The organism is Streptomyces sp. NPDC030799, from assembly GCF_055572255.1.
This window is the reverse complement of record NZ_JBVIDS010000001.1, coordinates 114,511-170,138: the sequence shown is the minus strand read 5'-3', so window position 1 is coordinate 170,138 and position 55,628 is coordinate 114,511. Positions and strand designations below refer to the sequence as shown.

The window sequence follows — 55,628 nt, the reverse complement described above, 5'->3', positions numbered from 1 at the left end:
GCTGACACCCAGCGAGCCGAGCCCGGCCCGCCGTACCGCGACGGATCCGTAGGGGGTGCGCAGCCGGAGCCACGCCCCGGAGGAGAACAGCCCGGTGTCGGCCGGATCGGCGCCCGGCCTGAGGAAGCCCAGGGACTGGGCGGCGTGCACGGCCCGCACCGGAAGCCCGGTCCGCCCGACCTCCCGGGACCAGATGTCCCGCCCGATCCGGTCCAGCTCCGCGCGGGTACGGCCGTCCGGAGCCAGTTCCTCCGTACGGGAACGGAACTCGGTGACCGCCGCGGCGACGGTCGCCCGCAGCGCGTCCGGGGCGGGCAGCCCCGGCTCGGCCTGCCATCCGCCGCGCGGCGGCAGCACCCCGGCCCACGGCGGACCGGTGACCGCGGCCGGTACGGCGGCCGTGGCCGCGCGCTCGTCCACGGACTCCAGGAGCTCACCGGCGGAGACGGTCACGTCGAGGGTGACGTCGAGCCCGTTCTCGTACGGCTTCGCCAGCCGTACCGCGCGTACGGCCAGCACCTCGAAGGACGGCGGGCGGCCGAAGACGGCGAGCGCCGTGCCGGCCGCCTGCAGGCGCACCGCGGCTCCACGGTCGTAGTGGAGCAGCCGGGAGAGGAAGGCGGCGAGGTCGGCCGCCTCCGTCTCGTCGGCCAGGTGCAGCACCGTCATGCGGCGACGGCCTCCTCGTCGGCGTCGTCCTGGTACTTCTGGAGGAACTCCCGCTCCTCGGCGGTGATCCGGCGCGGCCGCTGCCGGTCGAAGTCGAACGGCACCACGACGGTGCGGGCGCGCACGTACACGGCCTCCTCGTCCTTCACCTCGTAGGAGACGGTGAAGGACGCGGCCTTGATCTCCGTGACCCACAGCTCGATGTCCACGGGCGTGGGCCGGTGGACGAGCTGCCGCTTGTAGTCGATCTCATGGCGCGCCACCACGGAACCCTGCTTGGACTCCGTGCCGCGACGGGACAGGAAGTCGATACGGGCCTCCTCCAGGTAGCGGAGGAAGATCGCGTTGTTGACATGTCCGTACGCGTCCATGTCCGACCAGCGCAGCGGGCAGCGGTAGATGTGGCGCAAGATCGATCAGCCCCGGGTCAGCTTCTTGTAGGTGGCGCGGTGCGGACGCGCGGCGTCCGGCCCGAGCCGCTCGATCTTGTTCTTCTCGTACGACTCGAAGTTGCCCTCGAACCAGAACCACTTGGAGTCACCCTCGTAGGCGAGGATGTGCGTGGCGACCCGGTCCAGGAACCACCGGTCGTGGGAGACGACGACGGCGCAGCCGGGGAACTCCAGCAGCGCGTTCTCCAGGCTGGAGAGCGTCTCGACGTCGAGGTCGTTGGTGGGCTCGTCGAGGAGCAGCAGGTTGCCGCCCTGCTTGAGGGTCAGCGCCAGGTTGAGGCGGTTGCGCTCACCACCGGAGAGGACACCGGCCGGCTTCTGCTGGTCCGGGCCCTTGAAGCCGAACGCGGACACGTACGCCCGGGACGGCATCTCGACCTGGCCGACGTTGATGTAGTCCAGCTCGTCGGAGACGACGGCCCACAGCGTCTTCTTGGGGTCGATGTTCGCGCGGCTCTGGTCGACGTAGGAGATCTTGACGGTGTCGCCGACCTTGATCGAACCGGAGTCGGGCTGCTCAAGACCCTGGATCATCTTGAACAGGGTCGTCTTGCCGGCGCCGTTCGGGCCGATGACACCGACGATGCCGTTGCGCGGCAGGGTGAAGCTCAGGTCGTCGATCAGGACCTTCTCACCGAAGGCCTTGCTGAGGTTGTCGACCTCGACGACGACGTTGCCCAGGCGCGGGCCCGGCGGGATCTGGATCTCCTCGAAGTCCAGCTTCCGCATCTTCTCGGCCTCGGCGGCCATCTCCTCGTACCGGGCGAGACGCGCCTTGGACTTGGCCTGCCGCCCCTTGGCGTTGGACCGCACCCACTCCAGCTCTTCCTTGAGCCGCTTCTGCCGCTTGGCGTCCTTCTGGCCCTCGACCTTGAGGCGGGCGGCCTTGGTCTCCAGGTACTTGGAGTAGTTGCCCTCGTAGCCGTGCAGGCGGCCGCGGTCGACCTCGCAGATCCAGCCCGCGACGTTGTCCAGGAAGTACCGGTCGTGGGTGACGGCCACGACGGTGCCCGGGTACTTGGCCAGGTGCTGCTCCAGCCAGTTCACGGACTCGGCGTCGAGGTGGTTGGTGGGCTCGTCGAGAAGCAGCAGGTCGGGCTGCTCCAGCAGCAGCTTGCACAGCGCGACGCGGCGCTTCTCACCACCGGAGAGGTTGGTGACGGGCCAGTCGCCGGGCGGGCAGCCGAGGGCGTCCATGGCCTGCTCCAGCTGGGCGTCCAGGTCCCAGGCCTCGGCGTGGTCCAGCTCCTCCTGGAGCTTGCCCATCTCCTCCAGCAGCGCGTCGGAGTAGTCCGTCGCCATCAGCTCGGCGATCTCGTTGAACCGGTCGAGCTTGCCCTTGATCTCGGCGACACCCTCCTGGACGTTCTCCAGGACGGTCTTCTCCTCGTTGAGCGGGGGCTCCTGCAGCAGGATGCCGACGGTGTAGCCGGGCGAGAGGAAGGCGTCACCGTTGGACGGCTGCTCCAGCCCCGCCATGATCTTCAGCACGGTCGACTTACCGGCACCGTTCGGGCCGACGACGCCGATCTTCGCCCCCGGCAGGAAGTTCAGGGTGACGTCATCGAGGATCACCTTGTCGCCGTGCGCCTTGCGCGCCTTGCGCATGGTGTAAATGAACTCAGCCAAGAGAAACCGTCCGGCAGCTTGAAATCAGGCAGTGGGCAGATACACCCCATCTTGCCTGAACGCCAGCCTTGGGTGTTAACCCGTTTGGTCCGGGGGCTGTGACCTGGGGTTTCGTGGCTCGCGGCGGTGGCTCGTCTGTCGCTGTCGGTCGCCGTTGGGCGGCCTCGGGCACCCTCGGAGGGCCCAGGGACGGCCCGGGAAGCAGAGTCCCGCCACCACCGCGCCGGGCTATCGTGCCGCTGTGACCAGCGCAGCGGGGCGCCCCGTCCTCTTCCTCGACGTCGACGGGCCGCTCATCCCGTTCGGGGCGTCGTACGGCTCCCCGACGTCCGTCGATCAGGGCAACCCGCTGCTTGATCGGCTGGACCCCGGCATCGGATCGCGCCTCCTGGCCCTGGACTGCCCTCTCGTGTGGGCCACAACGTGGATGGAGGATGCGAACGAGGCCGTCGCTCCGCGCCTGGGACTGCCGAGGCTGCCCGTGGTGGAATGGCCGGACGCCGGCGCCGACGAGGGACCCCGCGGCCTGCACTGGAAGACCCGCCCCTTGGTCGAATGGGCCGACGGTCGACCGTTCATCTGGGTCGACGACGAAATCAGCGCCACGGATCGCTTGTGGGTCGATGCCCAACATCCTGGTCCGTCGCTGCTTCATCGCGTCGATCCGGCTCAAGGACTCGTGGACGCCGACTTCTCGGCGCTCGGCGATTGGCTCGCTGCCGACGGCGCCGCCTAACGGTTGATCGGGATCTCGTGGACGATCTCGCAGTGTGCGGCGGGCAGCACGATGTCCGCCGTCTCGACGGGCCGCCCCTGATCGCCGTGGATCCCCTACCGGTCGACTGCCTGCCGTATCGGCACGCACCGTGCCTGCACGGAGTCTGGGTGGCCAACAACTGGTCGAAGATCGTCGCGCCCACAGGGGGCGTGGGCCTGGTCGAACTCGTCGGGGCCGCCTGCCCGGTCTGCACGCCCTTGGCCCCACTCCCGATGCGTCCGTCGTCAGCAACCGCAAACGCGTGTTCGAAGTAGGCTGCCGTCGAAACTGCCAGTGGTGGCGACGGTGGCCTGTGCGTCGGTGGGCCGGCGTCAGGGGGCGCGGGTGATCGATTGGCGGTCGGTGCATGTGGAGCCCGGGTCCGCGCTCTTCGCCTGGCGGCCCTTGATCTCCACACGTGCGCCGGGCTTGATGGCGTCGTACACCCACTTCCCGGCTTCGGGTGCGAGGGCGATGGAGCCGGGCGGGGCGTCGTCGCCGATGCTGGCGAGACCGGCGGAGGGGTCCAGCGCCCACATCAGGAGCCGCTGGTGGTGACTGCGGTCGGTGAAGGTGATCGCCCACTGCTTGACGTCCGGATACTTGGTGATCACGTAGGGGCGCAGGGTGAGGGTGGGGTACTTGGCGGTGACGGTGACCGTCTTCTCGCCGATCGGGCAGTTCTTCTGCGGCGCGCTGATGGGGAACCTCCTGCCCTTGATGGTCAGGGTGTGGGCGTCCAGGTCGATCGTCACCCGCTGGACGGGTGCCGGGGACGGGGCCGGTGTGGGGGTGTGGGACACGGATGTCGCGGGGGGCGTGGCCGGCTTGGCGGAGGAGCCGAGGGCGCCGGAGGTGACGGTGGCGAGGGCCGCTGCCGCCAGCGCGCTGCTGGAGAGCACAACGCGTCGGCCGCGGCGGCGGCGTTGCGCCCGGCTCCTCACCTGGGCCCCTGTGGCCGGGGCCGGGGCCGCGCCGTGCGCGGCCAGGTCACGGAGCCGGGCGGACAGCTCCGCCTCGGTCAGGGGATGTGGTGGCGGCTGGTCAGACACAGGCTTCCTCCGTCGGGTGGGATTCCTCGCTCACCAGGTGAGCGGCGAGTGCGGAACGGCCGCGTGACAGCCGTGCCTTGACGGTGCCGACGGCCACGCCGGTCTCGGCGGCCACCTGCTCCACACTCAGATCGCACAGGTGGTGCAGCACGATCGCGGTCCGCTGGGCTTCGGGCAGGCGCCGCAGAGCGGCGACCAACGCCACGTGGTCCGGGCCGGGTTCGGGCACCGGCCGCTGCGCGGACTCGCCCCGCACCAGCTCCCACCAGCGGCGCGCCCGCCGCCGGCGGCTCAGCGCCAGACGGTGTGCCACCGTGCGGATCCACGCCTCGGGAACCCGGTCGCCGGTCAGGACGGACGAACGGCGGTCCCAGGCGCGTACGAACGCCTCCTGCACCACGTCCTGGGCTTCGGCGTAATCCCCCGTCAGGGCGTACAGCTGGCCGACCAGACGCGGGTAGGCAGCCGTGTAGAAGAGGTCGAACTCGTCCTCGGTCACCTTGTCGTGCTCTCTCTCACGGCGCGGGGCGCGCCGTGCGGGGCCGGTGCGGCGGGGGTCATGCGGTCGTGCTCTGCCCGGTGGCGCTGTGCGCGAGCCACTGCTTCCAGGTCAGGTTCCAGTCGCCGTAGCCGTTGCCGGCGGCGACGGTCGCCTTGTCGGCCCCGGTGACCGTGACGACGTCACCGACCCGTACCTGGTCGTAGAAGCGCCGGGCGGTGCCGTCGGTGGCCAGGCCGACACAGCCGTGGGTGACGTTGCGGTGTCCGGCCTCGGTGTCGGCCCGCGGGTTCTGGTGCACGTACGTCCCCGACGTCGTCAGGTGCACGGCCCAGAAGTAGGTGCCGCGGTACTCCTTGCCCAGGCCCACGGTGCGGGAGTCCATGAGCACCCTGGACTGTTTGTCCATGACGACCATCGTCCCGTTCCAGGTGTCCAGGCCCGGCGCCCCGGTGGTGACCGGGATGCGCTTCGTCGTGTCGCCGGTGCGGACGGTCATCTCGTGCGTCCGCGCGTCGACCGTGGCGACCAGTGACCGGCCGATGGTGAAGTGCCGGACGCCGTGCGAACCGAGACGCAGACCGACCTTGGTACCGGACTGCCAGTAGGTGGTCCGGGGGCGGAAGTCGACGCGCTGCCCGTCCAGGAGGCTCTGGTCCTTCACCCAGCTCCACGCGCCGGGCGTGCCGGACGAGGTCTGCACCCGCAGCCAGCTCTCCACGGCCTTGCGCTCGGCGGCGGGAACCGGCCGGGAGAAGGTCACGGATATCGGCATACCCACCCCCACCGTCTGCCCGTCGGCCACGTTCACCCGCGCCTGCGCCAGGACAGCGGGCTCCGGCACGGACGGAGCCGGACGCGCCTCGGACGCCCTGCCCGTGCCGTCCTTCCCGCCCTTGGCCTTCGCGGCCGCCGAGGGGGTCCGCGCACCCGGTGCATCGGCGACCGTACGCACGCCGGTACCCACGTCCGCCGAGCAGCCGACGGCCGAGAGCAGGGCGATACAGGCCGCGGCAGCGGCGGCGAGACGGCCGGCGGTCCGACCGGCCGAACGGTCCAAATGCATGAGGTCCCCCCAAGTGAAGTGCGGTATCGCCTCCTATACGCACGGGCTCGGGGGGAGGTTGCATCCGACCGGCACTCTTTTCTGCTGCCGGTCGGCTCCGGATGCCGGGGCCGCCGTGCAGCCCCGCCGGACCGTCAGTCGCCCGGCTGCTCGCGCTTGCGCAGCACCACCAGGACCGCCCCGCCGATCACCACGAACCCGATGGCCACACCGGCGATCAGCGGGGTGATCGCGGAGCCGCCCGTCGCGGCGAGGTCGGTGTCGGGTGCTGTGGTGCCGCCCGCCACCGTGGCGGGGCTGGGCTCGTTGTGGACCTTGGCCGTCTGTGTCGTGATCGCGCCCTGCGTCCGGCAGTCGAGGACGCCGGTGAAGCGGCGGCTGAAGCCGTGCGGCCCGGTGATCGTGAAGTCGTAGGCCTGGTCCTCCTGGAGCGGGACGGTCACCGTGCGGGAGGCGCCCGCGGGGACGGTGTGCTCGGCGCCCATCAGTTCGAAAGTGAAGGGCTTGTCGCCCTTGTTGGCCGCGACGATGTCCACGCCGCTCCCGGCACAGTCCTTGTGGGCCGACAGCTCCGGTATGGCACCCTCGGCGGCCCAGGTGGCGGTTGCGGTCGCGGAGACCGTGGACTCGCTGGAGCCGGCCAGGATCTGGGTCTGGCTGCGGCTGTCGGAGGCGAAGGCACGGCCCACGGGCACGGTGGTCGACGCCTGCACGGTCAGCTGGGCGGTGCCGGCGGAGGCGTCCTCGGGGATGTGGAAGTACAGCCGGCTGCCGTCCTTCGCGGAGGTGATCGCCTTGCCGGTCTTGTCGGTGATCCGCACCCCGCTGGTGGCCTCGTCCGCCGGCGGGCTCACCGCGACCGTGCCCGCGTTGGTGTGCACGGTCACCGGTCCGAGCAGGCCGCCCGGCCGCCCGGAGACCGCGGGCGGGTCCAGGGTGAGCGAGGCCTGCGGTTCGCCGAGGTCGCGGGCGCTCTTCTGCAGGTAGTCGGCGAGCTTCTCGGCCTGCGGGTCGACGGCGTCGACCTTCGCTCCGTCGGAGTACCGCCAGATGGCCACCTGGGTGCCGGCCGCCGCGTCCTGCTCGGTCAGAGCGCCGGCGCCCGCCTGGCGGGCGAGCGCGGCGAGGTCGTTGACCTGGGGGTAGGAGTGCTGCAGGATCCAGCGGATCCGGCCGGCGTCCTTGTTGGCGCCCAGCGAGGTGCCGCTCCAGGGCGTCTCCTGGTAGTGGGCGTCGCGCTGGGTGGGGTTGTGGAGGTCGACGCAGTACGTCTGCAGGGTGCCGCCGCCGTCGACGGACATCTCGAACAGGCCGGCCTGCACATGCTGGTCGCCGCCGTCCTGGTGGATCACGGCCTCGCCGTAGGTCTTCAGACCGTTGATCGTGGCCGTCGCCCCGCCCTGGGTCTGCGGTCTCTCGTCGGCCGCTGCCGAACCGGCGCCGGACAGGACACCGGCCGCCACCAGACCGGACGCCGACGCGGCGGCGGCCACGCGGGCCGCTTGGGCGGAACGGCGGAGCCCACAGAACGCAGCAAGCACAGAATTCCCCTTCGAGCAGGACCCGTTGGACGTGGGGGACGGTCCCACCAGCAGAATCGGCAGCCCCTAGGGGCACGCCCGGCATCCTATGGATCAGGCGGAGCCTCTCCGGCCGGTCGGATGATCCGATGGGCGATCCGATCCGCAATCGTTATCGCCGGGACCGTCCATGAGCTGGGCATATCGACAAATCAACCCGTTCGTACCATCGCTGACGTCATGTCACCGCCATGGCTTGGGGCGCCCTTTGGGTCATTTCCTCGTCCGGTGTGCCGGCAGGCCCGGGTGGGGTCTCCCAGTTCGGCTCCGGCCGGTTCGCCGTCGCAGGTGCCTCCGGCCTGCCCGCGCGCTGGAAGACGGCCGTACCGCGAGAGAGGTCGTGGCCGATCGCCACGGCGTCGATGTCGGCGGAGGCCCACTGCTGTTGTCCGTCGCGCACCTCCGTGCGCACCTTCAGCCGGCCCTGTACGACCACCGGCTGGCCCACCTCGACGCACGCCGTCACGTTGACCGCGAGCTGGCGGTTGGCCCACACCGTGAAGAAGTTGGTGTGCCCGTCCGTCCAGACGCTCTTCTCCCGGTCCCAGTACCGCGCGGTCACCGCCAGCCGGAACCGGGCCGACTGACCCGCCGGTGTCTCCCGGTACACCGGCGCGGTCGCCACATTGCCCACCACACAGACGATCGTCTCGTTCATGTCCTCGCTCCCCTCCCCCGCCCGGCCCGGCATGGCCGGGCGGACACACGTACGGGCCCGTCCCGTACGGCTGCGTCTGCCGCGCCGGCACGTACGACCGCCGTACGTGCCCGCACGTCCCGCCGATCGCGCGCCGCTCCCGCCGTCCTCCGGCCGGTCCCGCCGTGCGATCGCCGCGACCCCAGACTGCCTCCGTCGGGCCGGGCCCGCTGAGCGCTGTGGACGACCATGCACCTGTGGAAAACCCCGCCACCTGCACGGGTGACGCCCGCCCCCGCCACCGCCTTCACCCCCGGTGACCGCATCCGCTCCTCGATCGGCCCGCCCACGGGCCCGTCGGCAGCCCCCTCGGCCGGCCCCTCAGCACCCGTGGGCCGACCCCTCGGCTCCCCATCGGCAGGCGCCCCCTCAGCAGGCCCTTCAGCCGACCCGCACCCCCGACCCGGTCCGCACGACCCGTGCGTACTGCTCCCGCACCTCCCGGTAGCGCAGCAGTTCCGCCGCCACCGGGTCGAGCACCCGGGCCCGGCCGCAGCCGGCGGCCGCCTCCCGCAGCCGCCGTTCCGCCTCCTGGCCGTAGCGCCGGGCCGGTCCTCTGGCCGCCATCCGGCAGCCCCACTCCACCAGCGGCCCGCCGATGATCCCGCACAGCATCAGCAGCACCGGGACCCCGAGGTTGGGCGCCATGACGCCGGCGATCTGGCCCGCCAGCCACACCCCGCCCACGATCTGCAGCAGCGTCATGGCCGCCTGGACCAGCACCGCGGCCGGCCACCAGCCGGGCCGCGGCGGCCGGCCCGGAGGCAGTCCGGCCCGCGCCGCCAGCTCGTCCAGCGCCTCCGACAGCCCCTGCGAGCCGCGTACGGCCGCCTCGCGCACCGCCTGCGCCCACGGCCCCGGCAGCCCGGCCGAGGCCCGGTCGGCCACCGTACGGACCGCCTGCTCGACGCGCTGCCGTGCCGTGGCCTCCTCGTCGGCCTGCGTGCGCACCGCGTGGCGGCCCGTCGTGGAGTCGCCGCGCCCCTGGTACCAGCGCCACAGCCGCAGCCAGGGCGTGCCGCAGGCGCGGTTGGCGTTGCGCAGCCAGGCCCGCTCGGCGGCCTCGCCCGCCGCGGTGGCGCCCACCGCGTCCGCGAGCCGCGCCCCGAACTCCTCGCGCGCCTCCTCACTGAGGCCGACGCGCCGTTCGGCGGCGTAGACGGGCCGCAGTTCGGCCGCGGCGGCGTCCACGTCGGCCGCGACCCGGCGGGCCGCCGCGCCGCGCTCCGCGACGAACTGGCCGAGCGCCTCGCGCAGTTCGCCGACGCCCTCGCCGGTGAGCGCGGACAGCGCGAGCACGGTCGCGCCGGGCTCCCCGTGCTCGCCAAGCGCGACGCCGTCCTCGTCCAGCAGCCGCCGCATGTCGTCCAGGACCTGGTCGGCGGCGTCCCCGGGCAGCCGGTCGACCTGGTTGAGGACGACGAACATGACCTCGGCGTGGCCGGCCATGGGCCGCAGATAGCGCTCGTGCAGGATGGCGTCGGCGTACTTCTCCGGGTCGACCACCCAGATCACCGCGTCGACCAGCTTCAGGATCCGGTCGACCTGTTCGCGGTGCTGTACGGCGGCGGAGTCGTGGTCGGGCAGGTCGACCAGGACCAGCCCGCGCAGCTCCGCCTCGGTTTCCGGGTTGTGCACGGGGCGGCGGCGCAGCCGGCCCGGGATGCCCAGTCGGTCGATCAGGCCCGCCGCGCCGTCGCTCCAGCTGCACGCGATGGGGGCGGCCGTGGTGGGGCGCCGTACGCCGGTCTCCGAGATGGCCACGCCGGCGAGGGCGTTGAACAGCTGCGACTTGCCGCTGCCCGTGGCGCCCGCGATGGCGATGACGGTGTGCCGGCCGGAGAGCTTGCGGCGGGCGGCCGCCTCGTCCAGGACCCGGCCGGCCTCGGAGAGGGTGTGCTTGTCCAGCCGGGTGCGGGAGAGGCCGACGAGTTCGCGCAGGGCGTCGAGGCGGGAGCGCAGCGGGCCGTCGTATGCCAGGGGGGCGGGCGGGTTGTTGCCCAGGCCCCGGGTGGTGGTCTCCCGCTCGGCGGCGAGCGCGGCGGCCGCGGCGTCCGTGACACGCCGGGCGATGAGGCCGTCGTCCCATGTCTCCGTGGAGTCGGCGTCGGCGTCGGCACGGGCGTGGGTGCCGGGATCGGCGTCGGTGCCGGTGCCGGTGCCGGTCCCGGTGCCCGGCGTGCGTCGGGGGGTCGCCTCGTCGCTGGGGCCGGGCTGCCGGGGCGTGCGGTGCGGCGGGCGGGAGCGCTGACCGCCACCCGCGTCGGCGTGCTTGGCGAGGCCGGCCCTGTCCCGGCCCGCGCCCTGATCCGCCACCCGCGCCTCGGCACCCTTCCCGAGCCCAGCCCTGCCGGTCCCCGTCACGCCCGCATCGGCACCCTTCCCGACCACGGCCCGACCCGGCCCCGTCACGCCCCCGTCCGCCCCCTTCCCGAGGCCGGCCCCGTCCCGCCCCGCACCCTCCGCCTCGGCACCCTTCCCCAGACCAGCCCTGCCCGGCCCCGTCACGCCCGCATCGGCACCCTTCCCGAGCCCACCCCAGCCCGACCCCCGCCCCGTACCGCCCCCATCCGCGCCCTTCCCCAGGCCGGCCCCGTCCCGCCCCGTACCCCGTCCCGTGGCGCCCGGGTCCGCGGGCTCGCCGAGCCCAGGCCTGCCCGGTGCCTTGTCCGTCACGCGCGCGTCGGTGCTCTTGTCCGGCACGCCCCCGCCCGCGCCCTGGTCCGTCACGCGCGCCTCGCGCTCGACGGCCGGTTCCGCCGGCACCGTGCGGATCTGTGACTCGGGGCCCGCGTCCGCCCCCGTCACGCGCGCGTGCCGCCCCCGGTCACGGTCCTCGGCCTCGGACCCGACCCCGGACTCGGTCCCCAACCCGAACCCGGGCTCCGACATGAACCCGGCCCCCGACCCGAACCCCGACTCGGCCCCGGACTCGGCCACGGCCACGGCCCCGGGCCCGGACCCAGCCCCGGCACCGGCACCGGACTCGCACTCGGACTCGGCTGTGGCCGCGTCGCCGCCCCGGTCGTCGGCCTCGGCCGGGTTCTTCGGCGTGTCGGCGTCCGCCGTCGATGCGGGCGGTTCGGAATCCCCGCCCGCGCCCTCGGGCCGGTTCCCGGGGGCGGTGGCGGAGGTACCGCCCGGGGTGCCGTCCTCCGGCACGGCGCCGGCGTCGCCGGGCACGCCCGAGCTCGGGGGCGGCAGTTCCCCGAGCAGGTCGCCACGCTCCATTGGTCTCCTGACCTCGGCATCCAGGTGACCGCTGTGCTCGGTGCGCGCCGTGCGGTCGGTGTGCTCCATGTGGTCCTGATCAGTGGCGGCCGTCACCGGTCACCTCTCCTTCTGCAGTACGGACAGCGCGGCGATGAGTTCGGCCTGGGGTCCGGGGTTGACGCCGAGGGCGTCCAGCGGGGCGAGGCGCCGCTCGCGTTCGGCGTGCATGACCCGGTCGACGTACTCGGCCAGCAGGCGCGCCGCCCGGTCGCGCAGCCGCAGCGCGCCATGGGCGCCGAGCTTGTCGGCGAGCCCCTCGCCCACGTTGCGCGTGCGGCGCCCGCCCAGCAGCGAGGTGGCGACGACGGCGGCGACGACCTCGGGGTCGGGTGCGGATGTGCGCTCCAGTACCCGCACCTCGTCCTCCGCGTACTCCTCCAGCTCCCGCCGCCAGCGCCGTACGGCGAGGCCGATGCGGTGCTCGGCGCTCTCCGGGGAGCGGTCACGGCCGGCGAGGCCCGGGGCGCCGGCCGCGGGCTCGTGCCGCCAGGCCTCGTCGACCCGCTCGTCGGCGGCGGTGACGGAGCACAACAGCAGGGCGGCCAGGCTTTCCACGAGCGCGTCGAGGAGTTCCCCGGGGGTGCAGTCCAGGGGGAAGGCCCGCCAGCGCTTGAGCGCGTCCCCGGCGAGTACGGCGCCGGCCTGCAGACGGCCGCGCACCCGCGCGTGCTCGCCGTCGTAGGCGGTCTCCACGGCGGTGGTGAGCCGCACGGCGGCCGCGTACTGGGCGGCGACGGCGCCGGCCAGCTCGGGCATGCGCGACTTGAGCGAGTCGAGGAGGCCGTGAGCCGTGCGGGCGATCACCTGCTGCCGGGAGGCGGGGTCCTGGGCGTGGTGCACCAGCCAGGTCCTCAGGGGCGCGACGGCGGTGGCGGGCAGCAGTCCGGCGCCCCACGCGGACTCGGGCAGCTCGGGCACGGTGAAGCGGGGTACGTCGCCGAGCCCGGCCTTGGTGAGCAGGGCGCCGTACTGCCGGGAGACCTCCGAGACCACCTGGTGGGGCACCCGGTCCAGGACGGTGACGAGGGTGGCGTCGTACTCCTTGGCGGTGCGCAGCAGGTGCCAGGGGACGGCGTCGGCGTAGCGGGTCGCCGTCGTGACCATGATCCAGACGTCGGCGGCACAGATCAGCTCCGCCGCGAGGACACGGTTGTCGGCGATCAGCGAGTCGATGTCGGGGGCGTCGAGGAGGGCGAGCCCGCGCGGGATGGTCTCGGTGGTCTCGATGCGCAGCACGCGCGCGGGGGTCTCGCGCTCGGACAGCAGCAGTTCGTCGACGGGGTCCTGCTGGTGCGCCCACACGCGCGTGAGCTCGGGGAGCACGCGCATCCCGCTGAACCAGTGATGGTCGTCCGGGTGGCAGACGAGAACCGGCGTCCGGGTCGTCGGCCGCAGCACGCCCGCCTCGCTCACGCGCCGCCCGACGAGGGAGTTGACGAGCGTCGACTTGCCCGCGCCGGTGGAGCCGCCGACGACGGCGAGCAACGGCGCCTCGGGCTCTCGCAGACGGGGTACGAGATAGTCGTCGAGCTGCGCGAGGAGTTCGTCGCGGTTGGCACGCGCACGTGCGGCCCCGGGCAGGGGCAGCGGAAAGCGTGTGGCGGCGACACTGTCGCGCAGAGCGGAGAGTGTGTCGAGCAGCTGAGGCCTTACGTCCAAGGTCACCACATGCGAAGAATGCCCAATTTTAGGGGAATTCTGAAGCATATAGACATGTCTGCGCGCCGAGGGGACGGAACGGACGTAAGGAACCATTGGGACACGGGCGCAGTCGAGGCATAACGAGTGCACAACACCCGGTGCGTCGGAGGCCAAAAGCGATGCACGAATCGCACCTGCCTGCGATTATCAGGACCGCTTCACCGAACCTCCACATCGAGCCACGGAGGGGAAGCGACAGGGTCAGGGAACCGGGAGCCCTATCCTTGTCCCCGGGCAACGTCAGGGATCAGCCCCTCGGGGCACCCGGCACGAGGCCACCACACCAGGCCCCCGTAGCTCAGTGGATAGAGCAGGCGCCTTCTAAGCGCTTGGCCGCAGGTTCGAGTCCTGCCGGGGGCGCCGGTTTCCGCCCTCCCCTCAGGGAGGGCGTTTTCGTCGTTCAGGCCGGCACCGAGGCGACACGGCCCGCACACAGAAGAGCGCCGGACCCTCCCCGGTGCTTGCGGGGACGATCCGGCGCGGTACGGCCGGCTCAGAGCGCCTTGCTGTTGCAGCCCATGTCCGAGCCGAGGTGGCTCTGCTGCGCGCCCGGGTTGCCTTCGCCGTTCAGCAGGTTGCCCGCGAGGCCGTTGACGGCGCCGACGCTGCCGAGCACATCGATGTTCATGTCGTGCGAGCGGCATTCGATGCCCTGCGTGACATCGAGGTCGTGGCCCGGCTCACCGTGGGCGGAGGCGGGGCTGACACCGAAGGTGCCGACGCTGCCGAGGACGGCGCCCACGAGGACGGCCTTGTGAAACGTGCGCATTACTTCTCCGATGGTCTAGCGGATGCGATCTGCAGCAGATCGAGAAGGGGCGGCGGAGCGCGGCTGGGCGATCAGCCGAGGCGGGGAAGACCCAGCTGGCCGACGGGAGGCGCCGCGACCTGTCCGAGGCCGAGCCCGGGAACCTGCGGCGTGCCGGCCCCTGCGACCAGCGGGTTGACGAGCGGGTTGACCTGGGGGTTCACCTGGGGGTTCACCTGCGGGGCGACCTTCGGCGGGGCCTCCGTCGCGCCGAAGGTCTGGGGAACGGCGACCTGCGGGGCGACCCGCGGCATGACCTCCGGCGCGGACTGCGGGCTGACCTGGGGCATGACCTGTGCCGCCGGCTGCGGCGCGGCCGCCTGCTGGGGGGCGTACGGCGAGTTGGAGGCCTGCGCGGAGCCCAGGGACGTGGCCGTCGCGGCGGCGTAACCGGTCTGCTGCGGTGGCGCGGGCGGCGCGGGCGGAGGCGGCGGCATCACCGGCTGGGCATACGGCTGCGGAGCGGCGACCTGTGCGACGCCCCGCGAGTTGGCCGTCGCCGCGGCGTGCGGACCGCTCGGCGGGGGCGGCGGGTACTGAGGAGGCGCGTACTGCGGGGGCGCGTACTGCGGCACGGCGTACTGCGGAGGTGCGTACTGGGGCGGCGCGTACTGGGGCATGGCGTACTGCGGAGGTGCGTACTGCGGAGCCGCGTACGGGGGTGCGGGGTACTCGGGAGCCGGCGCTGGAGCGGCACCACCGCCGTATCCGACGGGAGTGTCGGCATGGCTGACGCCGGCGCCGATGGCGGACAAGCCGCCGGCCGCCGCTACGACGAGCGCGGCCTTGTGAATCTTGCGCATGGAACCCTCGGCCCTTCAATACCTGAACAGGGAAATCCGTTGTATTCGGTGCGGTCTCGTATGCACTCGGCCCGGTATTCGTATGGTCGTACTGCGCCGTTACGGGGGTAACTCCCGGGCCGCACACGGACTTACGCCAGAGCTGGCAGCGAACTCCCTTTACCCCTCCGTGATCCATGATCGCTGCCCTCTCCCAGCTGGCAACGACATTTCCCCCGCCCCGGTCACGGGGCCCGGAAGTCCGTCACCCATTTGCCATTGACGGACGGACGCGTGAGGTCAGGATTGCAGGGGAGTCCGCAACGCGATACCGAGGCGCGCGCACCCCTGGGGCAAATGGGTGACCGGAGCCCGACAGCCGTATCCGGCTCGGCACTTGTGTCGTTCCCCACGAGGACAGAGCGATGGTCCATCGCAGCCGCCCAGGGCAGCAACCACAGCAACAGCTGCAGTGAGACACCAGTATTCCGACACGTTCCGTGCACAGGTCAATGAAGGGCCGAGGGTTCCATGCGCAAGCTTCAGCAAGTCGCGCTCGTCGTCGCAGCAGCCGGGGGTCTGTCCGCCGTCGGCGCCGGCCCCAGCTCCGCCGCAGCGCCCGCCTACAACGGCTACAACGGCGCTGCGCCGCCCCCCGTTTCGCAGCTGGACGCCCAGGCGGACTCGGCCACTTCCGCCCAGGCCAGCACGCAGAGCTATGGCGCCCCTCGGACACCGCAGGCCCCGCAGCGTGGCGCCGAGGTGACCCCGCAGGTCAACCCGACACTGAGCCCGTCGATCAGCCCGCAGATCAGCCCGCAGGCCACCCCGGGACAGGGCGGCGACTCCTCGTCCCTGCAGAGCAACCTCTTCCGCCCGTCCCAGGAGTGCAGCCCGCAGTCGCTGCTCAACGCGGCCGTCCCGGTCGCCGTACTCGCCGCCGCCGACACTCACGGCATCGACTGCGGCCAGTCCAACATGCAGTCGAACGCCCTCGCCCACGCGACCGCGCACTAGGGCCTCTCCGCCCTCGGACCGGACTCCGCGCACCAGTACAACTCCCCCTGGGAAAAGGGGAGAAGCCGGACATCGACGCCCAGCCACGGGCCCTTCGGGGATCGCTCCGAAGGGCCCGTTCGCATGCGTTGCGGCTTTCGGGTGCTTTTGCTCAGGGATCATGAAGTCGGCGCGTCGCTGTCCGTTTTGAGCTATTTCTGATTAACCTCCCGTAACTGTAAGAAGTCGATCTGTCATAGATCGCAATCAACTTCACTCCACCGGAGATGACATGCACAAGCTTCGCAAGGCTGCCGTCCTGGTCGCGGCCGTCGGCAGCATCGCCCTCATGAGCGGCACCGCCCACGCCGGCCAGGACGGCTGGGGAGGCAAGGGCGGCGAGAAGAGCGACAAGTTCAGCGTCCTGCAGAGCTCCAACTGCAAGTCGCACGACCTGAACCTGGACGTCCTCGGCGAGGTCGGCATCCTCAACGGCCTCCTGGGCAACGCGCTCAACGGCGAGGGCGACCCGGGTGCCCAGTCGACCCACATCGGCTCGACCATGGGCTGCAACAACAGCGCCTTCTGAGCACACGGTCGCACAGGCGACTAAAAGCGGGAAATAATACCGGCCCCGAGCTCCACACTCGGGGTCGGTTCCTTTTTGTGCGCGCATGGGCATTCAGAGTGACAGGAATTCCGAATTCGGCGCGTCGCCGATTGGCCTTGGTTATTTCGTATTAGCCTCCATAACCGTACGAAGTCGATCTGTCACGGATCGCATCCACTTCATCACCCCACCGGAGATGACATGCACAAGCTCCGCAAGGCTGCCGTCCTGGTCGCCGCCCTCGGGAGCGTCGGGCTCCTGAGCGCCGGCGCCGCCCACGCCGACCAGGGCTGGCACAAGGGCGGCGACAGCGACCGCTTCAGCGTTCTGCAGAGCACCACCTGCAGGTCGCACGACGCCAATGTCGACGTCCTCGGAGAGGTCGGCATCGCCAACGGCCTGGGCGGCAACCTGCTGAACGGCGAGGGCAACCCGGGGGCGCAGCAGTCGTCCCTCGGCTCGAGCATGGGCTGCAACAACGCGGTCGGAAAGTAAGCGAGAAAAGTCGGAAAATAAGCAGGAAATCAAGTAGGAATCTTTCCCCGGTGTCCCGGCCGCAGGTCGGGGCACCGGGGAATTCCATGTCACCGGAAGACCCCCGCGGTCACATGAAGTCGAAATGCCGGACCGGGAGCGATCCCGGTCCGGCATTTCTCTGATCGCCTGTCAGAAACGGATGTGGGGTTTCTTGAACTTCAGCTTCGGCGCCTGGGGCTTCTTGACCTGAGGCTTCTTGAAGCCCTTGGGCAGCTCCAGTTTGTTGGAGCAGTCCACAGCCGGCCCCACGTTCTTGGTTCCGCCGCCCAGCAGATCGTCGTCGGGGAACAGCACGCGCGGCCGGTCGGCGACCGCGCAGTCCCGCGTCTGCTTGATGGCGTGGGCGCCGCGCTTGTCGACGTCCGTCTCGCTCTTGCGCATGCAGATGGTGTCGCCCAGAACGGTGTTCCGGCAATCGCTCCTGGGTTCATCGGCGTGCGCGTGCGCGGCGCCGACGCAGATCACGGCGAGACTTCCGACGAGCCCCGAGACGGTCGCGATCTTCTGCCGAGTGAACATGGCTTGTGTTCCTTTGCATTGGAGGCCCGGACGCCGACGCCGTGAACGGCGCGCACCCGGGCCTTGGAGAAAGCCGAACGTCGAACCAAGCGCCTTGACGCCTTGTCAGGCGCGTCCGGCGACGACACAGCCGCAGCCCGGACGCGCACCCTGAGGTGTCTGCCGCGCGTCCGGGCTGCCTTCGCCATGGGGTATTACTCAGCACACCGGCGAACAGTCCGAGTTGATCCAGGACAGGGACGTTCAGTTCGTACGATGTGCATGTCGTGCTCCAAAGGGGTGTCGATGCGCTACGACCGCAGCGCGCTCAACGTGCGCATCGAGACCTTGGGGTTCTTCTACTACTGCTGCTGCTGCTGCTGACCGCTGTCGGTCGGAGCGGAGTACTGGCCGTAACCCTCCTCGCCCGTGGGGGCGTCCTTGTGGCCACCGTCACCCGGCTGGGGAGTGAAGTAACCGCCCCACGTGGCCACGGCGTTGGCCGACGAGTTGGCCACCGCGTTGATCTGCGGAGGGGTGTCGTCGTAGCCGCCGGCGAAGCTGACGCCGACGCCGAGGGTGGACAGACCCGCAACCGCCGCGGCTACGACTGCGGCGCGCTGAAACTTACGCATGGTTTGACCCTTTCTTACCCGGGCAGGAAGCCCTGGCTTGACTACTTAGTGTGAGCATATACACACAATCGGTAGCAATTTGGGATCTTTCCATACGTCGTGTCGGATTACGGCAGGAATTCCACCGGAAGGTCCGGCCCCAGGCTCACCCCAACAGGTCGGTCACGTCCGGCTTGTCACCCCTGTCGGGCGTCACACCCCTGCAGGTCACCTCGGGCCCGATGCGCATCGTCCCGTTGCCCAGGGCGGCGGGCAGCAACAGGGGCTGCATCGGCATGCAGTTCTCCTGGTGGGGCATGACCCCGTTCTCCGGCAGTTCGCCCTGGATCCGCTGGATGCAGCTGACGTTGCCCTGGAGGTCGCGCGTACAGACACCCGGACCGGCCATGGCGTACGGCTGGGCGAGACCGGCGCAGGTCACGGCGAGGCCGCCAACAAGCCCCGAAACGGCCGCGATCTTCTTCCTACTGAGCATGGGATGCGTTTCCTTTGTGAGGGGCGCCCGGACGCCGTGTGCCGCGAACCGGCAACGCCGGGCTCTGTCTTCGTCTTCGAGGTTCAGGCAACCGGCCCGGCGTGCACGGAACCCTTCGGGGGCTGACCCGAAGGGTTCCGCGGGAGGCGTCGCATGCGACGACGCCGTCGACCTCAGCCAGTGAAAGCGTTGTTGAACTGGCCGCAGGTGGTGTCCAGGGTCTGGGAGAGACCGAGCACGCCGATCGGGAGGTTGCCGTCGGCCACCGTCTGCGGGCTGCACTCCTGGTAGGGGCGGTAGAGGTCGTTCACCTCCAGCCCGCCGCCACCGTGAGCGTAGGCGGTACCGGCGGCGCCGCCGACCGCGGACAGACCGCCGGCCGCCACTGCTGCGATCACGACCTGCTGAAGCTTGCGCATGGAACCCTCGGCTCTTCTTGCTTGTACGTCGAGGCTGATTGCCTACCGTGACTGGCTGAACACTAGCAGTAGCGATACTCGGTATTCCACTTTGGCGGATATCCGTGTCCAAAAGGGGACATGAGCGTGAATGCATTACCGGGTGATGACAACTGCCGCCACACTGACGCGGGTTGTCATTCGGTGCCCCAACACGAATGCCGGAAAAGGCAGTTGTATTAAGAGCAGGTCGGCTCCGCGGCCTGCATGCGATCGGGAGCGGGCACGGACAGTACGAGGTCGCGCAGCGCCTCGATGTACCGCCGGAGGTTCTTGTACGCGACGTCGGTGTCGGGGTAACGGCAAGCAAGCCACAGACCTTCGTACAGCCGGTTGACCCACACGCACACCTGGTCGCCGTACGACACCCGGATCAGCGCGTACGCCTTCTGCCCGGTCCAGCGGTCCGCACCGGGGACGACGCGGGCGTCGACGTACGAGACGATCGAGTACAGGTCGGGCGAGGTCGGCCGGAAGTCCGCGCCGAGCAGGCGCAGTACGCGGGCCAGCGGAATGCGCGCCAGCGACCGGTTGGCCTGCAGCTCGGCGCGGACCGTGGCGAGCGCGGTGTCGAAGTCCCGTGCCGCGGGCACCTCGATGGGCGCGCCGCCGACGTACCAGCCCACGGAGTCCGACCAGGCGGATTTCACCCGGGTGTGGAACGGCACGACCGTGCGGTAGACCGGCTGTCCGCCGAGCTGGTGCACGATGAGGCTGGTCGCGGCCAGGACGCCCACCATGCTGCCGCCGTGGGGCCGGCAGTACGCCTCGAACGCGGCGGCGGCGTCCGCGTCGACGAGCGGCTCGCGCAGCAGCTGCTGGGCGGGCAGCGTGCCACCGGGCCGCAGCCCCAGGTCGACGGGAAAGTCCGGGAGTTTCCCGTCGCACCGGGCGATGAACTCCCGCCAGCGGTCGACGATCGTGTGCGTGTCGTCGATGCCGTCCGCGTTCGCCCGCTCCTGCTCGCAGAAGTCGACGTAACTGCCCACGGCGTGATCGGCCACGGACCGGCCCATGAGGCCCGCCCGGTACAACTCGCCGATCTCGTCCGGGATGCGCTGCAGGGAGTAGGCGTCGACGTTGGTGTGGTCGAAGGCCAGGTACACGCTGGTGGAGTCCTCGCGGAGGACCGCCGCGTAGATGAGGTTCGGCCAGCCGAGCGCGTCCGCCGCGACGTCGAACCGGTCCTGCAGATACCGGACCAGGGTGTCCGCGTCGGTGAAGTCGCCGACCACCTCGCGGCGCAGCGACACGTCGTCCTCGTCGAGCGTGAACCGGTGCATGTCGTCACCGGCCCATCTGAAGCCGCTGCGCAGTGTCTCGTGCCGGAGCGTCCAGCCGCGCAACGCCCGTTCGAGCGCGGCTAGTTCGGCGTGGCCCGGCAGATCGAACGCCGCGCCGATCCAGGTCGGCACGAACAGTCCGTCCTCGCGCACCGACCGTGCGGTTCTGATGTGCGACTCCTGGATGTACGCCGGCGGCCGAGGATCCGGCGGGAGCACTGCCGCGGCGGCGACGGTCGCCGGGCCGAACGTCCACTCGACGAGCCGGCCGGGCCGGACTTCGCAGCGCTGAATGTCAGTAATTCGCACGGGAGCGTCTCCTTCGCAGAAGACACAGACTTGATCAAGGACCGGCCTGGATCGAGTGGCGGGTGCCGTGTCGCCGGCTTTTCAGCGGGACGTGTGACACCTCGAACGGCATAGCGAACGGGCCGAGGCACACGGGAAGTTGGCTGCCTCCCGTGTGCCGTCTGCCGGATGCGGCCTCACTCGTACCGGTAGATCCCGCTCACATCCTCCAGCTGGTCCGGCGTCACGTCCCACGGCGGCAGCCGCTCGTGCCGGGCCACGATCCGGCCGTGCTGGGCGTCGCGGGCGCCGGGCGGCTCGGCCGGGAGGTAGCGGTGCTCGCGGTGCCGCTGCTGCCAGCGGGTCCACTGCAGGTCGACGAAGGAGTGGTGCAGCCAGAAGACGGGGTCGTTGACGGACGCACCGCCGACCATCACTCCGCCCACCCAGCGGTGCACCCGGTTGTGGTTGTGCCAGGAGACGCTGCCCCGGCCCTGCCCCCACCCCTCCAGCTTGTTGCGGAATCCCCTGGTGACCGTCGAGTCCCAGGGTGACGTGTCGTAGACCGGGTCGGCCAGCGCCGACTCCAGGTCACGGGCGGTCGGCAGCTCGATCGGGTTGCGGGCGCGGCCGAGGTCGCGGGTGAGGTACTGCCGGTCGGTCACCCCCTCGGTGATCTTCCAGTGGCCCGATCGGTAGGCGAACGGACCGGTCATCACCTGCCGGTCCGAGCGCCGCCCGTTGCCGCCCATCAGATCGTCGGTCCACGGCAGCGAAGTGGCCGTGCGGTCGCGGGTCCAGTCCCAGTACGGCACCGTCACCGACGCGTCCACCCGGCGCAGCGCCCGCTCCAGTTCCAGCACGAGCTTGCGGTGCCAGGGCAGGAAGGAGGGCGTCATGTGGGCGGTGCGGAGCCCGCGTTCACCGTCGGGGGTGTTGTACTTGATGTGCATCCGTACGAACTCGTCGTACTCGCCGCGCCGTTTGACCTCCAGCAGGGCGTCCACGAACCGGCGCCGCTCGCTGCGGGTCAGCCTGCTGATGTTCTTACGCGTGTACGCCATGGCCGCCTCCCCCGTGCTCCGGTGCGCCGCCCATCGGTCCCGGTGCCAGATCGCGCACCTGCTCGTCGGGACCCAGCTCGTCGACCGCTCCCCGGGCCGCGGCGAGCGGGGTCGCGTACGAGCGGTAGTGGTCGACCATGCTCAGCCAGCTGCCGTCGGCGCGGCGCATCAGGTGCAGGGGGCGGCCGTCGATCGTGACCGCCCACTGGGTGCCGGCGGCCCGGCCGGAGGTGCGGACCTCGACGCCGCGGATGTGGCGCCCCCGGTAGTTCTCGTCGAAGGCGCCGGCCTTCCTGCCGTCGTCCGGGGTGTGCTGGGGCCGTCCGCAGGCCGTGGCCACCGGGGCGAGCGCCACGCCGACGGCCGAGGCGAGCAGCCTCCGCGTCACGTCCCGCCGCGTTCTGTCCCGGGGCCGCGCTCCACCCGCGACCGGCGTCCCGCGCTGCCCGCCTCCCGGCACTCCGCCGACGCCAAGAACCATCGTTCACTCCTCGTCCGGTCCGGTTGTCGATGCCGTAACCGACGGACGGCCCGGCCGGTCACCGACGTGCGGCCGGACCGGTGACCCGGGCACCGAGCCGGGCCTGCCGCGGCGGCCCTGCCGCGGCGCCGCGCGATCCGCCGCCGGCGGGAGTGATCAGCTGGTCGCGAAGCTCCGCCGACGGGTCTGTACTTGTCCGGGGTGCCGACCCGGAAGGCCGGCGTCCCGGCTCGCCGCTCACCACCACCGGCAGCAGCGCGAAGCCGCGGCTGCCGGCCACCGTCCGGGGCGCGGACGCCGCCGCCGGCAGGCGGGGAGCCCGTCCGGGCCGCGGCCCGCGCCGTCGTGCCGGGCCCCGGCCCGGACGGATCGGGACGGCACGGGGACGACCGCCCGGACCTCCGGCGCCGGCGCCGGGGCCGTCCCGCCGGGCCGGGCGGGACGGCCCGGGGCGGCGGGGCGGAACAGGCGCGTGTCGGCGGCGGCTGAGGTCACGGCGCGACCTTATCGGCACCGGACGGGACGGCCCGGTGCTCGCTCACCCGACCGGAGGACGGCGGCCTGCGCTCCACACGATCGAGGGACGTGCGGGCGACGTCCGGACGGAGCGTCGTAAGGGCGCCCCTCGACCCTGGTATTCGGGGGCACCCACGACACTCGCCCCTGGGCCGCCGCTGCGGTACGGCCCAGGTCGGCGCCTCGTCAGGCGGCCGGCAGGTCACCTCGGTGACGGTGTCCTCGGCGGCCTGGACGCGGGTGGCGGCCTGATCGGCGGGGAGCCGGCCGTTGCCGGTGTGGCGCGTGGACCGCCCATGGACGTTCCTTTCACTGGTGCGTCGGATCGCCGGTACGTCGGATCGCCGGTACGACGGGTTCCTGAGCCCACCGTGGGATCACCCGGCGGCTTCGGCAACCGGTCGGGCTCATTCCGGTGAACCGCCCGTCCATTCGGGGCACGACATCCGCACCCGGGACCCATGGACCGTGCGGCAGAACGCGGTGCTGAACGGCGGCTGAGGCCGCTCACCGTCGGGCGTGGGCGGGCAATCGGGTGAATTCTCCGGCATTCCACGCCTCTCGGTATCTTCGGGCCTTCATATCTCGTTCACAGTTCGCAGGTCGTGGCGAGTGTGAACGTGCGGCATCACGGTCCCCTGCGGCGACCCTGTGGAACCCGGCAATCGACAAGGCCGGATCAGCGGCCGACGCCGGCTTCCCCTTCCCGCCTGAGAGAAAGACAACGAGAGTGCGACAGACCCTGACCAAGGGATTGGTCGTGGCCGCCGCCGCGACAAGCGCCCTGACTCTGTCCGGCACATGGGCGTTCGCGGACTCCGGTCCGCAGGCGACAGGGGCGGACTCACACACGGTGCTGTCGGGCGATACGGCTGCCCAGCAGGCCGTCCCCGGTGAGTCAAGTGCCCTGAGGGCGATCGCTCGTGCGCAGGCCGCCGTGCGGCAGGCGCACCGGGAGGTGGGGTACACGGCCCCGCCTTCCGACAGCCCCACGACGAAGGCGAGCGACCAGGGCTCCAGCTACGGCTCGGACGACAGCTCCACCGCAGGCTCCGGCTACGGCGACGACGAGCCGGGTTACGGGTCCGACTGCGGCTGCTACGGCGAGGACACACCCACGCCTCCCCCCACCAAGACGGTCCCGCCACCGCCCCGCAAGCACGCCCCGGCGCCCAAGCCCGTCCCCGTGAAGGCACCGCCCGCGAAGCGGACTCCGCCGCCCCCGGAGCTGGCCAAGACCGGCGCCGAGACCACCTCCGCAGCCATCGCCGCCAGCGGTGCGCTGCTGGCCGCCGGAACCGTCCTGTACCGGCGAGGCCGGGCCGCGGCCCGTCGGTAGTGCACCGGGTGCCGGACACCTCGTGCCCGGCACCCGTCGGCTCTGCTTCCGTTTGCTGCGCCATCCGAGCCGGCGGCGCAGGGGACGGACGGGCCTGCCCCGATGGGCCCCGGCTCACGCCCGTCCGTCGAGGGCGTCGAGCAACTCCGCCGACTGCGCTGACGCGACCTTGCGGGTGAAGAACATCCGGGAGGCCTCGATCGCCGGGAGATCGGCGAGCGTCCGCGTACCCGTGAGCAGCCGTTCCAGGTGGTGGAAGTTGGTGAAGTCGGCGGTGCCTCGCCCGGCCCGCGGCCGCAGGACCGGGTCCTCCACCTCCTCGCGCCAGCCGCTGTTCCAGACGAGCGTGTGGAAGAACATCTCGTCGGGCGCGTGCGTCGTACGGAACAGGTTCTTCCAGCGGGGGTCCTCCGCCTTGCCGAGCAGGTCCGCGACGCAGTCGGCGGTCAACGCCGTCCACTGGCTGCCCGCGACCGGCTCGATGTCACCGAACACCGAGGGCCTGCGCCGGGGGGTCAGCTCCGTGATCCCTCTGCGCAGCAGGGCGCGGGGCAGAGCGGTCGGCCCCGGTCCGGTCGGCACGGCGTCGAAACACCACCGCTTGAGGAGCCGGCGGGCGGTGGTCGCGTCGTCGAGCACCGTGGCGGCCCGGCAGTGCTGCCGGAACGGCGCCGAGGCGAGGTGTGCGGCGAATGCGCGCACCGGCCGGGCGGGGTAGCACTGCCCCGACAGCAGAACGATGTGGTCGCAGGGCTGCGCGAGCTCCAGCGCCGTGCGGTACAGGGCGAGCGTCGCCCGGACGACCGAGAAACCTCCCCACCGGACGGCGACGCGGTCGCGGACGTACGTGGTGCGCGGCACCCCCGCGAAGTCGGCGGCGCGCGACCGTGCGTCCACGTGGACGACCACCGGGTACGGCGCCAGCCGCTCGGCCAGCCGCGCGAACAGCCGGGGCTCGGTGTGCGCGAGCACGGCAAATACCGGCATCGTTCTCTCCTTCCTCGGTCCACCGGCTTCTCCCCACGGTGATCGCGAGGCCATGGCTCGCGGCGCGGCTCGCTCGCGGGTGGGAGGGATGTCCCCCGTATGGCGCGTCGCCGAAGGCCGCACCGGCCGCCGTTGAACACCGCACCGGCGCCACCCGCTCAAGGCGGCGTGCGGGGCGCGCCGCGACGTCACACGGCGCGGCCGAGCGGCATCGTGAAACGCAGTGGCTGGAACATCTCGGCGTGGGCGCAGCCGACCCGGCTGCCGTGCAGCACGGCCCGTGCGCGGACCGCCTCGGCCCCCAGCTCGGTGCGGGTGCCGGTCTGTGAGGCGTGCGCTGCGAGGAGGGCGGTCTTCCGCTCGATCACCGCGCTGATGTCCACGCTGATGCCCGATGACAGCAGGGGGGACCGGGGAGACTCGTAGAGCAGTACGTTGTCCAGGCGCCGAGCGGCGATCCTGAGGGCCTGGTGCGTTCTGACGTGGTCCTGGTGGATGTCTTCGGGCAGATGCGCGTAGACCAGGTCGGGGGCCGCGTTCTCGATCTCCTCCTCAAGGCGGTCCACCAGCTCGCGCAGCGGCCCGAGCCGGCCGTCGGGCCGGTGCAGCATCACCGCCTTGGCGCCCAGGAGCTGTGCGGCGTGGTCCTGTTCGGCGGCGCGCACCACGGCGTCCCCGGCGAGGGCTCCGTCACTGACGACGACCATGGTGATCGAGGCGCCGTGCGCCGCGTGCCGCAAGAGGGCACCTCCACAGCCGAACTCGATGTCGTCCGGGTGAGCTCCGACCGCCAGCACTCTGTTCCACATAAGCGCCCCTCAGATGCGGCTGATGGTTCCTCAATGTCCTGATAATACACATATGATGCTCTCCTAACACTTTCCTCACATACGCCCATCACACGCCCTTGTCACCGACCACACTCTCGTACCGAATGACATTGTTTTGTGAAGAATGCCTGATATAAGTAGTGGCCGATGAGAGCGACTGGGGGCTTCCGAAGGAGAGCCATGGGGCGGTCCACCAACGCGGTGTCTGGGCAGGCGCCCTCCTCCACGCCGTACAAGACGCTTCACCGCGAAGTCACACGGGTCCATGGGTACGGCGCGCTCTCCGTCTGTGTGGATCTCGTCGGGGCGGCGCTGCCCGTGCCGGCGGCGGTCCTCCAGGGCTGGGAACCGCGTGCGCTGCTTCTGGCCGCTGCCGCCGCCGCGTTGTGGCCGCTGATCGGGGTGGCGAGCAAGCGCTACGCGTCCGGGGTCGGCACCGACGCGGTCGATCTGCGGGCCGTCCTGAGGGACTGGCTGATCCTGGTCGGCGCCCTGGCCGTGCTGCGTGTGCTGTGCGGACCGGACAACGGCCCCATCGAGGCCTTCACCGCACTGCTGCCCGCGCTGGTGCTCACCGCGACCTGTCAGAAGGTGATCCGCCGCCGGCTGCGGGCCGCACGCAGGGACGCCCGCGTACTGCACCGCGTCCTGGTCATCGGCGAAGGCCCCCTGGTGGACGCCGTGGTCGCGCAGCTCGCCCAGCGCACCGACCACGGATACGTCATCGTCGGCGCCTGCGCGGTGGGCGGGCACCCGGTGTCCTCGGGTGTCACCGTGTGCGTACGGCTGGCCGGCGAAGCGCCGCAGCCACCGGAGACGGACGCGGCGGGAGTGCTCGGAGCCGTCGACGAACTGGCCGCCGACCTGGTCTTCGTGGCGGTGAGCCGCCACATGTCGGGCGAGCGGCTGCGCCGGCTGTCCTGGGCGCTGCACGACCGGGGCTGCCCCCTCGTCGTGCTGCCCGGCATCGTCGACGTCGCACGGCGCCGGCTGCGTGCCACCTCTGCCGCCGGGCTGACGATGCTGCACATCGCACCGCCCGCGCGCCGCGGGATCCCGGCCCTGTTCAAGACCGTCGTGGACCGGCTGGGCGCCCTGCTGCTGATCGTCCTTCTCTCCCCCCTGCTGCTCGGCGTGGCACTGGCGGTGCGGCTCGGCTCACCCGGTCCCGCCCTGTACCGGCAGACGCGCGTGGGCCGGTACAACACGCACTTCTCCATGTGGAAGTTCCGCACCATGGTGGTGGGCGCGGACCGGCTCAAGAGCGAGCTGGAAGAGGCGAACGAGAACGACGGGCACATGTTCAAGTTGCGCCGTGACCCGCGGATCACCCCCGTCGGACGCGTCCTGCGCCGCTACTCGCTCGACGAGCTTCCCCAGCTGTTCAACGTCCTGCTCGGCCACATGTCCCTGGTCGGACCGCGCCCTCCGCTGCCCGAGGAGGTCGTCAAGTACAACCCGGTGGAACGGCGCCGGCTCACCGTCAAACCGGGTCTGACGGGGCTGTGGCAGGTGAGCGGACGAGCGGACCTCTCCTGGAACGAGACCGTCGCGCTCGATCTGCGGTACATCGACAACTGGTCCCTGGCCGGGGACGTCAACGTGATGGCCCGCACCGTGCGAGCGGTACTGGACGGCCAGGGCGCCTACTGAAAGGTACAGCGTCATGGCAGCGACATGGTCCCTGCGCGGCTTCACCGGCGCCGGGTACGACAAGGGGCGTCCCCTGCTCGTCCAGGCCGCCTGGTTCGCCGTCCAGCACCTCGTCTTCGTCAAGTGGTGGTTCCCGGACCGCTGGCGTCCGCCGCTGCTGCGGGCCTTCGGCGCCCGCATCGGACAGCGGGTGCTGATCCGGCACGGGGTGCGGGTGCACTGGCCGTGGAAGCTGGACGTCGGCGACGACGTGTGGATCGGCGAGAGCGCCTGGATCATCAACCTCGAACCCGTCACCATCGGCAGCGACTGCTGCGTCTCGCAGAACGCGCTGCTGTGCACGGGCAGTCATCTGCGCCGTTCCCCCACGTTCGAGTACGACAACGGACCCGTCCGCCTGGAGCCGGGCAGCTGGGTCGCCGCGCGGGCGGTCGTCCTGCGCGGCGTCACCGTCGGTCAGGGCGCCGTGGTGGGCGCCGGTGCCGTGGCCCACCGGGACCTGGCACCGGGCACCGTCCTGACGGCGGGCGGCATGCAGGGGACGGCCGCGTCCGCGTCCATGAAGGAGGTCGGGGCATGAGAGTGGTCCAGGTGGTCACGCTCGTCAGCGACGACGGGACCTTCGGCGGCCCGCCGAGCGTGGCGCTCGCCCAGCTCCAGGAGCTGGCCGAACGCGGCCACGACGTACGGCTGGTGTCGTTGTGGCGGGGTGCGACGCCGGCTCCGCCGCGCCTCGGCGCCGTCCCCTTCCTCTCCCGCCCGGCGCGGACCGTCGTCCCGGGCCAGGGGTGCCTCGGCCTCATGCACCCCCTGCTGCTGTGGGATCTGTGGCGGGCCATGGGGCACGCCGACGCCGTGCACCTCCATGTGGGCAGGGACCTCGTGTCCCTGGCCGCGCTCGCCGTCGCCCGGCTGCGGCGCGTCGACTTCGTCGTCCAGACGCACGGCATGGTCGAGCCCCGCACCGGTGCCCTCGCGCGCGTCTTCGACAGCGTCTACGTCCCCCTGCTGCGGCGGGCGCGCCGCTGCCTCGTGCTCACCGAGCGGGAACGGCGGGCCCTGCCCGCGGTGCTGGGCGCCGGGCACCCGCCGCTGGTGACGCTGGCCAACGGCATGGGCCTGTCCCCTCATGCAGGGCACGAGCAGGGGCGCGACCCGCATGAGGTGCTCTTCCTCGCCCGGCTGCACCCGGGCAAACGCCCCGAGGTGTTCGTGGAGATGGCCCCCCTGGTCCACAAGGAGATCCCGGAGGCGCGGTTCACGCTCTACGGTGCCGACGAGGGATCGCTGGGGCAGGTGAACCAGCTCATCGCCGACCGGGGGCTGACCGATGTGGTGTGCTACGGCGGCCCGCTGGACCACTCCGCGGCGCTGGAGGCCTACCGCAGGGCCACCGTGTACGTGCTGCCCAGTCTTGTCGAGATGTTTCCCATGACCGTTCTGGAGGCGCTGGCCGAGGGAACGCCTGTCGTGTGCACGAGCAGCTGCGGCATCGCGGGCGAACTGGCGGACAGGCAGGCGGCGATGGTCACCGACGGCAGTCCGGAGGCGCTGGCCGAGGCGGTCGGCCGGCTGCTCACCGACGAAGCGCTGCGCCGCCGGCTGGTCGACGCCGGCCACCGGGCGATCAGGGAGGTCTTCTCCATCCGCGCGGTCGTGGACCGGCTGGAGGACATGTACCGGGACCGGTCCCGCAGGAGGTAGAGGACGGCACCGGCGGATCGGTGTCCCGCCGGGAGACCGTCCGCCGGCCGACAGGATCCGGCCGGCTCAGCGGGCCGAGGTGCCGGTCACCCTTGTGAGGATGTCCTCGAAGCGGGAGGCGGAGGCCTCCAGGGCGAACTCCCGCTCGGCCAGCACGCGGCTCTGCTTGCCCAGGGACGCGGCGCGTTCCGGGTCGGACAGGACGTCCTGGACCCAGGCGGCGGCGCCCTCCAACGAGGATTCGTCCGGTGGGAAGACCGCCGAGCCGGCCTGCCGCAGCAGCCGGGCGGCCAGGTTGTCGGCGGGCATCAGGCCGAGCACCGGACGCCCGGCACACAGGTACGACAGGGTCTTCGACGGCACCGAGAACATCCCGGCGTCCGCTTCGAGGAGGACGACGAGTACGTCGCCCGTGCCCAGCACCTCGGACAGCCGCCGGTAGGGCTGGAACGGCAGCAGCGTCAGCTCGACCCCGCGGGCGGCGGCGGCCTCGGTGAGGACGGGCACGGCCGGGCCTTCGTTGACGACCACGAGGCGCACCCGCTCCCCCCGCTGCCGCAGGCGCTCCGCCAGCTGCACCAACAGCACGGGGTTGTGCTTCAGGCCCAGCGTGCCGGCGTAGAGCAGGGTTCTGACGTCGCTCAACCGCTGCTCGTCCGACCATGCGTTGGCCCTGGCCACCGGGACGATCTCGTCCAGCGGCGCCCAGTTGGGGATCACCGTGACCTTGTCGGCGGTGCCCCACTGCCGGTGCACCTGCACGAAGGAGTCGGCGATCACCACGATGGCCGCGGCCTGCCGTGCCGCCCACTTCTCGGCGGCGCCGAACACCTTCGCCGCGACGCCCATCGCGCCCGCGACATCGGCGGCGGCGAAGCGCTGGAGCGCTACGGCGGTGATGTCCTGGTGCCACAGCACCCAGGGAATCCGCAGCCGCTTCAGGACCGCCGCGGTCACCGCGAGGACCGGAATCGGCAGGTTGGACAGGAGCGCCACCCCGGGCCTGGCCCGTGCGACCTGCCGGGCCAGCTCGACGCCCAGCCGGGTCTCCTGGCAGAGCCGGTGCGCATAGGCCTGTTTCCTCAGCACCGTGCGCTCCCCGATGGTGGCGAAGCGCAGGCCGGCGACGTCCGCCCCGAGGTCGCCCTTGCCGCTGAGATAGGCCGCGCAGGTCGAGTGGACCACCGCGTGCCCGCGGCGTGCCAGCTCCCGGCTGAGCTGGGCCTGGAAGGGATGACCGCTGTAGTCGTGTACGAAGATCCTCATCGGCTTGTCGCGTCCTCGCACCGTCGCCTCAGCCGTGCGAACGCTTCACCTGGTCGTAGACCCAGGCGTAGGTCCTCTCCAGGCCGTTGAGCAGGGGGACCGAGGGTTCCCAGCCGTAGATCTCGCGGATCAGGGTGTTGTCGGAGTTGCGGCCACGCACGCCCTGCGGGGCGTCGAGCCGGTAGCTGCGTTCACAGCGGATGCCCGCGATCTGCTCGACCAGGTCGACGAGCTGATTGATGGTCACGAGTTCCGAGGAGCCGAGGTTGACCGGTACGCCGCTGTCGCCGCGCATGATCATCCGGGTGCCGTGCAGACAGTCGTCGATGTACATGAAGGAGCGGGTCTGCTGTCCGTCGCCCCAGATCTCGATCCGGTGGTCGCCGGAGAGCACGGCCTCGGCCACCTTGCGGCACACCGCGGCCGGGGCCTTCTCCCGGCCGCCGGCCCATGTGCCGTGCGGGCCGTAGACGTTGTGGTAGCGGGCGACGCGGGTGGTGAACCCGTAGTCCTCCGCGTAGTGCCGGCACATGCGCTCCGAGAAGAGCTTCTCCCAGCCGTAGCCGTCCTCCGGCTGTGCCGGATAGGCGTCCTGTTCCTTCAGCGCGGTGACGTCCGGGTCCGTCTGCTTGCCGGCGGCGTAGACGCAGGCGGAGGAGGAGTAGAAGTAGCGCTCGGCACCGGCCTCGTGTGCGGCCTGCAGCATGTGGGTGCTGGTGAGCACCGACATCATGCACGCGGCCTTGTTGTTCTCGATGAAGCCCATGCCGCCCATGTCCGCGGCCAGCATGTACACCTGCCGGGCCCCCTGGACGCCGCTGCGCGCGCCGTCCAGGAGCGAGAGGTCCGCGATCACGTTCTCCGCGCCGTCGTGCACCTGGTACCAGTCACGCAAGGGCTTGATGTCGACGGAGCGGACCGTCAGCCCCTCGGCCAGGAGCGCATTCACGAGGTGTCCGCCGATGAATCCCCCGCCACCGGCTACGACGGCGTCGACCTGCTTGTTCATGGACAACTCCTCGGGTGAAGGGGGCCTGTGGGGGGCCGGCTGTGCCATCACTTGGCATCCGATCGCCCAGAATATTGATGTTTGACCGATTTCCTCCGTATTGGCGCGCCTGAGGTGGTTTGCAAGATTGTGACGCTATATATCGGCCGGTGAGGTTCCCAGCCGAGGGGGACTGCGACACCTGCCGGCAGGCGCGTCCGCCCCCCACCTCTCCCCCATCACTTCCTCATCCAGGAGGCCACCTGTGACCGGTCCGATCCCCTTCGACGACCGCTTCGACGAACGGGACCAGCTCCGTGAGCAACTGCGCCTGCTTCTGCGCTACCGCGTCGTGATGGCACTGGGAGTCCTCCTGGGACTGCTCGGCGGGCTGGCCGTGGCGCTGTACGGCGCCACCACCTACCGCGCCACCAGCGATGTCCTCGTCCGCGCCGACGCCGACCCCTTCGGCCCGGTCAGCGTGCCCGCCGACAACCAGATCAGCATGGGCACGGAGCAGCAGATCGCCGGCAGCACCGCCGTCGCCGTCCGTGCCGCGCGCGCCCTGGGACAGGCCGGCAGCCGGGCCTCCGCACTGCAGAACCATCTCCGGGTCACCAACCCTGCGAAGTCCCAGGTGCTCCGCTTCGAGTTCACCGCCGGCTCCCCGAAGCGCGCGGCGCGCGGCGTCAACGCCTTCGCCGAGGCCTATCTCGCCGACCGCAGGAGCCGTAACGACACGGCCGTACGGCGGACCATCCGCGGCCTGAATCAGCAGATCGCCAACCTGACCCGGCAGAAGAAGAAAAAGGACGCGGACGGCGCCGACGACTCCGCCCTGAACAGCGAGATCGCCGGTCTGCAAAAACGTGTGTCCGAGCTCAGCTCCCGCGACACCAGCGGCGGCGACGTCGTCCGCCCGGGCGCGGCACCCGCGCACCCGTCCGGCCCCGGGGTACCGACGCTGCTCGTCCTCGGACTGGCCGGCGGTGCCGTCCTGGCCGTCCTCCTGGCCTGGCTGCGCTCGGCCCTCGACAGCCGGGTGCGGTCGGCCCGCGAGGTCCAAGCCGCCCTGCGCGCACCGGTGCTGGCCACCCTGCCCCACGCCAGGCGCACCGGCGACACCCTGCTGACGGTCGACGGCACGGGCAGCGCCCGCGCCCAGGCCTACCGGTCCGTGGCCTTCCGCCTGGCGCAGACCGGCCTCTCGGAAGGTACCGGCCATCTCCTCGTGGTGTCCCCGCGGCGCAGCGACGCCGTCCAGGAGGTCGCCGCGAACCTGGCCGCCGCCTTCGCGGAGCACGGACGGCAGGTGGTGCTCGTGGACGCCGACCCCGAGGCGCCCGGGCTCGCCGCACGCCTGCCGCTGCTGCCCGAGGCAGAGCACGCCCGGCAGCAGACACCCCTGCCCGACGGGGGCGTCCTGGTCGACGCCGGCGCCGCGGGACGGTTCGCCCTCTGCTCCAGCGGCAGCACCGGCCGGCCGCTCCACTACGAGCTGCGCGAGGTGCTGGAGAAGGTGTCGTCCGGCGCCGACTCCCCCACCGCGGTCATCGCCACCGGGCCCCTGCTGGAGCACCCCGGCGCGCTGCTGACCGCCGAACACCTCGGCAGTGTCCTGGTCGTCACCCGGGCCGGCACCCGCCGGGAGGACCTCAGGCAGGTGAGCGAACTCATCGACTGCTCCCGCGGACGCCTGCTGGGCGCCGTGGTGGACACCGGACGCGCCCGCAAGGGGGTGCGCGCGGCGCTGCTCCGCCGTGTGAAGCCCCGCACCCCGGCCGAGACCGTCCTGCCGGCCACGCAGCCTTCCGGGCAGCACGACACGCTCACGGTCTCCCAGGGATGACGGCGCCCGGGACGGCCCCTCTCAGCACGTCCGGGGCCATCACCCGCAGCACGGTCGCCGCGGCCGCACGGGGAGGGCTGTGGGGTGCGGTCGGCAGCGCGACGAACGCCGTGTTCGCCTTCCTCTTCGTCGGCCTGGTCACCCGCGCGGTCGGAGCCCACGGCGCCGGAACCATCTTCACGGGCGTCGCCGTGTTCACCATCGCCAGCAATGTCTGCAAGCTCGGCGGCGACACCGGGCTCGTCCGCTTCATCCCCGGGGATCTCGCCCTCAACGGGGGCCGCTCGGTGGGCTCCCTGCTGCGCATGGCCGTGCTGCCCGCGGCGGCGGCCGCCACCGCCACCGCCCTGGTGCTGCTGCTGTGCCCCACGGTGGCGACATCGCTCCTGCCCTATCTGCCCCGCGCCGACGCGGTCGCCCTGATCCGGTTCTTCGGCCTGCTCCTGCCGGTCGCCACCGTCAGCCTGGTCCTGCTGGCCGCCGGCCAGGGATACAGCACCGTGGTGCCGTTCGTCTCCGTGGAGCAGATCGGCAAGCCCGTGCTCCGGGTGCTGATCGCGGTGCCGGTGGCGTACGCGGCCCCCGGGATGCTGTCCCTGGCGGCGGCCTGGCTGCTGCCGGCGCTGGCCGGTCTGGCGGCCGCGTGGCTCGGCCTGAACCGCTGCCGGGCCGGCCACGTCCCGGCGGCCCGGGTGGGCGGAGAGGCCGTCTCCTGGCGGGCCTTCTGGTCCTTCTGCGCGCCCCGCGCCGTCTCCTCGGTCTTCGACATCAGCTCGGTCTGGGTCGGGGTCATCCTGCTGTCGGCGCTGGCCACCGACGCCGAGGCGGGCATCTACACCGCCATCAGCCGTGTCGTCACCGCGGGCACCCTCCTCCAGCTCGCCGTCCGCCTGGCCGTCTCCCCGCAGCTCAGCCGACTCCTCGCGGTCGGCGAGACCGCCGAGGCCCACCATCTGCACCGCATCTCGACCTGCTGGGTCGCCCTCTTGTCCTGGCCGCTGTTCGTTCTCCTCGCCGACTTCCCCCGCACCGTCCTCTCCGTCTTCGGACCGGAGTTCACCAAGGGAGCGGCCGCCCTGGTCGTGATGTGCGCCGCCTCCATGGTCAATGTCGCGGTCGGCAGCGCACAGACCGTGCTCCTCATGGCGGGGAAGAGTTCGTGGCATCTGGCCTGCACGGCCGCGTCGTTCACGGTGCAGCTCGGCCTGGGCGTGTTCGCCGCGCCCCGCTGGGGCATTGTCGGCGCGGCCGTCTCCTGGGGCGCGGCCGTCATCGTGGAGAACCTCTCGGCCGCCCTGCTGGTCCGGCTGGGCCTCGGCTTCCCGACCGTGGCCGCCGGGTACCGGCGGGCTTTCGGTATCGCCCTGGCCGTCGCCGTGGTCCTGGCGGCCGTACGGATCCTGGCCGGTGACGCCCCTTCAGGGCTCGCGCTGGGACTTGTCTTCGGAACACCCGTATTGGGCGCTCTTCTGTGGTGGTACCGCGCGCCGCTGGGAGTGAGCGAACTGGTACAGGTGCGGCACCGTCGCACCGTATGAGTGCATAAAACAGGGACTCAGGAAAACAAGTCTCTCGAATAATCGTAGCGCCATACGCGGGCTGTTACGATGCCAAAATCTCTCGCCCCTCCTGAAAGAACTGAATGAGGCACCATATTGATGCACAGGTACATCAAGGTCGATGCCGAGATGGAACAAGCGCTGACAGAGGTCACGAACGCTTTTCCGTTCCCCGACTATTTCTATCCGTGGCTGTGCGGTCACATCACCATCGCCCAGACCGTCCAGCGGTTTCTGAGGCCGGGGGCACGGATCCTTGACTTCGGAGCGGGCCCCGCGGACAAGACCGCGGTGCTCGCGGCGTTGGGCTACAAGTGCACCGCCGCCGACGACCTCCAGGACGACTGGCACAAGCGTGGCGACACCCGCCGGCGCATCCTGGACTTCTCCGAGAAGATGGGCATCGAGTACATCCAGCTCGACGGCGGTGCTCTCCCGGACACCGGGGACTTCGACATGGTGATGCTCCACGACGTGCTGGAACATCTCCACGACTCGCCGCGCGACCTGCTGATCGGCCTGCTGGAACGGGTCCGCGACGACGGGTACCTGTTCGTCACCGTGCCCAACCACGTCAACCTGCGCAAGCGCCTGGACGTGCTGCGCGGCAGGACCAGCCACCCGCCGTACGAGCTGTACTACTGGTATCCCGGCGCCTGGCGCGGCCACGTGCGCGAGTACACCGAGGGCGACTGCCTGGCGCTGGCCAAGGCGCTGGGGCTGCAGGTGCGCGAGCTGGGCGGCACCCACCACATTCTGTCCAAGGTGCCACCCCGGCTGCTGCGCGCCTATCTGGCCGTCAGCCGGTTCATTCCGTCGACCCGGGACACATGGTCGATGGTCGCCCAGAAGCCCCCGGGGTGGGTGGCCAAGCCGGAGCTGGACGGCCGGGAATTGCGCGAGCTGACCGGACTGAAGTCGTGGGGCGAATTGGCCCACTGACCCTCGGGGCGACCGGAATATCCCCGCGGCCCCGGAAAGCGGAGATCCCGGCAGAATTCGACTGGAGCGTATTTGCTTCCGCGGTCCGCGTATGCGACGAACCCGGGTCTCGCCCGGTCATCCGACAGCAAGGCCCCCCACTCCTCAGTGAGGCTTCCGTTGAATCAGTCGTCCATCAGGGGGATCCGGATGCGGGACGATCGCGTCCGCAGTCTGCCCGCGGTCTGTGTCTGGGCCGTGGTACTGGTCGTCCTGCTGCCGGTGCTGTTCCTCCGGCCGCAGGGCGGGCCGGTGCCGATGGCCCTTGTTCTGCAGGGCGTCGTCGTTGCGCACACCGGTGGAGCCCTCACCCGCGTGCTCACCGCGCCCAGGATCCGGCTGGTCGGTCTCGGATTCTGGATGTTCTCCTACATCTGGTTCGGCCTGGCCCCCCTGACGATGCTCAGCTCGGACACCTACCCCTGGCCCTACCGGGCCGGTGCGGACACCTCCCTCGCGGCCGTGGCGCTCGTCGAGCTGGGGCTGGTCGCCTACAGCGCCGGAACCGCCCTCGCCGCACGCCGGGAACACACGACTTCCGTACGCCGGGCCGCCTTCCGGCCGGGCGTGGTGGAACGGCTGCTGGCTCGTCGCCTCGCGCCCTGGCGCGTCCTCCTGCTGTGCGGCCTCGCGCTGGCACTGGCGGTGCTGCTGATTCCCCGCCAGCCGGGCGGAGTTGCCGTGTACTTCACCAGCCGCCAGGCCGTTCAGGAGACCGGCACCCCGGGCGACTCGGCGGAGTCCTTCCTGGAGCCGCTGCGCAGCTGGTCGCTGGCCGTGCCCGCCTTCTGGGCGCTGCTGGGCCTGCTGCGCCTGCCGCGCGTCCCGGGCGGGGACCGTCTGCTGCGCGGCGTCCGCCGGCTGCTGCTGCCGCTGCTCGTCGCAGTGAACATCGTCGTCAACAACCCGATCAGCAAGCCGAGGTTCTGGGCCGGGACGGTGCTGCTGACGCTGCTGTTCAGCGTGCCCCGGCTGTGCCGCCCCCGCGCCTCGCGTGCGATCGCCGTCGGCCTTCTCGCCATGGTGCTCGTCGTCTTCCCCTACTGCGACTACTTCCGCTACGACGACCGTCAGGCGGTCTCCGTCATCTCGCCGGCCGAGCAGTTCACGGCCAAGGGCGACTACGACGCCTTCCAGCAGCTGCAGACCGGCATCGACTACGTGCGGGAGAAGGGGTTTTCTCCCCGGTCGGCGCTCGGCCCGGTCCTCTTCATGGTGCCGCGATCGGTGTGGCCGGACAAACCCGAGGACACGGGTATCGCCTTGGCGCGATTTGCGGGCTACGACTTCTTCAACCTCTCCGCGCCCCTGTGGATCGAGAGTTACCGGCGGGCCGGAGCTCCCGCAGTGGTCGTCGTCTTCTGCCTGCTGGGCGCGGCAGGACGCCGCATGGACCAGACCCGGGAACGCCTGCGCGACCGGCCGGACACCCTGGCGGTTCTTCTGGTACCGGCCTTCGCGTTCTACCAGTTCGTCTTCCTGCGCGGCAGTCTGCTCGGCATCTCGGGCCCGATGTTGCTGACGATGACCATCCCGCTGCTCATCACGACCCCGGGCAGCCGGGTGTCCCGGCCCGCCCTCGGGGCGGTGCCGTCCGTGCCGGCGCCGGCTGTGCCTGCTCCCGCACCGGCACCGGCCCCTTCGCCGCGGTAGGCGTGCCCGCCGACCGGCAGATCGGCATGCGGCCCCACACACCCTGCTGGGTGACACACCGTCAGAACTTGCTCGCGGTCCAACTTTTGAAATGTTCGCATTTGGTACTTTTATGTGGCGATATCGTACGCCGCTGGAAGTGAGCGAGCAGCCGGCCGCGTCATCGCCCTTCCGCCCCGCTCCCTTACGTCGAGGTGCCCCGTGCGTCACAGCAAGCCCCCCAAGAAGGCGGTCACCGGCTCGGCTGCCGCGGCCCTGATGTGTGCAGGCGCTCTGTTCGGCGCTCCCGCCGCAGCGGTGACGAGCGGGCAGCCGGCCACGCTCGGTGCCGATCCGCTGCCCACCTGGCAGACGAACGGCGTCGTCTGGTCCCTGGCGTACGCCCGCGGTGTCGTCTACGCCGGAGGCACCTTCGACACGGTCCGCCCGCCCGGCGCCAAGGCCGGCACCCGAACGGTCGTGCGGCACAACTTCGCCGCGTTCGACGCCGTGACCGGCAAACTGCTGCCCTGCGCCCCGTCCTTCCGGGACGGCGGCGGCCCGTACGTCACCGGCACGGTGCGGGCCCTGAAGGCCTCCCCCGACGGCCGGGTGCTGTACGTGGGCGGTCTGTTCCACCGCGTCGGGTCCACGGGAGTGGTCAACGCCGTAGCCATCAACACCTCCGACTGCTCCCTGCGCAAGGACTTCCGGCCCGTGGTGTCCGCAACCGTCCGGGCGATCGAGACGACCGGCAAAGAGGTGTACCTGGGCGGCGACTTCCACATGGTCGACGACCAGGTCAGGTACCGCGTCGCCGCCCTCACGCACAGCGGCTCCCTGCTGCCCTTCAAGGCGGACATCGACCTGTCGGTCCGTGCCTTGTCGGCCGTGCCCGCGCAGCGCGAGCTCCTGGTCGGAGGGGACTTCGTCTGGGTCAACGGCGACTTGGTCCGCTCCCTGGTCGCGCTGAACCCCACCACCGGAGCGACGGTCCACACCTATCCCGACTGGCTCCCGCCCGCTTCACGCGTCAAGACGATCGCCCGGGACGGCTCGCGCTTCTACATCGGGGCCGAAGGAGACGGACAAGGCGTCTTCGACGGACGTATCGCGGGCCGCCTCCGCAACAACACCATGGTGTGGAAGGACACCTGCCTCGGCGCCACCCAGGCCGTGCTGCCCGTCAAGGACGTTCTCTACAGCGCCTCCCACGCCCACGACTGCTCCAGGACACCCGGCGGCTTTCCCGAACAGGGAATCCGGCACACCCTCCTGGCCCAGTCGGTCACCGACCGGCACATCCTGCACTGGTTCCCCGACACCGACGGCGGGCTCGGGGAAGGTGTGGGTCCCCGCACCCTGACCGCGGCTCGGGACACCCTCTGGGTCGGAGGCGAGTTCACGCAGGTCAACGGCCGGCCGCAACAAGGACTCACCCGCTTCGGCACGAGTGCCCCGAAGAGCGCGCCACAGGCCCCCGCGCTCACGCTCGCGTCCGTGAGCCCGGGAAAGGCCACCATCGGCTGGCATGCCGTGTGGGACCGCAACGTCGCACTCCTGACCTACCGGCTCTACCGGGACGGAAAGCTGATCTCCCGGCAGACCAAGTCCTCCACGCCCTGGCACCTGCCGGACATGAGCTACACCGACTCCGTGCCCGCCGGCGCACACCACCGGTACACGATCGAGGTCACGAACGGCACCCGCACCTCGCCCCGGTCCGCCCCGCTGCCCGTGACGGTGCCCGCCCCCGGCGGCCGGAAGAGCGGAGCCTGATCTGTGGAAGCGGCACGCACCGGGTATGCGCCCGGCGTCTGGGACCTGTTCCACATCGGGCACCTCAGCATCCTGCGGGAGGCGCGCCGGCACTGTGACCGCCTCGTGGCCGGGGTGGCGTCCGACGAGCTGACCTGGCGGCTGAAGGGCAGGCCACCGGTGATTCCGCTGGCCGAGCGCCTGGAGATCGTACGCAGTGTGCGGCACGTCGACGATGTCGTCGTGGAGACGCACGAGGACAAACTGCACGTCTGGCGGCAGGTGGGTTTCCACATCGTGTTCAAGGGCGACGACTGGAAGGGCACTCCCAAATGGAACGTCCTCGAACGCCGCTTCGCGAAGGTCGGTGTCGAAGTCGCCTACTTCCCCTACACCGTGCACACCTCCAGCACCCTATTGCGCAGGGCACTGGAGCTGATGCAGCTCACGGAACCACTTCACCAGGAAAGCGGCCATGAACAGGACATGAGCCATCAGGAGCGCACAGTACAGGACAAGGAAGAGGCCGGGGCGGCCCAGAAATAGAAAGCAGGCACAGGTCGTGCCGTAGTCGACCGGCAGGAGCAGCACGGACCTCAGCGCCGAGGCGGAACCCCCACCCCTTTCCGCCGCCGCCCGGCCCTTGAGCTGCTGCGTGAGAATGCCGGCGAAAAAGATCACCACCGCCGCCGTCTGGAACACCATGGGCGCCAGCAGAAAGAGCGGACTGGGAAGGGGGAAGAAACGGTAGAACGCCACCAGCACCACCAGATGCAGCGTGACGATCCTGACGCAGTCCAGCACATGGTCCAGCCATTCCCCCGACAGGCTCGCGGAGCGCTGGCCACGCGCGAGCTGACCGTCCGCGGCATCCAGGGCGAAGCCCAGGGCGAGGGCCGCACCGACACAGACCGACATCACGGGCCCGGGACGCAGCAGGGCCACAGCCGCCAGGGCCGGAAAGGTGAACAGGGCACCGAGCACCGTCAGCTGATTGGGGGTCGCACCGGCCCAGGAGGCCAGCGCTGCCAGCACACGGCCGGCCGGGCGATTGACGAACCGACTGTAGACCGACACCCCCTTCGCCGATTTCTGTGCCGTCGCCAGCTGCCTCAGTGCCTCCGCGAACTCGGGCATAACCCTCCTTGTGACATAAAAATCTAGAAAGGAAGGCAACTATGACAGAACAGGATGGTGAGAGGGCCCGCAATCGTCGGCGTATTCTGCGCGGCGGAACATCACTGCTGGTCGCGGCATCCCTGTCCGCCGGCAGTGCTTCCGCCAAAAGTGCGTCCCGCCGGGGCCCGTCCGCCAAGGAAGCACCGATCGGACCGATGTCCTCGGTCAACGTCGTCGATCTCGGTGCCGTGGGCGACGGACGCACCGACGACACCAAGGCTTTTGAAACCGCCTACGCGCTCGCGGCCGCCCGGGTCCGCGACGGGGTGGGCCGACTGGTGGTCGAGATTCCCGCCGGAGACTTCCTCATCACCCGTCCGCACGCCCTGCTGAACGGCGCCGCCCCGCCACGGCCCGCGAACGGGCTGCGCTTCGTCGGCGCGGGCAAGAACATGACCACCCTCGTCTTCCGCCCGGACACCGGCCCCGGCTCCTTTCTGTGCCGCAACGAGGACAGCTGGTCCAACCTCTCCTTCGAGCGCATGCAGTTCCGCTCCGCCACACCGGGCGCGTCCTTCTTCCGTTCCTACTCCACCGGACACGCCCAGGACTACCGGTTCTGGGAGTGCGAATGGCTCGGGGAATGGGAGTACGGGCTGGCCCTGGACGGGACGAACACCAACTCGGAGATGCTGTGGGAAGCCTGCACGGTCGCCGGCAGCTACCGGAAGGCGTTTCTGTACTCGGGCCTCACGGGGCACACGCAGGAAAGGCCGGACGACCAGGACCAGTTCCTCAACTACTGGTTCACCGACATGAAGGTCGAATACGAGTGGGGCAACTTCCTGGAGTTCCCCTACGGCGGATCCATCACCTGCCGGGGCGGCTCCTACATCATCACCGGCAAGCGCCCCACGAGCACCGACGGGTACGGCACCACCAGCACCTTCTTCCGCTTCCCGGTCAGCGACCACCGCGACTCGGTGCAGCGTTTCCACGCCCAGGACATCCGGTTCGAGGTGCGCAACCCGGACGTGCGGATCATCGACTGCACGTGGAGCAGCGGGACGGTCCACTTCACCGACTGCGACGACACCTCCAACGCCTTCAAGGACTTCGCCCCCGAGGCCCGGCCGCACCGGTACACCGTGGGTTCCCGGGGGCCGCTGATCCGCTACGACTCCTGCCAGCTCGTGGGCCGGCACCAGTACCGGACGACCGTCCGGCAGGCCACCCAGCCGGCCGTCGTCCGCTACGACATGTGTCTGCTGCGGAGCCAGCCGCAGAGCGAGTTCGCCGTCACCGACGGCCCCCGCGCGACCCCGGCCCCCTTCGTACGCTTCACCGACTGCATCGACGCCGACCCCGCCGGCGTCAGGGCAGCACCGGCCGCGCCCGCCGCCCCGCCCGTGTCCCCCGGCGAGACCTCTTCCACGGACTGAACCCCGGCCGTCCGACCGCCGTTCGGCCTGTGGGGGCCCGGGACGTTCCGGGCCCCCACATCTGTGTACGGCGCGGTCGTGCGGCAGGGCCGGGCGTTGCCGGGCGCCGCCGTGTCAGTACTTGGTGGGCTTGACGCAGAAGTCGATACGGGTGATGAGCGGGTCCTTCCCGCTGGAGTCGGCCGGGGCGTGGAGCCCCGCGTCGGCCGCCGTGCCGTCGGGGAAGCCCGTCGAGCTGTCGTAGTTGTAGACCTTGGCGCCCGTGCTGCCCGTGACCGTGACCTGGACGGCGGAACGGTGCGCGGACGAGGGGATGCTGAAGCCGAACACCTCCCCCTGGGTGCCGTTGGTGACGGTGAGCTGGAGGCTTCCGTCGCCGGGGATCGCCACCGGTCCGGTCAGCGGATTGGTCACGCTGAACCCGGTTGCGCCCGCCGGGCAGGTCGGAGGGGGCGGGGGCGGGGTCGTCTGGCACGGCGTGCAGCCGGACGGGGGCGGCGTCGACGGCTGGCACGCCGAGCACCCTGGTGTGCCGTTCGACTGGCATGTCGTGCACGACGACGTGCCGGTCGTCGGGCAGGACTTGCACGCCGGCATCACCCGGTCAAGGGCGTGGGCCGACGCGGGGCCGGCGGCGATACCGAACGCCACGGTCGCGGTCAGGCCGGCGCCGACGAGCCGCGCACCCCAACTCCGCCCTCGTGCCTGCGTTCTCGTTCGGGCAGCTACTCGCATAACGAGTACTCCTCCTCAATGCTTGGGTACCTGACCTCGGATACCTGAACTCGCCCTGGCGAACTCTCACGCCATTTCCATTGGCAGTTCGAGCTTGACCAAGCGTCCGCCGCCGGGCGTCCCCACACTTGCACGAGTGGACTGCCGTTATGGATTACGACTCCTTTTCCTAGGCCATTTGAGCTTCAGTAAGGGCCTGAAGGGTGGAGCGCCCGCTTGTCGAATCCTGCGATCCGGTGCCGGGTGTCTACTTTCGGAAAGCTTCTCGCCCCCGTATCCCTCGACCCGGGATGTTCCATGCGTCTAAGGAAAAGCACCTCCAGAGCCGCCACCACGGCATGTGCGACGGTCCTCCTTGCCGCCGCCTCACTCACCACCGCGTCCGGCGCGCAGCCGCGCGACGAAAAGACCCTGACCGCCGCCCCGTTGGCGACCTGGCAGACGGACGGAATCGTCTGGTCCGTCGAGTACGCGCGCGGTGTCGTCTACGTCGGCGGCACCTTCGACAGCGTCCGCCCGCCCGGCGCCGAGCCCGGTGAGCGGGAGGTCGTCCGGAAGAACTTCGCGGCGTTCGACGCCGTGACGGGCAAACTGCTGCCGTGCGAGCACTCCTTCACCGGCGGTATGGACACGGTACGGGCCCTGAAGGCCTCGCCCGACGGCAAAGTGCTGTACGTCGGCGGATCGTTCGGTCACGTCGACCGCACGGGTGTGGCCAGTGCGGTCGCGCTCAACACGGCCGACTGTTCACTGCGCAAGGACTTCCGCCCCGCGATGGGCGCGCTCGTGCGGGCCATCGAGACCACCAGCAGGACGGTCTATCTGGGCGGTGAGTTCACCGTCGTCGACGGCCAGTCCAGGAAGCGCGTCGCGGCGTTCACCCCGAGCGGCTCGCTGCTGCCGTTCAGTGCCGACATCGACGAGCCGGTCCGTGCCGTCCTGGCCGCGCCCGATCGCGGCCAGGTCCTCGTCGGCGGCGACTTCCACAACGTCAACGGCCGTCCGGAGCAGTCGCTGGTCTCCCTGGATCCCGCAACCGGCGCGACCGTGCGGTCCTTTCCGGACTGGGTTCCGGAACGGTCCGCCGTGACGTCGCTGGCACGCAACGGCGACCACTTCTATCTGGGCGCCGAGGGCTCGGGGACGGGAATCTTCGACGGCCGTATCGCCGGCCGGCTGTCCGACGGAGCGATGGTCTGGAAGGACACCTGCCTGGGCGCCACCCAGGATGTCGTCGTGCACAAGGGCGTCCTGTACAGCGCTTCCCACGCCCACTACTGCGGGCTGACACCGGGCGGCTTCCCCGACGGGGCCCGTCGGCACTTCCTCGCGCAGTCGGCCGACGACAAGCGCATCCTGCACTGGTTCCCCGACACCGACGACGGCATCGGCGAGAAGGTGGGCCCGCGAACGCTCGTGATGGCGGGCGACATCCTGTGGGCGGGCGGTGAGTTCACCGCGGTCAACGGCACACCCCAGCAGGGCCTGACGCGCTTCGGGGCCGGTCCCCTCGACACGGCTCCCCAGGAGGCTCCCCGGCTCACGAGCGACGGCTCACGCACCGGGAAGGTCACACTGATCTGGCGCGCCTCCTGGGACAGGGACGACGCGGAGCTGACCTACCGGATCTACCGGGACGGGGTCCTCGTGGCCACGCGGAAGCAGCGGTCGGCCGAGTGGTACCGCCCGGAGATGTCGTACACGGACGAGGTCTCTCCCGGCTCTCAGCACCGCTATACGATCGCCGTCACCGACGGAAAGAACACCACGCCCCGGTCGGCGCCGCTCGACGTGACCGCGTTCGCCGCCAAGTGACGGGCCGGGGCCTGCTGAGGGGACGACGCCGAAGGGCCGGCGCCCTCACGTGGTGATGGACTCCCTGCTCTGGCTGGGCACGAACGGCGTGGTGCCGATGCCGAGCAGTTCCCGGTACACCTCGCTCACCGCGTCCCTGGTCTGCTGGACGTCGTGGGCGGCGACCACGTGCGCGCGGCCCTGCGCACCCAGGGCCGCGCGCAGCGGCGTACGGCGCAGCAGCGCCGCCAGCGCCCGCGCCAGCGCGTCGGAGTCCTCCGGCGGCACCAGGCAGTGCGGCAGATGGCCGGGCGGCAGGCTCTCGCGCAGGCCGTCCACGTCCGTCACGAGGACCGGCCGGCCGCACGCCATGGCCTCCAGGGGGACGAGCGCCCGGCCCTCCCGGCGGGACGGCAGGACCACCACATCGGCGGCCCGGTACCAGGGGGCGGCGTCGGCTGCCGGGCCGGCGAACTCCACCGACGCGGGCGCCGCCGCGCGCAGTCGGCCCGCGTCCGGGCCGTCGCCGACCAGCACCAGCCGGGCGTCCGGCACCTGCCGTACGACGGCGGGCCAGGCCCGCAGGAGCACATCCTGGCCCTTCTGCCGGCACAGCCGTCCCACGCACACGACCAGGGGGCCCGCCGCGAACCGGGCGATGCTCCCCTCGGGCCGGAACCTGCGTGTGTCGACGCCGTCGGGGACCATGAGCCACTGGGCGGTGATGCCGTGCTGTTCCCCGGTACGCCGTTCCGCCTCGCTCACGCAGAGGACGCGCGCCGCCCACCGCGCCCCGAACTGCTCCCAGCGCACAGCGGCGTGGGCCTTGACACCGTCGACGGCCTCGAACGACCACGCGTGCGGCTGGAAGACGGTCGGGAGCCGGCCGCGCACCGCGAGCCGGGTGGCGAGCCCCGCCTTCGCGCCGTGCGCGTGCACCACGTCGGGACGCACCTCGCGCAGCACCCGGGCCAGCAGGGCCACTTCACCGGGGAGCCGGGGTCCGGGTGAGCGGGTCGCGTTCCACGGAAGCACCCTGCAGCCCTCGGCGCGCAGCGCGTCCGTCAGTGTGCCGCCGCGCGGGCAGGCGACGCTGACATGCAGCCCCGCGGCGAGCTGAGCCACCGTCAGGTCCGTCACGAAACGTGCGACACCGCCCTCGACCGGCTGAGTGACGTGCAGGACGTGCGGCTCACGGGGAATGCGCATGACCGAGGCTTCCCTTCCGACGAAAAACTTGGAACCAGCGCAAAGCATCTAGTCCCTTTTTCTGCGGAGCCGTCAACCGTGTCGGAAGAATTCACCTGCTTGGACCTGCCACAGTCCGGCGTAATGCACCGATAATCCGACAAGCATTTCTGCGATGTCGTTCAGGATGTATGAGTTCCGGGGAAGTTGCGGTCAACGGAGTTTCCCGCGGCGCCCCTCTCTCGTTAGCCCAGCGGAAGCGAGAGAAAGGAACACAATGAAGAGTCTGAAGGCTGCCGCCATCGTTGTCGGCACCCTGGCCATGGCGGGCGCCGCGGCGCCGGCTTTCGCGGCGGACGTACCGGCGCAGGGCCTCATCGATGACGGGAAGACGGTTGCCCGGTCTCTCCCCCACGCGGCCGAGATGCCGACCGGCGCCCTGGCCAGCGATGTCAAGCACGCGGCGGACGGGGTGAAGAAGTCGGGTGTCGTCAAGACCCCCGTTCTGGGCGGCGCCCTGCCGAACCCCCTCAACGGCAAGCCGCCCGCCGCGCTTCCCGTCTTGAAGTAGAAGACGCATCCGCTGGGATTTCAGGCCGGCTCCGGGGTTCTCGGAGCCGGCCTTCCTCGTGTCCGGGAAAAGCAGATGGCGGCCCGCCGAGCGTCGGCGGGCCGCCAGGCTCCGGGCTGCTCAGAACAGCAGACCACCGGTGTAGGGAGCCAGCTGCGACTGGTCGACGCCCGCGGTGTTGCAGGCGGCGTAGTGCGAGTTCGGCGCGGCGACACCGGCACCGCCGAGGACGCCGACCGAGCCGTTGGACCACGGCGCGATGCAGCGGCCGTCGATGAGCGAGCCGTTGGAGACCAAGAGGCCCTGCTGAGGGGAGTTCACGACGACCGGGGACTCCGAGAAGCCGTTGCCGCCGGTGACGGTGGTGGTGTTGTCGGCCGCAGCGGTGCCACCGGCCGCCAGGACGAGGCCCGCTGCCAGGGCGGACAGGGCCGTAACCTTCTTACGCATGGATGCGCCTTTCGGATGGGAGGGGCAGGTCGGGCGGGAACGTCTGCCGACGTCCCCGCCCTGCTCCGGGATGGTTCGGAGCATGAAGGGGGCTCAGAAGAGCAGGCCACCCGTGTACGTGGCACGCTGCGACTGGTCGACGCCCGCGGTGTTGCAGGCGGCGTAGTGCGAGTTCGGCACGATGGTCGCGGCACCGCCGAGGACGCCGACAGCACCGTTGGACCAGGGCGCGACGCAGCGCAGGTCGACGAGCGTGCCGTTGGAGACGACGGCGCCCTGCTGCGGGGCGTTCACGACAACCGGGGACGACGAGAAGCCGTTGCCGCCGGTGACCGTCGTGCAGTTGTCGGCTGCGGCAGTGCCGGCGGCCGCGAGGACGACGCCCGCGGCGAGGGCGGAGATGGCCGTAACCTTGTTACGCATGGAGTGTCCTTTCCGGACTGCGAGGGGTTCACCTGCTCGGAATGACTCGAAGCAGGGGTCAGAAGAGCAGGCCGCCCTGGTAAGCGGCCTTCTGCGACTGGTCGACCGGCGCGGTGTTGCAGGCGGCGTAGTGCGAATTCGGCACGATGGTCGCGGCACCGCCGAGGACGCCGACGGCACCGTTGGACCACGGCGCGATGCAGCGGCCGTCGATGAGCGAGCCGTTGACGACAACCACGCCCTGCTGAGGGGCGTTCACGACGACCGGGGACTCCGAAAAGCCGTCACCACCAGTGACGTTGGTCGTGTTCGAGTGGGCGGAGGCAACGCCGGCGCTGCCGCAGAGCGCGCTAAGGGCGAGTGCTGTGACGACCGCGAACTTCCTGGTCAACTCGGTTCCTTCCTGGATTCACGGTAAGCCGCGCTTACATAGCAAGAAACCGAAATATGCGGCGAAAAGTCACGCGGACACCGGGCATACCGGGCGGATTCCACCGGATGGCGGAACGGTGCCGTGCGCCGATTCCTGGAGCCGCCCGAGGCCCGAAGTGAACGCCGACATGCGTCCGGCCCACTGGCAAGGAGGAATCCAGTGGGCCGGACAGGTTTGTGGCGTATGCGCGGCACGACATCGGCGCCGGGGTGGGTGCGCGGCACTGCGGTGCCGGGTCTCCGACGAGGGAACCGGATCAGAGTGTCAGAATCCTGGTCACGCCGACTCCTGACGGTTTCCGCGTCACCCCTGATTGAGGAGGCTGCCGACCCCGGCACTGGTCGGCCCGTTCAACGGGTGGAGCTGAACCGATCCGGTTCCGAGCGGGTTCTTCACCGGAATAGCGGGCTTCTTGTTGGTGCTGCGCCCCATACCGTCCAGGTATACGCCGGAGATTTTCGCGGCCTTGTTCTTGCCGGTGACCGACGACGCCTGGCTCTCGTCGAACGCGCTGCCCTTGGTGAGGCTGCCCTGCTTGGCCACGCGCATCACGGTGTCGGCCGCGGGCACGAGCGCCGGAGTGACATCGGTCTGGGACATGAGGCCGAGCGGGCCGGTCGTTTCGCGAGCGGGCGCCTTCCCGGCGGCCGACGCGGCGACGGCGGAGCCACCCACGAGACTCGCGCCGATCGCCAATGCCGCAGTTGTGAAAACTGCCTTCTTCATGATTCACCTCACTTGAAGTTACCTCTGATCCGACAGACGCAGAACATAGCAGTCCGCAGTCCGCCAAAAGCGACGCACTACTCCATACGCATGAATGCCATGGGAGTGAAGGAGCGCATTCCCGGGTTTTATACAGAGGTATTCACATCTGGTCGGCGAATCGATTGATCGTATGGTGCTTCAAGCGTGGCAAAACTACGACACCACGTCCTTGCGGGCGAACCCGCGGAAGGCCAGGGCGATGAGCACGAGTGCGTAGCTCAGGGAGATCGCCGTCCCCTGGATCATGCCGGACCATTCGGGGTGCGGCTGGACGGTGTCGGCCCAGGCGAACTGCCAGTGCGCGGGCAGGAAGTCACGCCAGTGGCCGAGGGCGGTGACGGCGTCCAGGACATTGCCGACGATGGTCAGGCCGACCGCGCCGCCGACCGCGCCGAGCGGGGCGTCGGTCTTCGTCGACAGCCAGAACGCGAGCCCCGCGGTGACCAGCTGCGACACGAAGACGTACGCCACGGTCACCGCCAGGCGCTGCAGCGCCGTACCGGGACCCAGCGCACCACCGGTGGGTATCTGCAGCGGCCCCCAGCCGTAGGCCGCCGTACCGACGGCGAGGGCGACCAGCGGGAGCAGGATCATCGCGGCGAGACTCAGCCCGAGCGCCACGACCAGCTTGGACCACAGCAGCCGGGCCCGCGGCACGGGCGCGGCGAGCAGATAGCGCAGGGAGGACCAGCTCGCCTCCGAGGCGACCGTGTCCCCGCAGAACAGGGCGACCGGGATGACCAGCAGAAAGCCGGCCGAGACGAACAGGTTCACGGCGGCGAAGTTCGCGCCGGAGGCGGTGGCCGTGTCCATCAGGGTGATCTGGTTGTTCCGGCCGCCCGGATCACCGCCGACGGCGAAGGCTATGAGCAGCACGAACGGCAGGAGGGTGAGGATCGCGCCCATGACCAGGGTGCGGCGCCGCTTGAGCTGGCGGACCAGCTCGACCCGCAGGGGCAGGGTGTGCCGCGTCCGGTAGCCGGAGGCGACCTCGGTGAGCGTGCTCATGCGGAACCTCCGATCAGGGTGAGGAAGGCGTCTTCCAGGCGGCGGTGCGGGCCGACCGAGGCGACGGGCACGTCCAGCCGCACCAGCTCCACGACCAGCCGCTCGGCCGTGCCGCCGGGTTCGAGCCGGATCAGCAGTCCGCCGTCGGCGCGCACGGCGGAGGCGACGCCGGGCAGTGCGGCCACCTTCTCCACGACCGGCTCCTCCACCGGGACGGCGGTGCCGACGAGCAGGGTGTCGCCGGAACCGACGATCTCGCCGACCGGACCGGCCTGGACCAGCCGGCCGCGGTCCATGACCACCAAGTGGGTGCAGGACTGCTCGACCTCGGCGAGGAGATGGCTGGAGACGATCACCGTACGGCCGGCGGCCGCGTAGCGGATCATCACCTCGCGCATCTCGCGTATCTGGGGCGGGTCGAGGCCGTTGGTGGGCTCGTCGAGGATGAGCAGGTCGGGCAGGCCGAGCATGGCCTGGGCGATGGCGAGGCGCTGGCGCATGCCCTGCGAGTAGGTGCGCACCGCACGGGCGAGCGCGTCGCCGAGCCCGGCGATCTGCAGGGCCTCGTCCAGGTGGGCGTCCTCGGGCGGGCGGCCGGTGGCCTGCCAGTACAGCTCCAGGTTCGCCCGGCCGGACAGATGCGGCAGGAAGCCCGCGCCCTCCACGAAGGCGCCGACCCGCGACAGCACGGGTGCGCCGGGCCGGACGGCGTGACCGAAGACGCGGATCTCGCCGTCGTCGGGGGTGATCAGGCCCATCAGCATGCGCAGGGTGGTGGTCTTGCCCGCGCCGTTGGGTCCGAGCAGGCCGAGCACCTGGCCCTTCTCGACGCGGAAGGACAGCTCACGCACCGCGTACCGGTCGGTGGACCTCGCGTACCGCTTGCTCAAGTCCCTGATGACCAGCGGGACTTCGGCCAGTCCGGGGTCGGGTGCGGGGCCGGCCGTACGGCGGCGGGCGGTGACCAGCAGGGCGAGTGCGGCCCCCGCTGCGGCCACCGGCAGCCACCACACCCAGGCCGGCAGGGGCGCCGCGGCGGTGGCGACGGCCGGGGCCGTCGGCACGCTCAGGTCTCCCTTGAGGGAGACGGTGTAGGTGGCCGGGGCGGCCGGTGAGGCGTAGCCGAGGTCGGTGGAGGCGAGGACCAGGCGGAGCCGGTGGCCCTTCTGCACCTCGTGGTCGATCGCCGGGAGGGTGAGCGTGACGTCCCTGCCTGCCTTGGCGCCGGTCACCCGGAAGGGGGCGACGAGCTGGGAGGGCAGCACCCGCTGGGTGCCGTCGGGGCCGACGTCGTAGACCTTGCCGAACAGGACGGCGTCGTCGCGGGTCGAGGTGAGGTGGACCGTCGCGGTCGGGGTGCCGGTGATCTGCAGGTCGCGGGTGAGCGGGGCGGAGTCGAACTTCGCGTACTGACCGGGGAAGTCCAGGGAGACACCGACACCGAGCGCGGACAGCTGGGTCAGGCCGCCCGAGCCGCCGAGGCCGGGCAGCGCGGAGACGCCGGGCGGGCTGGCGCCGGCCGGGTTGGCGATGTGCTGGGTGCCGCCGGTCAGGGCGACGGCGCGCGGGTGGTCGCGCAGGCCGGGGTAGGCGGTGGCGCTCGCGCCGCGCAGCTGGGCCGTGCCGTCGGTGGAGTTCACGCCTCCGGTGCGGGTGATCCGGAAGGCCGGGCCGGTGCCGGTGGTCTCGTCGCCCTTCAGATACCGGTCGAACCACGCATGCACGCGTGCCTCGCCCCGGCCGCTCTCCATGTCGCCGCCGTCATGACCGCCCGCGATCCAGTCGACGTCCACGGGGGCGCCGTTCGCCCGGATCGCCCGCTCGGCCGCGTCGGACTGGGCGAGGGTGAACAGGGAGTCCGTCTGGCCCTGCATGAGCAGCGTGGGCACCTTGATGCGGGAGCCGACGGCGGACGGTGAGCGGGCGCCGAGCAGCCGGCGGGCGGCTGCGTCCGGGACGCCGGACTCGGCGACCCTGTCGTACATCCGGCACAGCGCGGGCTCGAAGCGGGCGCAGCCGCCGCCGGTGTTGAAGAAGACACCGGTCCACAGCTTCTTGAAGACGCCGTTCGGGAACAGGGCGTCCGCGAGGTTCCAGTAGGTGATGGCCGGGGCGATGGCGTCGACCCGGTGGTCGTATCCCGCGGCGAGCAGCGAGACCGCGCCGCCGTAGGAGCCGCCGGCCATGCCCACGCGCGGGTCACCCGGTTTGTCGAGCCGGACCTGGGGCTGCTTCGCCAGCCAGTCGATGAGCCGGGAGACGTCGGCGACCTCGCCCTTCGGGTCGTTGAGCCCGATCTTTCCCGTGGACCTGCCGAAGCCGCGCGCGGACCAGGTCAGCACCGCGTAGCCGTCCCGGGCGAGGTCCTCGGCCTGCTTGCGCAGGTCGTCCTTGGTGCCGCCGAAGCCGTGCGCCAGCATCACGGCCGGGCGGCGGCCGGCGGAGGGGGTGACGAAGTACGAGGTGTCGATGCGCACCCCGGCTGCCGTCGTCATGACCTGGTCGGTCCGGCGCACCGCGGGCGCGTCCCCGGATGCGGCGGCCGTCCAGGTGCCGGCGCCGGCGAGCACCACGACGGCGGCCGCGGCGGCCATCAGCCGCCGCGGCCCCTTGAGTACTTCTCGCAGCGCGGGGACGCGAAGATCCATGCCTCAACGGTACGGGCCACCGCTGACATCCGCCGGAGCCTGTGGGCTGAACCCCGGGCCCTTCCCCAGGAGTACGGGGCCGGTCCGGCGTACACCAGGCGCGGTACGGCAGCCTGCCGGCCGAACGCAGGCTTCCTACGCCACCGTTTCCTCGGCCTGGACGTCGTCCGGCAGGGAGACCAGCCAGCGGGTCTCGCGGCGGGGGCGGAGGTAGAAGGCCCAGTAGAGGGTGGCGACGGCGGTGATGCCGCCGGTCCACCACAGGTACGACGGGTCCTGCTCGACGAGGATGTAGACGAGCACCGCGACCAGCAGGACCGGCATGGCCGGCCACAGCGGCATCCGCCACGCCTGCTTGCCGCCGTGCGCCCCGCGGCGGGCCAGCAGCGCGGCGACCGCGACCAGCAGGTACAGGCCGGTGACGGCGACCCCGGTGACACCGTAGAGGGTGTCCAGGTTGACGAAGCAGAGGAAGGCGCCGGGGACACCGACGACGAGGGTGGCGACCCACGGGGAGCCGAACCGGCCCAGCTTGGCCAGGGCCTTGTTGACCGGCGCGGGCCAGGCCTTGTCGCGTGCGGAGGCGAACAGGACGCGGGAGTTCTGGATGACCATGACGATGCCCGCGTTGATGATCGCCAGGGCGACGCACAGGCTGACGAAGGTGCCGACGGCCGAGTTGCTCCAGGCGATGACCATGCTGCTGATGTCGCCGCCGGTCAGGCTCTTCAGGTCACCGGCGCCCACGGTGATCGCGGCGACCGGGACCAGGATGACCGCGCTGGAGATGACGAGCGTCGCGAGGACGGTACGGGCGACGTTGCGGCGCGGGTTCTCCAGTTCCTCGGAGAGGTAGACGGCGGTGGAGAAGCCCTGGGTGACGAAGAGGGCGATGGCGAGGCCGGAGACGACCATCATGGCCGTGACGGGGTTGACGTGCGCGTGCTCACCGGCGACCTGCAGCGAGCCGAGGCTGCTCACCCCGCGGTGCGGGTGGCTGAAGCCGAGCACGGCCACCACGCCGGCGGCGACGACCTCCAGGACCAGGAAGATGCCGGTGATCCAGGCATTGGCGCGCAGGTCCAGCAGACCGGCGAGGGTGGCCGCGATCATCACGCCGGCGCCCGTGAAGGACGGGTCGAGGTGGATGACCGGGGCGAGGTAGTCGGCGGTGCCCATCGCGATGACCGGAGGGACGATCATCACGACGAGCAGCGACATCACGAAGGCCAGCCAGCCGGCGAGCCGTCCGGCCAGGGTGGAGACGATGGCGTACTCGCCGCCCGCGCTGGGGATGAGGGTGCCCAGCTCCGAGTAGCAGAACGCCACCGGGATACAGAGCAGCGCGCCGATGGCGATACAGAGCGCCGTCGCGGTGCCCAGGCTGGAGAACAGGTCGGGCACGATCACGAAGAGCGTGGAGGCGGGCGTCACGCACGAGAGGGTGAGCAGGGTGCCGCCGACCACGCCGATCGAACGCTTGAGCTTCTGGGGACTCTCGGGAGCGTCCGTGGCGGCTGTGTCGACAGGGCGGAGCGTGTCGGTCATGCGGCGGTTCCGATCGACTCGGGTGACTGAGGTGGGGGACGGGAGCGCTATCGCCTCCGGCGGATCGTCGTACGTTCGCTCGTCCGCTCCCGGCGCTGCATAGAGAACCCCGACGAAAACCGCTGCGTCAATGCCCGTTTACCTTCGGAATCCGCACTTGAGGCGGCGCTCACGTCACATCAGATTCGTAGGCCGCGAAGCCCTATAGGAGCATCCATCAAGCCTTATGGGTAAGTGACCTTGCTTTCAAAGGTCAACCGCCAAACGTTCCTTAGCCACCCGTTTCATCCCTCGTAAACGGGAACCGAAGCCAACGTGTCAAAAAAATGTCAGGCCGTCCGGAATCCGGACGGCCTGACGAAGGGCTGGCGGCCCTCAGTGGTTGCGCGGGAAGCCCAGGTCCACGCCCGCCGGGGCGTCGGCCGGGTCGGGCCAGCGGGTGGTGACGACCTTGCCGCGGGTGTAGAAGTGCGTGCCGTCGTTGCCGTAGATGTGGTGGTCGCCGAAGAGCGAGTCCTTCCAGCCGCCGAAGGAGTGGTAGCCGACGGGGACCGGGATCGGGACGTTCACGCCGACCATGCCCGCCTCGATCTCCAGCTGGAAGCGACGGGCCGCGCCGCCGTCCCGGGTGAAGATCGCGGTGCCGTTGCCGAACGGCGAGGCGTTGATGAGGTCCACGCCCTCCTCGTACGTGTCGACGCGCAGGACGCACAGCACCGGGCCGAAGATCTCGTCCTGGTAGGCCTTGGCACTGGTCGGCACCTTGTCCAGCAGCGAGATGCCGATCCAGTGGCCGTCCTCGAAGCCCTCGACGCTGTAACCGGTGCCGTCGAGCACGACCTCCGCCCCCTCGGCGGCGGCGCCCTCCACGTACGAGGCCACCTTGTCGCGGTGAGCGGCGGTGATCAGCGGACCCATCTCGGACGCCGGGTCGTTGCCCGGACCGATCTTGATCTTCTCGGCGCGCTCGCGGATCTTCTCCACCAGCGTGTCACCGATCGCGCCGACCGCGACGACGGCCGAGATCGCCATGCAGCGCTCGCCCGCGGAACCGTAGGCGGCGGACACCGCGGCGTCGGCCGCCGCGTCCAGGTCGGCGTCCGGCAGGACCAGCATGTGGTTCTTGGCGCCGCCGAGGGCCTGCACCCGCTTGCCGTTGGCGGAGGCGGTGGTGTGGATGTAGCGGGCGATCGGGGTCGAGCCGACGAAGGAGACGGCCTTGACGTCCGGGTGCTCCAGGAGGCGGTCGACGGCCACCTTGTCGCCGTGCACGACGTTGAACACGCCGTCGGGCAGACCGGCCTCCGACAGCAGCTCGGCGATCCGGACCGACGCCGACGGGTCCTTCTCGCTCGGCTTCAGCACGAACGTGTTGCCGCACGCGATGGCGATCGGGAACATCCACATCGGGACCATCGCCGGGAAGTTGAACGGCGTGATGCCGGCGACGACACCGAGCGGCTGGCGGATCGCGGCCACGTCGACCCGGCTGGCGACCTGCGTGGACAGCTCGCCCTTCAGCTGGACGTTGATGCCGCAGGCCAGGTCGACGATCTCCAGGCCGCGCGCGACCTCGCCGAGCGCGTCCGAGTGCACCTTGCCGTGCTCGGCGGTGATCAGCTCGGCGATCTCGTCGCGGTGGGCGTCCAGCAGCGCCCGGAACCGGAAGAGGATGGTGGTCCGCTGGGCCAGCGAGGACTGGCCCCAGCTCACGAAGGCGTCCTTGGCCGCCGCGACGGCCGCGTCCACCTCCTCGACCGACGCGAACGCGACCTTCGTGGTGACCGCGCCGGTCGCCGGGTCGGTGACCGGCCCGTACGTGCCCGACGCGCCTTCGACGGTCTTCCCGCCGATCCAGTGGTTGACGATCTTCGTCATGCCCAGAGACTCCTTATTACAGATGGCGGCGTCGGGTCGAGACGTGCCGTTCGTACAGCTCACGTGCCTTGACCGCGGACGGTCGGGTCGCGGTCTCGGCCACAGGAACATCCCACCAGGCCTGCGCGGGGGGCGCGCCCGACACAGTGTCGGACGTTTCGGTCTCCACGTAGACACATGTGGGAGTGTCGGCGGCCCGCGCCTCGGCGAGCGCCTCGCGCAGGTCCCGTACGGTCTTGGCGCGCAGCACCCGCATGCCGAGGCTGGCCGC

51 protein-coding genes, 1 tRNA gene and 2 pseudogenes (2 of these 54 only partly in view) are annotated in these 55,628 nt (G+C 70.9%); 18 read left to right on the top strand and 36 right to left on the bottom strand.

Going from position 1 to position 55,628, the window contains the following annotated elements:
- The 3 genes in view from ACZ41I_RS00745 to ettA are tightly spaced (at most 6 nt apart) and all read right to left on the bottom strand, a layout consistent with a single transcriptional unit that may run on beyond the window.
- On the bottom strand, positions 1–669 hold the 5' portion of the coding sequence (locus ACZ41I_RS00745) for a DUF8185 domain-containing protein (RefSeq protein WP_363216865.1). 9 nt of this gene lie to the left of the window's left edge; the window shows 669 of its 678 coding nt (coding positions 1–669); the start codon lies at positions 667–669; the stop codon falls past the left edge of the window.
- Positions 666–1,079: an acyl-CoA thioesterase gene (locus ACZ41I_RS00740; protein WP_468512848.1), complete on the bottom strand. Its 414-nt coding sequence runs from the start codon at positions 1,077–1,079 to the stop codon at positions 666–668. Before ACZ41I_RS00740 ends, ACZ41I_RS00745 begins: the two co-directional genes overlap by 4 nt.
- A 6-nt stretch (positions 1,080–1,085) precedes the next feature.
- The gene (gene ettA / locus ACZ41I_RS00735) at positions 1,086–2,750 is read right to left on the bottom strand and encodes an energy-dependent translational throttle protein EttA (RefSeq protein WP_399768924.1); all 1,665 of its coding nucleotides are present in this window, start codon (positions 2,748–2,750) and stop codon (positions 1,086–1,088) included.
- A gap of 241 nt (positions 2,751–2,991) precedes the next feature.
- Between ettA and ACZ41I_RS00730 the strand changes: the two genes are divergently transcribed.
- The gene (locus ACZ41I_RS00730; RefSeq protein WP_468512847.1) at positions 2,992–3,486 is read left to right on the top strand and encodes an HAD domain-containing protein; all 495 of its coding nucleotides are present in this window, start codon (positions 2,992–2,994) and stop codon (positions 3,484–3,486) included.
- Here ACZ41I_RS00730 and ACZ41I_RS00725 read toward each other — a convergent pair.
- The 8 genes and pseudogenes from ACZ41I_RS00725 to ACZ41I_RS00690 form a co-directional block, all read right to left on the bottom strand.
- Positions 3,483–3,575, bottom strand: a pseudogene (locus ACZ41I_RS00725) (GntR family transcriptional regulator); the annotation flags it as partial. The gene ACZ41I_RS00730 and the pseudogene ACZ41I_RS00725 overlap by 4 nt on opposite strands.
- Positions 3,576–3,839: 264 nt before the next feature.
- Entirely contained in the window at positions 3,840–4,559 is a 720-nt protein-coding gene (locus ACZ41I_RS00720) for a L,D-transpeptidase (protein WP_468512846.1), read from the bottom strand.
- The gene (locus ACZ41I_RS00715; protein WP_363216858.1) at positions 4,552–5,058 is read right to left on the bottom strand and encodes a SigE family RNA polymerase sigma factor; all 507 of its coding nucleotides are present in this window, start codon (positions 5,056–5,058) and stop codon (positions 4,552–4,554) included. Before ACZ41I_RS00715 ends, ACZ41I_RS00720 begins: the two co-directional genes overlap by 8 nt.
- Positions 5,059–5,116: 58 nt before the next feature.
- Positions 5,117–6,124, bottom strand: a complete 1,008-nt coding sequence (locus ACZ41I_RS00710) for a L,D-transpeptidase (protein ID WP_468512845.1) — start codon at positions 6,122–6,124, stop codon at positions 5,117–5,119.
- Between the two features lie 134 nt (positions 6,125–6,258).
- Positions 6,259–7,617 carry a Cys-Gln thioester bond-forming surface protein gene (locus ACZ41I_RS00705; protein WP_468319659.1) on the bottom strand — a complete coding sequence of 453 codons (1,359 nt, stop codon included), beginning with the start codon at positions 7,615–7,617 and terminating at the stop codon, positions 6,259–6,261.
- A 265-nt stretch (positions 7,618–7,882) separates the two neighbouring features.
- A complete protein-coding gene (locus tag ACZ41I_RS00700; protein WP_468319661.1) occupies positions 7,883–8,362 on the bottom strand; it encodes a single-stranded DNA-binding protein in 480 nt (159 codons plus the stop codon).
- Between the two features lie 420 nt (positions 8,363–8,782).
- Positions 8,783–10,717 carry a YfjP family GTPase gene (locus ACZ41I_RS00695; protein WP_468513067.1) on the bottom strand — a complete coding sequence of 645 codons (1,935 nt, stop codon included), beginning with the start codon at positions 10,715–10,717 and terminating at the stop codon, positions 8,783–8,785.
- A 1,014-nt stretch (positions 10,718–11,731) separates the two neighbouring features.
- Positions 11,732–13,342 (bottom strand): dynamin family protein, encoded by a 1,611-nt coding sequence (locus ACZ41I_RS00690; RefSeq protein WP_468512844.1) that lies wholly within the window; start codon positions 13,340–13,342, stop codon positions 11,732–11,734.
- 320 nt (positions 13,343–13,662) lie between these two features.
- Here ACZ41I_RS00690 and ACZ41I_RS00685 point away from each other — a divergent pair.
- Positions 13,663–13,735 (top strand) — tRNA-Arg (locus ACZ41I_RS00685).
- Between the two features lie 133 nt (positions 13,736–13,868).
- On the opposite strand, the gene ACZ41I_RS00680 is transcribed toward ACZ41I_RS00685, so the two are convergent.
- On the bottom strand, positions 13,869–14,144 hold the full coding sequence (locus tag ACZ41I_RS00680) for a hypothetical protein (protein ID WP_399768913.1): 276 nt from the start codon (positions 14,142–14,144) through the stop codon (positions 13,869–13,871).
- A 71-nt stretch (positions 14,145–14,215) separates the two neighbouring features.
- A complete protein-coding gene (locus tag ACZ41I_RS00675) occupies positions 14,216–14,986 on the bottom strand; it encodes a hypothetical protein (protein ID WP_468512843.1) in 771 nt (256 codons plus the stop codon).
- A gap of 510 nt (positions 14,987–15,496) precedes the next feature.
- Between ACZ41I_RS00675 and ACZ41I_RS00670 the strand changes: the two genes are divergently transcribed.
- The 3 genes from ACZ41I_RS00670 to ACZ41I_RS00660 all read left to right on the top strand — a co-directional run bounded on the left by ACZ41I_RS00670 (position 15,497) and on the right by ACZ41I_RS00660 (position 17,066).
- The gene (locus ACZ41I_RS00670; RefSeq protein ID WP_363216852.1) at positions 15,497–15,982 is read left to right on the top strand and encodes a hypothetical protein; all 486 of its coding nucleotides are present in this window, start codon (positions 15,497–15,499) and stop codon (positions 15,980–15,982) included.
- Between the two features lie 271 nt (positions 15,983–16,253).
- The gene (locus ACZ41I_RS00665; RefSeq protein ID WP_363216851.1) at positions 16,254–16,550 is read left to right on the top strand and encodes a hypothetical protein; all 297 of its coding nucleotides are present in this window, start codon (positions 16,254–16,256) and stop codon (positions 16,548–16,550) included.
- 222 nt (positions 16,551–16,772) lie between these two features.
- Positions 16,773–17,066: a hypothetical protein gene (locus ACZ41I_RS00660; protein ID WP_468512842.1), complete on the top strand. Its 294-nt coding sequence runs from the start codon at positions 16,773–16,775 to the stop codon at positions 17,064–17,066.
- A 171-nt stretch (positions 17,067–17,237) separates the two neighbouring features.
- Here the strand turns inward: ACZ41I_RS00660 and ACZ41I_RS00655 are convergent, their stop codons facing one another.
- The 7 genes from ACZ41I_RS00655 to ACZ41I_RS00625 form a co-directional block, all read right to left on the bottom strand.
- The gene (locus ACZ41I_RS00655) at positions 17,238–17,627 is read right to left on the bottom strand and encodes a hypothetical protein (RefSeq protein ID WP_363216849.1); all 390 of its coding nucleotides are present in this window, start codon (positions 17,625–17,627) and stop codon (positions 17,238–17,240) included.
- A gap of 341 nt (positions 17,628–17,968) precedes the next feature.
- Positions 17,969–18,241: a hypothetical protein gene (locus ACZ41I_RS00650; RefSeq protein ID WP_468512841.1), complete on the bottom strand. Its 273-nt coding sequence runs from the start codon at positions 18,239–18,241 to the stop codon at positions 17,969–17,971.
- A 145-nt stretch (positions 18,242–18,386) separates the two neighbouring features.
- The gene (locus tag ACZ41I_RS00645; RefSeq protein ID WP_363216847.1) at positions 18,387–18,716 is read right to left on the bottom strand and encodes a hypothetical protein; all 330 of its coding nucleotides are present in this window, start codon (positions 18,714–18,716) and stop codon (positions 18,387–18,389) included.
- A gap of 173 nt (positions 18,717–18,889) precedes the next feature.
- Positions 18,890–19,135: a hypothetical protein gene (locus tag ACZ41I_RS00640; RefSeq protein ID WP_363216846.1), complete on the bottom strand. Its 246-nt coding sequence runs from the start codon at positions 19,133–19,135 to the stop codon at positions 18,890–18,892.
- 218 nt (positions 19,136–19,353) lie between these two features.
- Positions 19,354–20,766 carry a condensation domain-containing protein gene (locus tag ACZ41I_RS00635; RefSeq protein ID WP_468512840.1) on the bottom strand — a complete coding sequence of 471 codons (1,413 nt, stop codon included), beginning with the start codon at positions 20,764–20,766 and terminating at the stop codon, positions 19,354–19,356.
- A gap of 176 nt (positions 20,767–20,942) precedes the next feature.
- A complete protein-coding gene (locus tag ACZ41I_RS00630) occupies positions 20,943–21,809 on the bottom strand; it encodes a tyrosinase family protein (RefSeq protein ID WP_399768901.1) in 867 nt (288 codons plus the stop codon).
- On the bottom strand, positions 21,793–22,290 hold the full coding sequence (locus ACZ41I_RS00625; RefSeq protein ID WP_468512839.1) for a tyrosinase family oxidase copper chaperone: 498 nt from the start codon (positions 22,288–22,290) through the stop codon (positions 21,793–21,795). Before ACZ41I_RS00625 ends, ACZ41I_RS00630 begins: the two co-directional genes overlap by 17 nt.
- 1,246 nt (positions 22,291–23,536) lie before the next feature.
- On the opposite strand from ACZ41I_RS00625, the gene ACZ41I_RS00620 reads away from it, so the two are divergent.
- Positions 23,537–24,145 carry an LPXTG cell wall anchor domain-containing protein gene (locus ACZ41I_RS00620; RefSeq protein ID WP_363214046.1) on the top strand — a complete coding sequence of 203 codons (609 nt, stop codon included), beginning with the start codon at positions 23,537–23,539 and terminating at the stop codon, positions 24,143–24,145.
- A gap of 114 nt (positions 24,146–24,259) precedes the next feature.
- On the opposite strand, the gene ACZ41I_RS00615 is transcribed toward ACZ41I_RS00620, so the two are convergent.
- A complete protein-coding gene (locus ACZ41I_RS00615) occupies positions 24,260–25,132 on the bottom strand; it encodes a beta-1,6-N-acetylglucosaminyltransferase (RefSeq protein WP_363214045.1) in 873 nt (290 codons plus the stop codon).
- Positions 25,133–25,320: 188 nt separating this feature from the next.
- A complete protein-coding gene (locus tag ACZ41I_RS00610; RefSeq protein ID WP_363214044.1) occupies positions 25,321–25,941 on the bottom strand; it encodes a PIG-L deacetylase family protein in 621 nt (206 codons plus the stop codon).
- Positions 25,942–26,253: 312 nt separating this feature from the next.
- Between ACZ41I_RS00610 and ACZ41I_RS00605 the strand changes: the two genes are divergently transcribed.
- The 3 genes from ACZ41I_RS00605 to ACZ41I_RS00595 are packed head-to-tail and all read left to right on the top strand — an operon-like array spanning position 26,254 to position 29,319.
- Positions 26,254–27,615: a sugar transferase gene (locus ACZ41I_RS00605; protein ID WP_399769095.1), complete on the top strand. Its 1,362-nt coding sequence runs from the start codon at positions 26,254–26,256 to the stop codon at positions 27,613–27,615.
- A 13-nt stretch (positions 27,616–27,628) separates the two neighbouring features.
- Complete coding sequence (locus tag ACZ41I_RS00600) at positions 27,629–28,195, top strand: DapH/DapD/GlmU-related protein (RefSeq protein WP_468512838.1); 567 nt, start codon at positions 27,629–27,631, stop codon at positions 28,193–28,195.
- Positions 28,192–29,319: a glycosyltransferase gene (locus ACZ41I_RS00595; RefSeq protein ID WP_468512837.1), complete on the top strand. Its 1,128-nt coding sequence runs from the start codon at positions 28,192–28,194 to the stop codon at positions 29,317–29,319. Before ACZ41I_RS00600 ends, ACZ41I_RS00595 begins: the two co-directional genes overlap by 4 nt.
- 66 nt (positions 29,320–29,385) lie before the next feature.
- On the opposite strand, the gene ACZ41I_RS00590 is transcribed toward ACZ41I_RS00595, so the two are convergent.
- Complete coding sequence (locus ACZ41I_RS00590; protein ID WP_468512836.1) at positions 29,386–30,585, bottom strand: glycosyltransferase family 4 protein; 1,200 nt, start codon at positions 30,583–30,585, stop codon at positions 29,386–29,388.
- Between the two features lie 28 nt (positions 30,586–30,613).
- Entirely contained in the window at positions 30,614–31,594 is a 981-nt protein-coding gene (locus ACZ41I_RS00585; RefSeq protein WP_468512835.1) for an NAD-dependent epimerase/dehydratase family protein, read from the bottom strand.
- 244 nt (positions 31,595–31,838) lie between these two features.
- Between ACZ41I_RS00585 and ACZ41I_RS00580 the strand changes: the two genes are divergently transcribed.
- From ACZ41I_RS00580 to ACZ41I_RS00555, 6 genes are all read left to right on the top strand, one after another.
- Complete coding sequence (locus tag ACZ41I_RS00580; protein ID WP_468512834.1) at positions 31,839–33,422, top strand: hypothetical protein; 1,584 nt, start codon at positions 31,839–31,841, stop codon at positions 33,420–33,422.
- Complete coding sequence (locus ACZ41I_RS00575; RefSeq protein ID WP_363214034.1) at positions 33,419–34,960, top strand: lipopolysaccharide biosynthesis protein; 1,542 nt, start codon at positions 33,419–33,421, stop codon at positions 34,958–34,960. Before ACZ41I_RS00580 ends, ACZ41I_RS00575 begins: the two co-directional genes overlap by 4 nt.
- 120 nt (positions 34,961–35,080) lie before the next feature.
- Entirely contained in the window at positions 35,081–35,923 is an 843-nt protein-coding gene (locus tag ACZ41I_RS00570) for a class I SAM-dependent methyltransferase (RefSeq protein WP_363214033.1), read from the top strand.
- 189 nt (positions 35,924–36,112) lie between these two features.
- Positions 36,113–37,615 carry a hypothetical protein gene (locus tag ACZ41I_RS00565; protein ID WP_468512833.1) on the top strand — a complete coding sequence of 501 codons (1,503 nt, stop codon included), beginning with the start codon at positions 36,113–36,115 and terminating at the stop codon, positions 37,613–37,615.
- Between the two features lie 201 nt (positions 37,616–37,816).
- Positions 37,817–39,373 carry a fibronectin type III domain-containing protein gene (locus tag ACZ41I_RS00560; protein WP_399768878.1) on the top strand — a complete coding sequence of 519 codons (1,557 nt, stop codon included), beginning with the start codon at positions 37,817–37,819 and terminating at the stop codon, positions 39,371–39,373.
- Positions 39,374–39,376: 3 nt separating this feature from the next.
- A complete protein-coding gene (locus ACZ41I_RS00555) occupies positions 39,377–39,898 on the top strand; it encodes an FAD synthase family protein (protein ID WP_468319677.1) in 522 nt (173 codons plus the stop codon).
- Here the strand turns inward: ACZ41I_RS00555 and ACZ41I_RS00550 are convergent.
- Positions 39,782–40,489, bottom strand: a pseudogene (locus ACZ41I_RS00550) (CDP-alcohol phosphatidyltransferase family protein); the annotation flags it as partial. The gene ACZ41I_RS00555 and the pseudogene ACZ41I_RS00550 sit on opposite strands and share 117 nt — an antisense overlap.
- Positions 40,490–40,686: 197 nt before the next feature.
- On the opposite strand from ACZ41I_RS00550, the gene ACZ41I_RS00545 reads away from it, so the two are divergent.
- Positions 40,687–41,913 carry a glycosyl hydrolase family 28-related protein gene (locus ACZ41I_RS00545; RefSeq protein ID WP_468512832.1) on the top strand — a complete coding sequence of 409 codons (1,227 nt, stop codon included), beginning with the start codon at positions 40,687–40,689 and terminating at the stop codon, positions 41,911–41,913.
- Between the two features lie 114 nt (positions 41,914–42,027).
- Here ACZ41I_RS00545 and ACZ41I_RS00540 read toward each other — a convergent pair whose 3' ends face one another.
- Positions 42,028–42,327: a hypothetical protein gene (locus tag ACZ41I_RS00540; protein ID WP_363214028.1), complete on the bottom strand. Its 300-nt coding sequence runs from the start codon at positions 42,325–42,327 to the stop codon at positions 42,028–42,030.
- 618 nt (positions 42,328–42,945) lie between these two features.
- On the opposite strand from ACZ41I_RS00540, the gene ACZ41I_RS00535 reads away from it, so the two are divergent.
- Positions 42,946–44,463: a fibronectin type III domain-containing protein gene (locus ACZ41I_RS00535; RefSeq protein ID WP_468512831.1), complete on the top strand. Its 1,518-nt coding sequence runs from the start codon at positions 42,946–42,948 to the stop codon at positions 44,461–44,463.
- Positions 44,464–44,508: 45 nt separating this feature from the next.
- Here ACZ41I_RS00535 and ACZ41I_RS00530 read toward each other — a convergent pair whose 3' ends face one another.
- Positions 44,509–45,651, bottom strand: a complete 1,143-nt coding sequence (locus ACZ41I_RS00530; protein WP_468512830.1) for a glycosyltransferase — start codon at positions 45,649–45,651, stop codon at positions 44,509–44,511.
- Between the two features lie 256 nt (positions 45,652–45,907).
- Between ACZ41I_RS00530 and ACZ41I_RS00525 the strand changes: the two genes are divergently transcribed.
- Complete coding sequence (locus ACZ41I_RS00525; RefSeq protein WP_363214025.1) at positions 45,908–46,201, top strand: hypothetical protein; 294 nt, start codon at positions 45,908–45,910, stop codon at positions 46,199–46,201.
- A 120-nt stretch (positions 46,202–46,321) separates the two neighbouring features.
- Here the strand turns inward: ACZ41I_RS00525 and ACZ41I_RS00520 are convergent, their stop codons facing one another.
- The 9 genes from ACZ41I_RS00520 to iolD form a co-directional block, all read right to left on the bottom strand.
- Positions 46,322–46,651, bottom strand: coding sequence for a hypothetical protein (locus tag ACZ41I_RS00520; protein ID WP_363214024.1), 330 nt, complete (start codon positions 46,649–46,651; stop codon positions 46,322–46,324).
- Between the two features lie 93 nt (positions 46,652–46,744).
- Positions 46,745–47,074 (bottom strand): hypothetical protein, encoded by a 330-nt coding sequence (locus tag ACZ41I_RS00515; protein ID WP_351245713.1) that lies wholly within the window; start codon positions 47,072–47,074, stop codon positions 46,745–46,747.
- 58 nt (positions 47,075–47,132) lie between these two features.
- On the bottom strand, positions 47,133–47,465 hold the full coding sequence (locus ACZ41I_RS00510) for a hypothetical protein (RefSeq protein WP_363214023.1): 333 nt from the start codon (positions 47,463–47,465) through the stop codon (positions 47,133–47,135).
- Between the two features lie 345 nt (positions 47,466–47,810).
- Positions 47,811–48,233: a hypothetical protein gene (locus ACZ41I_RS00505; protein WP_363214022.1), complete on the bottom strand. Its 423-nt coding sequence runs from the start codon at positions 48,231–48,233 to the stop codon at positions 47,811–47,813.
- A 195-nt stretch (positions 48,234–48,428) separates the two neighbouring features.
- Positions 48,429–49,283: an ABC transporter permease gene (locus ACZ41I_RS00500; RefSeq protein ID WP_468512829.1), complete on the bottom strand. Its 855-nt coding sequence runs from the start codon at positions 49,281–49,283 to the stop codon at positions 48,429–48,431.
- Entirely contained in the window at positions 49,280–51,931 is a 2,652-nt protein-coding gene (locus ACZ41I_RS00495; RefSeq protein ID WP_468512828.1) for an alpha/beta fold hydrolase, read from the bottom strand. Before ACZ41I_RS00495 ends, ACZ41I_RS00500 begins: the two co-directional genes overlap by 4 nt.
- Positions 51,932–52,066: 135 nt before the next feature.
- Positions 52,067–53,479: an APC family permease gene (locus tag ACZ41I_RS00490; protein WP_363214019.1), complete on the bottom strand. Its 1,413-nt coding sequence runs from the start codon at positions 53,477–53,479 to the stop codon at positions 52,067–52,069.
- Between the two features lie 375 nt (positions 53,480–53,854).
- Complete coding sequence (gene mmsA / locus ACZ41I_RS00485) at positions 53,855–55,357, bottom strand: CoA-acylating methylmalonate-semialdehyde dehydrogenase (protein ID WP_363214018.1); 1,503 nt, start codon at positions 55,355–55,357, stop codon at positions 53,855–53,857.
- Positions 55,358–55,373: 16 nt separating this feature from the next.
- On the bottom strand, positions 55,374–55,628 hold the final stretch of the coding sequence (iolD, locus tag ACZ41I_RS00480; RefSeq protein ID WP_363214017.1) for a 3D-(3,5/4)-trihydroxycyclohexane-1,2-dione acylhydrolase (decyclizing). The gene runs 1,623 nt beyond the window's last position; only the last 255 of its 1,878 coding nucleotides appear in the window; its start codon lies off the right edge, out of view; it ends in the stop codon at positions 55,374–55,376.

What these genes read in the sequence shown, in the direction of transcription:
- ACZ41I_RS00675 (WP_468512843.1), bottom strand. Translation starts at nt 14,986, where the DNA reads ATGCGCAAGATTCACAAGGCCGCGCTCGTCGTAGCGGCGGCCGGCGGC.
- ACZ41I_RS00600 (WP_468512838.1), top strand. Translation starts at nt 27,629, where the DNA reads ATGGCAGCGACATGGTCCCTGCGCGGCTTCACCGGCGCCGGGTACGAC.
- ACZ41I_RS00590 (WP_468512836.1), bottom strand. Translation starts at nt 30,585, where the DNA reads ATGAGGATCTTCGTACACGACTACAGCGGTCATCCCTTCCAGGCCCAG.
- ACZ41I_RS00570 (WP_363214033.1), top strand. Translation starts at nt 35,081, where the DNA reads ATGCACAGGTACATCAAGGTCGATGCCGAGATGGAACAAGCGCTGACA.
- ACZ41I_RS00525 (WP_363214025.1), top strand. Translation starts at nt 45,908, where the DNA reads ATGAAGAGTCTGAAGGCTGCCGCCATCGTTGTCGGCACCCTGGCCATG.
- ACZ41I_RS00615 (WP_363214045.1), bottom strand. Translation starts at nt 25,132, where the DNA reads ATGCCGGTATTTGCCGTGCTCGCGCACACCGAGCCCCGGCTGTTCGCG.
- ACZ41I_RS00625 (WP_468512839.1), bottom strand. Translation starts at nt 22,290, where the DNA reads ATGGTTCTTGGCGTCGGCGGAGTGCCGGGAGGCGGGCAGCGCGGGACG.
- ACZ41I_RS00640 (WP_363216846.1), bottom strand. Translation starts at nt 19,135, where the DNA reads ATGCGCAAGCTTCAGCAGGTCGTGATCGCAGCAGTGGCGGCCGGCGGT.
- ACZ41I_RS00680 (WP_399768913.1), bottom strand. Translation starts at nt 14,144, where the DNA reads ATGCGCACGTTTCACAAGGCCGTCCTCGTGGGCGCCGTCCTCGGCAGC.
- ACZ41I_RS00710 (WP_468512845.1), bottom strand. Translation starts at nt 6,124, where the DNA reads ATGCATTTGGACCGTTCGGCCGGTCGGACCGCCGGCCGTCTCGCCGCC.
- ACZ41I_RS00505 (WP_363214022.1), bottom strand. Translation starts at nt 48,233, where the DNA reads ATGAAGAAGGCAGTTTTCACAACTGCGGCATTGGCGATCGGCGCGAGT.
- ACZ41I_RS00520 (WP_363214024.1), bottom strand. Translation starts at nt 46,651, where the DNA reads ATGCGTAAGAAGGTTACGGCCCTGTCCGCCCTGGCAGCGGGCCTCGTC.
- ACZ41I_RS00535 (WP_468512831.1), top strand. Translation starts at nt 42,946, where the DNA reads ATGCGTCTAAGGAAAAGCACCTCCAGAGCCGCCACCACGGCATGTGCG.
- ACZ41I_RS00490 (WP_363214019.1), bottom strand. Translation starts at nt 53,479, where the DNA reads ATGACCGACACGCTCCGCCCTGTCGACACAGCCGCCACGGACGCTCCC.
- ACZ41I_RS00670 (WP_363216852.1), top strand. Translation starts at nt 15,497, where the DNA reads ATGCGCAAGCTTCAGCAAGTCGCGCTCGTCGTCGCAGCAGCCGGGGGT.
- ACZ41I_RS00545 (WP_468512832.1), top strand. Translation starts at nt 40,687, where the DNA reads ATGTCCTCGGTCAACGTCGTCGATCTCGGTGCCGTGGGCGACGGACGC.
- ACZ41I_RS00700 (WP_468319661.1), bottom strand. Translation starts at nt 8,362, where the DNA reads ATGAACGAGACGATCGTCTGTGTGGTGGGCAATGTGGCGACCGCGCCG.
- ACZ41I_RS00530 (WP_468512830.1), bottom strand. Translation starts at nt 45,651, where the DNA reads ATGCGCATTCCCCGTGAGCCGCACGTCCTGCACGTCACTCAGCCGGTC.
- ACZ41I_RS00565 (WP_468512833.1), top strand. Translation starts at nt 36,113, where the DNA reads ATGCGGGACGATCGCGTCCGCAGTCTGCCCGCGGTCTGTGTCTGGGCC.
- mmsA (WP_363214018.1), bottom strand. Translation starts at nt 55,357, where the DNA reads ATGACGAAGATCGTCAACCACTGGATCGGCGGGAAGACCGTCGAAGGC.
- ACZ41I_RS00610 (WP_363214044.1), bottom strand. Translation starts at nt 25,941, where the DNA reads ATGTGGAACAGAGTGCTGGCGGTCGGAGCTCACCCGGACGACATCGAG.
- ACZ41I_RS00645 (WP_363216847.1), bottom strand. Translation starts at nt 18,716, where the DNA reads ATGCTCAGTAGGAAGAAGATCGCGGCCGTTTCGGGGCTTGTTGGCGGC.
- ACZ41I_RS00595 (WP_468512837.1), top strand. Translation starts at nt 28,192, where the DNA reads ATGAGAGTGGTCCAGGTGGTCACGCTCGTCAGCGACGACGGGACCTTC.
- ACZ41I_RS00515 (WP_351245713.1), bottom strand. Translation starts at nt 47,074, where the DNA reads ATGCGTAACAAGGTTACGGCCATCTCCGCCCTCGCCGCGGGCGTCGTC.
- ACZ41I_RS00495 (WP_468512828.1), bottom strand. Translation starts at nt 51,931, where the DNA reads ATGGATCTTCGCGTCCCCGCGCTGCGAGAAGTACTCAAGGGGCCGCGG.
- ACZ41I_RS00630 (WP_399768901.1), bottom strand. Translation starts at nt 21,809, where the DNA reads ATGGCGTACACGCGTAAGAACATCAGCAGGCTGACCCGCAGCGAGCGG.
- ACZ41I_RS00585 (WP_468512835.1), bottom strand. Translation starts at nt 31,594, where the DNA reads ATGAACAAGCAGGTCGACGCCGTCGTAGCCGGTGGCGGGGGATTCATC.
- ACZ41I_RS00665 (WP_363216851.1), top strand. Translation starts at nt 16,254, where the DNA reads ATGCACAAGCTTCGCAAGGCTGCCGTCCTGGTCGCGGCCGTCGGCAGC.
- ACZ41I_RS00650 (WP_468512841.1), bottom strand. Translation starts at nt 18,241, where the DNA reads ATGCGTAAGTTTCAGCGCGCCGCAGTCGTAGCCGCGGCGGTTGCGGGT.
- ACZ41I_RS00500 (WP_468512829.1), bottom strand. Translation starts at nt 49,283, where the DNA reads ATGAGCACGCTCACCGAGGTCGCCTCCGGCTACCGGACGCGGCACACC.
- ACZ41I_RS00575 (WP_363214034.1), top strand. Translation starts at nt 33,419, where the DNA reads ATGACGGCGCCCGGGACGGCCCCTCTCAGCACGTCCGGGGCCATCACC.
- ACZ41I_RS00660 (WP_468512842.1), top strand. Translation starts at nt 16,773, where the DNA reads ATGCACAAGCTCCGCAAGGCTGCCGTCCTGGTCGCCGCCCTCGGGAGC.
- ACZ41I_RS00655 (WP_363216849.1), bottom strand. Translation starts at nt 17,627, where the DNA reads ATGTTCACTCGGCAGAAGATCGCGACCGTCTCGGGGCTCGTCGGAAGT.